40 protein-coding genes, 3 tRNA genes and 1 pseudogene are annotated in these 56,477 nt (G+C 60.6%); 14 read left to right on the plus strand and 30 right to left on the minus strand.

Annotated features, from left to right (window positions below):
- Window positions 1–57: 57 nt before the first annotated feature.
- The 10 genes and pseudogenes from EKH80_RS20455 to EKH80_RS20490 form a co-directional block, all read right to left on the minus strand.
- A complete protein-coding gene (locus EKH80_RS20455; RefSeq protein ID WP_126686657.1) occupies window positions 58–1,011 on the minus strand; it encodes an acyltransferase family protein in 954 nt (317 codons plus the stop codon).
- 332 nt (window positions 1,012–1,343) lie between these two features.
- Window positions 1,344–2,000: a hypothetical protein gene (locus EKH80_RS20460; RefSeq protein WP_126686658.1), complete on the minus strand. Its 657-nt coding sequence runs from the start codon at window positions 1,998–2,000 to the stop codon at window positions 1,344–1,346.
- Window positions 1,988–2,839 (minus strand): RHS repeat domain-containing protein, encoded by an 852-nt coding sequence (locus tag EKH80_RS20465; RefSeq protein WP_126686659.1) that lies wholly within the window; start codon window positions 2,837–2,839, stop codon window positions 1,988–1,990. The genes EKH80_RS20460 and EKH80_RS20465 overlap by 13 nt, the downstream gene beginning before the upstream one ends.
- 6 nt (window positions 2,840–2,845) lie before the next feature.
- On the minus strand, window positions 2,846–5,578 hold the full coding sequence (locus EKH80_RS20470) for an RHS repeat domain-containing protein (RefSeq protein ID WP_158628908.1): 2,733 nt from the start codon (window positions 5,576–5,578) through the stop codon (window positions 2,846–2,848).
- Window positions 5,579–5,746: 168 nt separating this feature from the next.
- Window positions 5,747–6,202, minus strand: a pseudogene (locus EKH80_RS24490) (DUF6531 domain-containing protein); the annotation flags it as partial.
- Between the two features lie 520 nt (window positions 6,203–6,722).
- Window positions 6,723–6,980 carry a hypothetical protein gene (locus EKH80_RS20475; protein WP_126686661.1) on the minus strand — a complete coding sequence of 86 codons (258 nt, stop codon included), beginning with the start codon at window positions 6,978–6,980 and terminating at the stop codon, window positions 6,723–6,725.
- Window positions 6,964–7,089, minus strand: a complete 126-nt coding sequence (locus EKH80_RS24365) for a hypothetical protein (RefSeq protein WP_268991929.1) — start codon at window positions 7,087–7,089, stop codon at window positions 6,964–6,966. The genes EKH80_RS20475 and EKH80_RS24365 overlap by 17 nt, the downstream gene beginning before the upstream one ends.
- 276 nt (window positions 7,090–7,365) lie before the next feature.
- Window positions 7,366–10,404, minus strand: a complete 3,039-nt coding sequence (locus EKH80_RS20480; RefSeq protein WP_126686662.1) for an efflux RND transporter permease subunit — start codon at window positions 10,402–10,404, stop codon at window positions 7,366–7,368.
- Complete coding sequence (locus EKH80_RS20485; RefSeq protein ID WP_126686663.1) at window positions 10,401–11,537, minus strand: efflux RND transporter periplasmic adaptor subunit; 1,137 nt, start codon at window positions 11,535–11,537, stop codon at window positions 10,401–10,403. Before EKH80_RS20485 ends, EKH80_RS20480 begins: the two co-directional genes overlap by 4 nt.
- Complete coding sequence (locus EKH80_RS20490) at window positions 11,534–12,877, minus strand: TolC family protein (RefSeq protein WP_230473856.1); 1,344 nt, start codon at window positions 12,875–12,877, stop codon at window positions 11,534–11,536. Before EKH80_RS20490 ends, EKH80_RS20485 begins: the two co-directional genes overlap by 4 nt.
- Window positions 12,878–13,310: 433 nt before the next feature.
- On the opposite strand from EKH80_RS20490, the gene EKH80_RS20495 reads away from it, so the two are divergent.
- On the plus strand, window positions 13,311–14,969 hold the full coding sequence (locus EKH80_RS20495; protein ID WP_126686665.1) for an MASE1 domain-containing protein: 1,659 nt from the start codon (window positions 13,311–13,313) through the stop codon (window positions 14,967–14,969).
- 11 nt (window positions 14,970–14,980) lie between these two features.
- On the opposite strand, the gene EKH80_RS20500 is transcribed toward EKH80_RS20495, so the two are convergent.
- Window positions 14,981–15,457, minus strand: a complete 477-nt coding sequence (locus EKH80_RS20500; RefSeq protein WP_126686666.1) for a hypothetical protein — start codon at window positions 15,455–15,457, stop codon at window positions 14,981–14,983.
- Between the two features lie 226 nt (window positions 15,458–15,683).
- Here EKH80_RS20500 and EKH80_RS20505 point away from each other — a divergent pair, with 226 nt between their 5' ends.
- Both EKH80_RS20505 and EKH80_RS20510 read left to right on the plus strand, forming a co-directional pair.
- Window positions 15,684–16,331, plus strand: coding sequence for a dihydrofolate reductase family protein (locus EKH80_RS20505; RefSeq protein ID WP_126686667.1), 648 nt, complete (start codon window positions 15,684–15,686; stop codon window positions 16,329–16,331).
- A 149-nt stretch (window positions 16,332–16,480) separates the two neighbouring features.
- Entirely contained in the window at window positions 16,481–16,849 is a 369-nt protein-coding gene (locus tag EKH80_RS20510; protein ID WP_126686668.1) for a hypothetical protein, read from the plus strand.
- 111 nt (window positions 16,850–16,960) lie between these two features.
- On the opposite strand, the gene EKH80_RS20515 is transcribed toward EKH80_RS20510, so the two are convergent.
- From EKH80_RS20515 to EKH80_RS20545, 7 genes are all read right to left on the minus strand, one after another.
- On the minus strand, window positions 16,961–17,950 hold the full coding sequence (locus tag EKH80_RS20515; protein ID WP_126686669.1) for an AraC family transcriptional regulator: 990 nt from the start codon (window positions 17,948–17,950) through the stop codon (window positions 16,961–16,963).
- Between the two features lie 197 nt (window positions 17,951–18,147).
- Window positions 18,148–18,843 carry a LuxR C-terminal-related transcriptional regulator gene (locus EKH80_RS20520; RefSeq protein WP_126686670.1) on the minus strand — a complete coding sequence of 232 codons (696 nt, stop codon included), beginning with the start codon at window positions 18,841–18,843 and terminating at the stop codon, window positions 18,148–18,150.
- 249 nt (window positions 18,844–19,092) lie between these two features.
- Window positions 19,093–19,166, minus strand: a tRNA-Cys gene (locus EKH80_RS20525).
- A gap of 82 nt (window positions 19,167–19,248) precedes the next feature.
- Window positions 19,249–19,324: transfer RNA gene (locus tag EKH80_RS20530), tRNA-Gly, on the minus strand.
- A gap of 276 nt (window positions 19,325–19,600) precedes the next feature.
- The gene (locus tag EKH80_RS20535; RefSeq protein WP_126686671.1) at window positions 19,601–20,623 is read right to left on the minus strand and encodes a hypothetical protein; all 1,023 of its coding nucleotides are present in this window, start codon (window positions 20,621–20,623) and stop codon (window positions 19,601–19,603) included.
- A 321-nt stretch (window positions 20,624–20,944) separates the two neighbouring features.
- Window positions 20,945–22,888: a sensor histidine kinase gene (locus EKH80_RS20540; RefSeq protein ID WP_126686672.1), complete on the minus strand. Its 1,944-nt coding sequence runs from the start codon at window positions 22,886–22,888 to the stop codon at window positions 20,945–20,947.
- 20 nt (window positions 22,889–22,908) lie between these two features.
- Window positions 22,909–23,604, minus strand: coding sequence for a LuxR C-terminal-related transcriptional regulator (locus EKH80_RS20545; RefSeq protein ID WP_126686673.1), 696 nt, complete (start codon window positions 23,602–23,604; stop codon window positions 22,909–22,911).
- Window positions 23,605–23,821: 217 nt separating this feature from the next.
- On the opposite strand from EKH80_RS20545, the gene EKH80_RS20550 reads away from it, so the two are divergent.
- The gene (locus EKH80_RS20550; protein ID WP_126686674.1) at window positions 23,822–24,637 is read left to right on the plus strand and encodes a sulfotransferase family protein; all 816 of its coding nucleotides are present in this window, start codon (window positions 23,822–23,824) and stop codon (window positions 24,635–24,637) included.
- 81 nt (window positions 24,638–24,718) lie between these two features.
- Window positions 24,719–35,302, plus strand: a complete 10,584-nt coding sequence (locus tag EKH80_RS20565; RefSeq protein WP_158628909.1) for an autotransporter-associated beta strand repeat-containing protein — start codon at window positions 24,719–24,721, stop codon at window positions 35,300–35,302.
- A 190-nt stretch (window positions 35,303–35,492) separates the two neighbouring features.
- On the opposite strand, the gene EKH80_RS20570 is transcribed toward EKH80_RS20565, so the two are convergent.
- Window positions 35,493–35,568, minus strand: a tRNA-Gly gene (locus EKH80_RS20570).
- Between the two features lie 251 nt (window positions 35,569–35,819).
- On the opposite strand from EKH80_RS20570, the gene EKH80_RS20575 reads away from it, so the two are divergent.
- The 4 genes from EKH80_RS20575 (at window position 35,820) to EKH80_RS20590 (ending at window position 41,542) form a co-directional block, all read left to right on the plus strand.
- A complete protein-coding gene (locus EKH80_RS20575; protein ID WP_158628910.1) occupies window positions 35,820–39,077 on the plus strand; it encodes an nSTAND1 domain-containing NTPase in 3,258 nt (1,085 codons plus the stop codon).
- A 20-nt stretch (window positions 39,078–39,097) separates the two neighbouring features.
- Complete coding sequence (locus EKH80_RS20580) at window positions 39,098–39,556, plus strand: hypothetical protein (RefSeq protein WP_126686678.1); 459 nt, start codon at window positions 39,098–39,100, stop codon at window positions 39,554–39,556.
- An 852-nt stretch (window positions 39,557–40,408) separates the two neighbouring features.
- Window positions 40,409–40,771 carry a hypothetical protein gene (locus EKH80_RS20585; RefSeq protein ID WP_230473857.1) on the plus strand — a complete coding sequence of 121 codons (363 nt, stop codon included), beginning with the start codon at window positions 40,409–40,411 and terminating at the stop codon, window positions 40,769–40,771.
- Between the two features lie 264 nt (window positions 40,772–41,035).
- Window positions 41,036–41,542 carry an RICIN domain-containing protein gene (locus tag EKH80_RS20590; protein WP_126686679.1) on the plus strand — a complete coding sequence of 169 codons (507 nt, stop codon included), beginning with the start codon at window positions 41,036–41,038 and terminating at the stop codon, window positions 41,540–41,542.
- 150 nt (window positions 41,543–41,692) lie between these two features.
- Here the strand turns inward: EKH80_RS20590 and pgsA are convergent, their stop codons facing one another.
- The 8 genes from pgsA to EKH80_RS20630 all read right to left on the minus strand — a co-directional run bounded on the left by pgsA (window position 41,693) and on the right by EKH80_RS20630 (window position 50,050).
- Window positions 41,693–42,268, minus strand: coding sequence for a CDP-diacylglycerol--glycerol-3-phosphate 3-phosphatidyltransferase (gene pgsA, locus EKH80_RS20595; RefSeq protein ID WP_126686680.1), 576 nt, complete (start codon window positions 42,266–42,268; stop codon window positions 41,693–41,695).
- Window positions 42,269–42,312: 44 nt separating this feature from the next.
- The gene (uvrC, locus tag EKH80_RS20600; RefSeq protein WP_126686681.1) at window positions 42,313–44,139 is read right to left on the minus strand and encodes an excinuclease ABC subunit UvrC; all 1,827 of its coding nucleotides are present in this window, start codon (window positions 44,137–44,139) and stop codon (window positions 42,313–42,315) included.
- Window positions 44,140–44,169: 30 nt separating this feature from the next.
- On the minus strand, window positions 44,170–44,655 hold the full coding sequence (locus EKH80_RS20605; RefSeq protein ID WP_230473858.1) for a low molecular weight protein-tyrosine-phosphatase: 486 nt from the start codon (window positions 44,653–44,655) through the stop codon (window positions 44,170–44,172).
- Window positions 44,656–44,760: 105 nt separating this feature from the next.
- Window positions 44,761–45,534, minus strand: a complete 774-nt coding sequence (kdsB, locus tag EKH80_RS20610) for a 3-deoxy-manno-octulosonate cytidylyltransferase (RefSeq protein WP_126686683.1) — start codon at window positions 45,532–45,534, stop codon at window positions 44,761–44,763.
- 157 nt (window positions 45,535–45,691) lie between these two features.
- Entirely contained in the window at window positions 45,692–46,999 is a 1,308-nt protein-coding gene (aroA, locus tag EKH80_RS20615) for a 3-phosphoshikimate 1-carboxyvinyltransferase (RefSeq protein ID WP_126686684.1), read from the minus strand.
- Complete coding sequence (gene pheA, locus EKH80_RS20620) at window positions 46,996–48,084, minus strand: prephenate dehydratase (protein ID WP_126686685.1); 1,089 nt, start codon at window positions 48,082–48,084, stop codon at window positions 46,996–46,998. The genes aroA and pheA overlap by 4 nt, the downstream gene beginning before the upstream one ends.
- 48 nt (window positions 48,085–48,132) lie before the next feature.
- On the minus strand, window positions 48,133–49,218 hold the full coding sequence (gene serC / locus EKH80_RS20625; RefSeq protein ID WP_126686686.1) for a 3-phosphoserine/phosphohydroxythreonine transaminase: 1,086 nt from the start codon (window positions 49,216–49,218) through the stop codon (window positions 48,133–48,135).
- A 58-nt stretch (window positions 49,219–49,276) separates the two neighbouring features.
- A complete protein-coding gene (locus EKH80_RS20630; RefSeq protein ID WP_126686687.1) occupies window positions 49,277–50,050 on the minus strand; it encodes an FHA domain-containing protein in 774 nt (257 codons plus the stop codon).
- Window positions 50,051–50,415: 365 nt separating this feature from the next.
- Here EKH80_RS20630 and EKH80_RS20635 point away from each other — a divergent pair, with 365 nt between their 5' ends.
- Both EKH80_RS20635 and infA read left to right on the plus strand, forming a co-directional pair.
- Entirely contained in the window at window positions 50,416–50,694 is a 279-nt protein-coding gene (locus EKH80_RS20635; RefSeq protein ID WP_126686688.1) for a polyhydroxyalkanoic acid system family protein, read from the plus strand.
- A gap of 103 nt (window positions 50,695–50,797) precedes the next feature.
- Entirely contained in the window at window positions 50,798–51,016 is a 219-nt protein-coding gene (gene infA / locus EKH80_RS20640; protein WP_126686694.1) for a translation initiation factor IF-1, read from the plus strand.
- Between the two features lie 85 nt (window positions 51,017–51,101).
- Here the strand turns inward: infA and clpA are convergent, their stop codons facing one another.
- Window positions 51,102–53,372, minus strand: coding sequence for an ATP-dependent Clp protease ATP-binding subunit ClpA (clpA, locus tag EKH80_RS20645; protein ID WP_126686689.1), 2,271 nt, complete (start codon window positions 53,370–53,372; stop codon window positions 51,102–51,104).
- A 121-nt stretch (window positions 53,373–53,493) separates the two neighbouring features.
- Window positions 53,494–53,820 carry an ATP-dependent Clp protease adapter ClpS gene (clpS, locus tag EKH80_RS20650; protein ID WP_126686690.1) on the minus strand — a complete coding sequence of 109 codons (327 nt, stop codon included), beginning with the start codon at window positions 53,818–53,820 and terminating at the stop codon, window positions 53,494–53,496.
- A 162-nt stretch (window positions 53,821–53,982) separates the two neighbouring features.
- On the opposite strand from clpS, the gene EKH80_RS20655 reads away from it, so the two are divergent.
- From EKH80_RS20655 to hflD, 3 genes are read left to right on the plus strand one after another with little or no spacing between them, the layout of a single operon-like run.
- Window positions 53,983–54,471, plus strand: coding sequence for an NUDIX hydrolase (locus EKH80_RS20655; RefSeq protein WP_126686691.1), 489 nt, complete (start codon window positions 53,983–53,985; stop codon window positions 54,469–54,471).
- Window positions 54,468–55,595 carry a tRNA 2-thiouridine(34) synthase MnmA gene (mnmA, locus tag EKH80_RS20660; protein WP_126686692.1) on the plus strand — a complete coding sequence of 376 codons (1,128 nt, stop codon included), beginning with the start codon at window positions 54,468–54,470 and terminating at the stop codon, window positions 55,593–55,595. Before EKH80_RS20655 ends, mnmA begins: the two co-directional genes overlap by 4 nt.
- A 10-nt stretch (window positions 55,596–55,605) precedes the next feature.
- The gene (hflD, locus tag EKH80_RS20665) at window positions 55,606–56,220 is read left to right on the plus strand and encodes a high frequency lysogenization protein HflD (RefSeq protein ID WP_126686695.1); all 615 of its coding nucleotides are present in this window, start codon (window positions 55,606–55,608) and stop codon (window positions 56,218–56,220) included.
- Between the two features lie 64 nt (window positions 56,221–56,284).
- Here hflD and EKH80_RS24295 read toward each other — a convergent pair.
- Window positions 56,285–56,477, minus strand: a 193-nt coding sequence (locus EKH80_RS24295) for a hypothetical protein (RefSeq protein ID WP_230473859.1), incomplete at its 5' end; no start/stop codon positions are given.

Here is a 56,477-nt window from a genome sequence, read left to right on the forward strand (position 1 = left end):
CTCGCTGAATTTGGATTTCTTCATGACACCTCCTGGCGGAAAAGATGCCAGAAAGTTCTACTTCCCGCATGTCCAGGACCTGGGGGAGCTTACGATTCCAGGCCAGAACCGATGGGTGACTTCATTAATAACGATTTGCTGGATCGGAAATCCGTAAATATACACACCGTACGAAATATCGAATCTACCATTTATCAATTTATCACTGAATGACTCCCCGATAACCGCAACAACGAGTGTAATGCCAAGCGTTCCGAGAACACCATATTCGAGCTTGCTTGGCATGAGGAACATGCCAAAAATGCCAAACACCAACAGCAACCACCTATTTGGATACCACGCCTCTTTTGTTACGGACAGCAAGGCTCCGCCACTAAAGCAGATCCCGAACATGCAAAGGTAATTCAGCGGGACACCGTAAAACATAAAGCCGGTACCGGTATGCACAAGCGATGCCGTTCCCAGAATCGACCCGACGAAGAGGGCAAGAATGACCTTCCAGGATTGTGAAAAAGACAGCGCGATTCCGATGGCAATGTAACAGACGCACTCGATGGGCAGCGTCCAGAGACTTCCATTTACTGCATTAGGATAAATATAGTTTGCAAAAACCCCTGGTATCGCTCGGCCCAAAAATAGCGAATACTTCAGAAAAGTTACTAATGCCCCATTTGACGCCAAGTAGCTCCATTTGGGATCGTTTGTGTAGATCACACCCAGTACATAGGTCATCAAGAACGAGCACACTACCATGGCAGGCAACAGACGCCTTAACCGACGCTTGCTGAATTCGACAAAATTGCCGGATCGTTTAAAGCTGGCCGGCATAAAGTAGCCGGAGATTGAAAAGAAGATGGCGACTGCAACGTAGCCATAGGTGTCCCAAAATGGATAAATTGGCTCCACCGATCCATGCAAAGCAAATTGATGACTGTATAACACAAGCAGCGCAGCGAAATGCCGCATCAGGTCGTAGGAATTTCCTCGATCATTTGCCTCGATTTTATTCATTTGATAAGTCGTCAAATAAATAGCATAAAATTTCGATTATTCCGTTGCACGGTCAAATTTTGACCAGCAGGAACAACCCCTGATTTGAAACGCGCGGATTTTTTAATGTCCCGATTTACCAAGCCCTTCGGCCAACGCGCCCTATGCTGTGCACGAGCGCAACTCGCTTCCGTGCCGAATTGGTCCAGAAATTCCGCCAGAGATATGCCTAGCTGCAATTGAACAGCGCTCATTGCCAAGATCGCGAACCTCACGTGGGGGCTTCAGCTTCGCTCACCCACGTCGCCACTGCTTCGACGTGATCTGAACCCCGTAACAAACTAGGAATTTATTCAATCCGACAAGGCTTCCTCTATATCTTCGAACGGAGAAGCCCTGTCTATAGGCATGGCCTTGACTAGCTCCTTATCTATTTCCAAGCCTATGTCTTTGTAGCGCCAAAATCGCATATATAAATTCTCTTTATCTTTTAGTCCGTCCGCGACTAACCTTTTACATTTTATTGCAAAGATTAAATAGCTTGGCAATGTAAAAATAATCAAATATTTTTTGATCTTCCTGTACTCAAGCCTTGCTAATAGAAGAGCCGAAGGAACATGCCCCGCCCTTGCTCCCTTCCGCAGCATCCTTCTGACTATTGGACGATTTTGAAGTATAGATAACCGTCCAATCATAAATGCCCCCATAAATGGTGACAATTTGTTTGCCCTTGCAAGATAGCGCATGCCACTAATTAGGTTACGCGCTAATTTTTTCCCATAAAACAAGGCTTCTCCCGTAGCAACAAGGACTTCAGGATCATTTGATCGCATACCGAAATTTAGCAAGAATGCGTACTCTGAACTCAATCCCGTGCGCTGCGCTATCGATGGAAATTTATGGATCAACATGGCTGCGGCAATCGCTTCTTTAGGGTCTCCCGATCGAGCAGAAGCAACCTTACTCCAAAGTAAAGCGGTGATACTTTCTTCGTGTTTTATCGTGGACATGAATTCCGATCGCCTGCCGGCACTGCCAGCGGTGAGGCCACGACGGACGTTGGAACTGGAAGAATCCGCGGGGGCGGAATGGATTCAAATTCCTCCACGATGTATTCCAACTCTTGAGCCAATATTTCTTGAGTCGGCATTTCGCCAGCAATTATAGCTGGTGGCACATCCAAGGCTCCATTCACCGCATTCGCCAGCAACAAGGTTCGTGCGAATCCTCCAAGCCCAACTTCTGGGAGAACAGCGCCGCCAGACATAATTAAAGCCGCACTATCCATAATATACACCGGCGCCATATTGGGTGTACCCCATGAATTTTGAATCATATTTTGGGGAAGCGTGCACAAGCCGCCTGGACAAAATGCACCCTGCATATCGCCAAACTCATCCATTCCCAGGGGATCACTGTGACTAAGCGGATTCCCACCGGCGTAGGTATACGTGTTGATTCCACCCCCAAGCCCAATGGGATCACTCTCAAGATACCGTCCCACCCAGTAGAAGTAATCCCGACTCCCGTTGTTCCAAAGATTCAGCTCCGCATCGAAATACTGGCCCGGGAATCCGATGTTAAGAGGCACCACATTATTGGTGGCCACCGACCGCGAAAACGGAAAGTTCATCGCGCGCCACACCACCGTTTGGTTCGCATCCGTCATCGCCTCAGGACGCCCCAGGTGATCCACATGAATGTCCTGCACCTGCCCTCCATGGATGCGGCCAATCAGACGGCCGTTGAGCCAAAGATAGTCTACCCACACGCCAGCATCATTTTCAGCGATCAGGTTGTTGCTTTCGTCCGGCGCGAAATAGGTCGTCGTGCCGCTGACCGACTTCATCAGTCGCTACCCTAGCGGATCGATGTAATACGTATTACCAGAATCCGATGTCATGCGATTGAAGGGATCGAATTGCCATCCACTTTTCCCATTCGCGGTGGTGGTGTTCCCCATTGCGTCATAGCCGAAAGTGACGCCCCCGGCATTGATCATCCGGTTGCTGCCGCCTTCGTAGATGAGGTTCATGCTGGTGCCGTTGACCGTCTGGGCGATGCGGTTGCCGTTGGCGTCGTATTGATAGGATTCGTTATTCGCACCGCCTGTTTCCGAAACCAGCCGCGACTGCTCGTCATAGCCGAAGTTCTCGGTCAGAACGGGTGAGATGAAATCTTGCTTCTTGCTGATGCGATCGGCGTTGTCGTAGTAAATCCCGTAAGTCAGCACCGCCGGCACGTTGGCACCCGTGAACCGGCCGTCGGTGTCGTAAAACAAGAGGGTGCTCAAACCATTGCTGCCCACCCAGCTCGCCATCGCAACGTCTCGCGGTTGATAGGTGATCTGGCTGGCCGCGGTCATCCCCTTGCCACCCACGTTCAAACTGACGGAAGACACCACACCATTCGTGTAGTTGTAGATGGCCTGATTGCCGTCCGGATAGATCACCGCAGCAACGTCCCCTGTCGCGTTGTAGGTATAACCCACCGAGTAATTCACGCTTCCAATCGTGAAGGAGCGATTGCTTACCCAACCCTCTGGCGTATAGCTGTAACCCACCTGACCGCTCGCATCAGCAGCCGTGCACAGGCGGCCCGTGCCATTGGTGCAGCTGTCGTAAGTAAAGCTATGGGATTGCCCACCCGCACTGATGCCAGTGACACGACCGATGGCGTCGTAGACATACATGGTCTGAACGCCGTTCGCGCGCGTCATGCTGGAGCGGCGACCATTGCCATCGTAGATAAAGCTGGTGGTGCCGGTATCGGGGCTGGTTTGCTGCCAAAGCTGCCCCAAGCCATCGTAGACATAGCCGGTGACCAGGCCACGCGGATCGGTAACGCTCGTGAGTTGATTCCCGGCGTCGTGAAGGTAGCTGATCGTGGCGGTCGCCTGTGCTGTGCTTCCGACCGACGGACTGGCACCACCACTCTCTACGGTCTTGGTGACACGGTCCAACGCGTCGTATTGATAGCTGGTCACATGGCCGGCGGCATTGGTGACGGACACCACATTGCCATTGCTGTCGTAAGCATAAGCCAGCAACTGACCATGCTGGCCTAAACGTTGATGCACCCTGCCCAGCTCGTCATAAGTGACGTTCTCAATAAGGCTTGTCGAACTGCCACGCGCGATGGTGTACTGAGTGATATCCCCGTTAGCGTCGTATTGGAAACTCTCGGTGGAAGTGCCATCTTTATCATTGTGGGTGATCGACGTCACTTGCATCTCCTGGTTACGATTCCAGGTGGTGACCCGTCCATCAGGCCCAGATTCACTGACCAACAAGCCGAAGCCATCGTAGCCATACGACCACATGGCGCTTCCGCCATTGGGATGCGTCGTCTTCGTCGACGTTCGTCCACGTACATCATAGGTGTAGTTCGTCACGTCGCCGTTCACTGACGTAACAGTCTGAGGGCCGCCAAGTGATGTGAAATTGCCATACGTTGTTGCCTGACCTAAGGCGTTCGAAATGCGCGTAACATTGCCTAAATTGTCGTAGGCATAGGTCAGAGTGTTCACCCCATTCGGTGAAGGCAAGGTCGTAACAGCATTCGAAACCATTCCATTCGGATACAACGCATAGCCATAAGAAGTCGTGTATGACTGATTTGCTACGCCGTTGTTTGTCAGATTCGTTTGCGTAACGCTCGCCAGTCGGCCTTGCGGCGTATACGTAAAGGCTGTTTGCAAATATCCAGCCACAGTGATGGATAGCAGTCGATCCGTGCCCGGCGTGGTGTCCCACACGTAGTTTGTTACTCGCTGACTGGCACCTGGATTCTCTATTTTTTGTTGTATTTCGCCGTTTGCCGCGTACGTATAGTTCGTGACGTTTCCATTGTTGTCAGTTTCTGACGAAACATTGTCATTGGCATCGTAGCTCCGGGAACTAAAACTGGCGGCGCAATGTGCGGAAGCTTGACCCGTTATGGATACGAGGTTTGATTTTGCGTTGAACTGGTACACTGCGACATGGCTAAGCGGATTTGTGATCGTGGCAGTCGGCCCCGTACTGTTGCTGTTATAAGTAATATTTGTTTGTTGCGTTCCGTCGGCCATTTCGGTCTGCACGGCCTGACCTAAAGCGTTATAACTAGTTAGGTCATGCGCAACCCCGTTATAGTCAACCTCGGTCAAAGCATATTGGTAGCTGCCGAATCCGTCGGCTCCTCCCGTGTCATTGATATATTTATATGCAACTGTTGTGCCGCCTCCTGATCCGGGTAGCGTTGCGGATTGAAGCTCGCCCCAAAGATATCTCGTTGCAGCGATATTTCCGACAGTTCCAGTAGGCATAACGGTATTGTATGAATACGTGTTGCCCGCCGGATCAACGACAGTAAGTTGAGTAGTGGCGCCATCGCTGCCTCGTACCCAATGCAATGACACGGATTGGCCCGATGTGTGCGTAACAATGGTGTCCGCGGAGTTCGGATAACTAAAGTTCCAGCCAACGCCTGCTGAATCTTTAATTGATGTCAACGAAAAATAAGTCAACAAGTAAAGCGTATTGCTAAAAGTAAGGACCTTGGAATCTTCATCGTGAATGACATAAGATCCGTCACTGTTGCGTGTCATCGTCGCGACGCCATTCTTTAGTTGTTTGAATGACGCGCTTCCGTCGCTATTTGCGGTTCCAGGGCCAAATTGAACAACGGTCCCATCGGGATGGATCAAGATTAATGGGCAAAGGCTGTTACTTGATGTGTAGTCGCAGCCGGTAGTCTGTGTGATATCTATATAAAGTAGGTAATCGTAGTTAGTTTTCCACCCGCCCACATGCGTACTTGCATAGTCCCCATTGTTGTATACAGAGGAACTGTAGTAGCGAGTGAAGCTTAATCCCATCTCGCCTGGGAGGGAGAAATCGGTTACCGATTCCACCTTTGTGCCGGTACTTAATACGATCGGGTCTGCGGCTGTTGGCTGATCCCCCTCGCATTTAGATCTCGTACTATCCACATTCGCGTTTACCGTGACTTGCCCAAGCGTCGTTACAGACCCCGGTGATTTGCTGACTTGCACAGGTGGGGCAGAGACGGGAGGTGCAATCTCACCGATAACGGTGATAGCACCGAGCGAAGTTATGTTGCCCGGAGGTGGTTCTGCTGGTGGTCTCACTGTAATGCCAGGAACATTATATGTATCGAGACCATTCTGGGATTCGGAATTCGTAGAAGCCCCCCCCGCTCCCGCCAACATCACCTACTGGAACGTAGGCTTCGGCAAAGACGTTGCAACTAGCGACTAGCAGGAACGTACAGAACGAAGTGACGAGTCTGCTAAGCCATGGATTGGTATAGCCATTGGCCCGTAGACCCCGAACGATCGTGGATTCGGTTGCGAGCCTTCTCGTAAAGACAGTCATCCTTTACCCCCTGTTGGCCCAAACTGATCAAAGTCGGTGAGGAGAGCTGACTAGCGAATCTACATTAGAGTGTATGACAGCGTATGTGCATTTGAATGTAGGATTTTCCCTACACGCTGACGCGAGGCCTAATAGAAATTGAAACCACTATCGCACATAAGTTCGATAATTACTAACTTCATAGGAAATAATGTTAAGTTGCAGCGTATCGGCATTCGGGTTGGCGAAAGAAGGCTTTCACCATCTCAGGTAGCTTCCGGATGCGACGCAATGCATCTGCGGCATCGGTCCAGGTCCAAGTGGAATTCGTAGAATTCCAGCTCAGCGTATCGACGGCACTGTTCTGCCGGCGGCTCACGTACACACCTGCGTGGTGTTGTAGTAGTAGATAACGCTGGAGCCATCGTCATCGGTGCGCGTAATTCCACTACCGTCAGTATTGAGCGTGCCAGTGAGGCTGTTGAGGTAGCGGCTGAAGCCGTAACTCCGACGATTGGTACTCAGCTGGCCGAGGCTGTTGCAGGTGCGCAGCGCGTTGAGCGACAGGCCGTCGAACAGCACGCCTTCATCGGCGCCCTTCAGGACGAGGTTGCCGCTAGCGGTGCGCGGCAATCACATAGCCTCGGTTGCCGGCCTGACCCAGCGAAGACGAGCCGCCTTGCACTTGGCCCAGTTGCGTCAGCGAGGTATCTCCAAGGCCCAGACGATTGAACGCGATCACTGCGTCCCTTGCTTTGCTCCCAAAGTCATGGGGCGACCGCCACCATGGCGGCCTAGTTCGGGAGTACCAATCTAAGTTTTAGAGAAAAAATTAGGGCTTCAGACCATGACTAATGGCCTGGATGCACTTAAGCTTGGCGACAGGGAATGACTCCCAGGCCGCTCAAAAGCTTAAGCAATACAGCGGCGTAGGCTGGGATGACAATCCCAGCATCGCGCAGGGTGCATGCATGGTGATGCTGGGTTTTGCAACCCAGCCTACGATTGGCATCCAAGCCTACGCGCGTCGCCGCATCAGAACGCCATACAACGCGGGCATCACCAACAGCACCAGCGGCACCTGCAGCAGCAGGCCGGAGATGATCGCCACGGCCAGCGGCTGCTGCATCTGCGAGCCGGCCCCCAGGGCCAAGGCCAGCGGCAACAAGGTGAGGATCGCCGCCATGGTCGACATCAGGATCGGCCGCATACGATGCCGGGCCGCCTCCAGCAAGGCATCATGCAACGGCATCTTGCCAACGATGTCTTCCAGTTCGGAGAAGTAGAAGATCGCCACTTCCGTCACGATGCCGACGATCATGGTCATACCCATCATCGCGGAGATGTTCAACTCGATGCCGGTCAACCACAGCCCGATGAACACCGCGCCGATCGCCAGCAAGGGCATCAGCATGATCACCAGCGCGGCACGGAAACTTTCGTAGAGGAACAACAGCAGCGTAAACACCAGGGCGATGGCGGCGAACAGCACCACAGTCAGGCCTTTGAAAGCTTGCTGCTGCTGCTGGTACAAGCCGCCGAGCTGGTAATACATGCCCTTGGGCAACATGCCTTGCCTGGCCAGCATCAGCTTCACGTCGTTGATCACCGAGCCCATGCTGCGCCCGCTGATGCGGCCGGTGACCGCCACCATGCGCTTCAAGTCGTTGCGCGTGATTTCCGGCTGCCCCTGCACGATCTCAAGCTTGGCGATCTGCGACAGTGGCAGCAAATGGCCGTCCGCTGCGCGAATGGGCAGCGCCGACACCTGTTCCAGGCGCTTATAGGCGGCATTTGGCAAACGTACGCGCACGCCCACCATCTTGCCTTCCGTGGGCAGCTGCGTAGCGACGGTACCTTCGATCGCCGCGTTGACTTGATCCGTCACGGCCTGCGGATCAAGTCCCTGCAAGGCCGCCTTGGCCGGGTCCACGCTCATGACCAGGGCATCGCCGGCCGGGTTGATGCCCGGCAGCACGCCATTGACGCCGTTGATCTTGCCCAGCGCATCGGCCACTTTCTGCGCGGTGTCATTGAGTTCGTCGGCGCTGTCGCTGTACAGCTGAATCTCGATCGGCTGCGGCACGGCCACCAGGTCGCCGATCATGTCTTCCATCAGCTGCGACACTTCCACATCGAGGCCCGGCACCTTTTCCTCGACCTCCTTGCGGATGTCGTTCATGACTTCTTCGGTGGAAGGACGCGAGCCGTTTTTCAGACGAATGAAGATATCGCCCGTGTTGGCCTCCGACAGCGCATCGCCAAGCTGCAGGCCAGTGCGTCGCGCATAGGTATCCACGTAGGGATTGGCGCGGATGATGGCTTCGACCTGATTGAGCAGCCGTCCGGTTTCTTCCAGCGAGGTGCCCGGCTTGGACAGGTAGTCGAAGGTAAAGCCGCCTTCATCCATGGCCGGCATGAAACCGGTGCCGACCTGGCTGAAGGCCAGCGCACCGACGCCGACCAGGGGGAGCACTAGCACGAGGATCCACACCGGCCGCTGCAGCCAGCGCTTGAGCACGCTTTCGTAACGCTGCTTGATGTGCTGCGCGCCACGGCCGGACGAATGATCCGCGATGTGATGCGGGTCCAGCAGCCGCTCCGACAGCAACGGCACCACGATCCAGGTCAGCAGATAGGAAATCACCAGGGCGCTGGCCATGGTCAGCGACAAAGCCTTGAAGAATGCGCCAGTGACACCGGTGAGGAACGCCAGCGGCACGAAGATCACCACCGTCGCTGCGCTGGAACCGGTCAACGGCCGGGTGAACTCCCATGCCGCACGCCCGATCCGCGCGCTCACGTCGTCGCTTGCGCCATGCAGGCGGCGCATGATGTGTTCCTGCATCACGATCACGTCGTCGATGATCAGGCCTACCGCCGCCGCCATGCCGCCGAGCGTCATCATGTTGAAGCTCATGCCCAGCACGTGCAGCAGCAGCACGGTGATCGCCAGCACCGACGGCACCACCAGCATGGCGACGAAAATCACCCGCGTATTGCGCAGGAACAGGAACAACACCAGCCCAGCCAGCACGATGCCGATCAGGATGGCGTCGCGCACGCTGCCGGCTGCCCCGGTGACGAGTTGCGACTGGTCGTACCAGTTGGCAACCTGCACACCGGCCGGCATCTGTGGCGCGTAATCCTGCAGGCGCTGCTTGACGTCGCGCGCGATCTGCACGCTGTTGCCGTCCGGCTGCTGCAGAATCTGCATTGTTACCGCGTCCTGCCCGTCAGCCGTGACGCGAATCCACTGCGGTACATGACTGAGCGTGACGTCGGCGATATCGCCCAGGCGCACGATGCCATGGCCATCCGTGCGCACCACGATCTGCCGCAGCGCCTCCACCGTGCGCGGCTGGTTCTGCGCCAGCAGCAAATAGAGCTTGTAGTGATCGGAGACATGCCCCATCGCTTCGATGGTGGCTGCATGGCCGACAGCCGTGGCCACGTCGGTGAGGCTCAGATCCTGTGCGCGCAGGCGGTTCGGATCCACGTCCGCATGGAATTCCGCCACCTCGCCGCCCTGCACTTGCACGCGCGCAACACCGGCGATGCCGCTGAGCAAAGGCCGCAATTGATACTGTGCCAGGTCGTACAAGGCGCTGGGCGACAGCGTGTGCGAGCGCAGGCTGTACGCCAGCATCGGGTACGAACTCGGGTCCATACGGCGCGTGGTGAGCTGCGTTCCCGCCGGCAGCTCCGGCAGCACCTGACTGGCGGCGGCGCTGACGTCGCCGTACGCACGGCTCATGTCCGTGCCCCAGTCGAAGCTGATCGAAACGTCCGCGCTGCCACGACTGGTGGTGGAACGGATGTTGCGCACGCCTGGCACCCGGCGCAGCGCGGTTTCGATCGGTGTAGTGACGGCAATCGCCATCTGGTCGGCAGGGCGATCGCCGGCATCGAGCGAAAGCATGATGCGCGGGAACTGTGCGTTCGGGAACATGGACACCGGCATGAACACGGCACTGCCGATGCCGCCGATCGCGAGCATGACCACCAGGAACAACAGCGAGCGCCAATGCCGCTGGATCCACACCACATTGTTCACTGGGCCGACTCCTGCTTGTCCTTGGCCGACCCCTTGTCCTTGCCGGCATCCTCCTTGGCAGGCTCGTCGTGTTCACGCACGGCGTCGCCGTCGTTGAGCTCGTAATTGCCGTTGACGATGACCTGCATCTTGGCATCGAGCGCACCTTGCACGCCGACCGTGTCGCCGTCCGGATGCTTCAGGCTTATGTCGATGCGCTTGGCCTTGTCCTGCTCGACGACCAGGACATAAGCACCCTTGTCGTCCTGCAGCACTGCCGCGCGCGGCAACGCCCACGCGGTGTAGTTGGTGGTGTCGATGCTTGCCTGCACCACCGCACCGGCCACCAGCACGTTGCTCGCCTCCGCCGGCAAGCTGACCTGCAATGGCAACAGATGGGTTTGCGCATCGATCGCACGCCCGACCACATCGAGCCGGCCATGCAGTGTTTCACCGGCGCCGTAAGCGCTTTGCACTTCCACTGGCATGCCCGGCTTCAAGCGCACGCCTTCCTCCGGCTGCGCGCCAAGGCGCGCAATCAACGCCTGCGCAGGCGCGAAGCTCATCAGCGCCGTGCCGGCCTGGAAACGGTCGCCCAGGTTGACGTTGAGTGCGGTAACCACCCCATCGGCCGGAGCGTTGATGGTCTCCTCGGTCGAGCCGCCGCCGAGTGCGCGCTGCGCTTCGAGCCCGGCCTTGGCATCGTCCAGCGCCTTGCGCGCGGTGGCTACCTGCGATTGCGTGGCAAGGTGCTGGGCGGCCATCTGCTCGATACGCTTGAGTTCACCCGTAGCCAGGTCGAGCGCGCTTTGTGCCTGCAGGTACGCGTTGCGGGCAACCGGATCGGGCGCAATGCGCAGCAAAGGTTGCCCGCGCTGCACCGATTGTCCGCCCGCCGCCAGCAGGCCAGTGACCAGGCCGCCATGCCCCAGGCTGATCGTGCCGGCGCGATGCGGATCGCCCGCCGCCGTGCCCCAGGCCTGGACGGTGTCGTGGAAAGTCTGGCTCACCGGCGAGGTGGTGGTGACCAGCACACTGCCCTTCACCTCCGGCGCTTCGCCGTCATCGCCGGCGTCACCACCTTTGCCGCAACCGGCCAGCACAGCAAGCATCAAGGCCGCCAGCGCGGCACGCGTAAAAACAGATCGGTTCATGGTTGGGAGGCGGCTGCGGAAGAGGGTTGGAGGTCGGTACGGCCCAGCAGGGCTTCCAGCGCGATCGCCTGCTGCGACTGCTGGTCGCGCGCGGCGATGGAGTCCATGTCCGCACCGAGCGCATTGGCGCGGATGGACAAATACGTCGGCCAGTCGAGCAGGCCCTGTTGGTATGCGCTTTCGGCAGCGCTGCGTGCTTCGCCCAGACGCTTGGATTGTGCTTGTGACTGTTCGCGCTGTCTGGCCAGTGTGTCCTGGTCGAGCAGCAACTGACGGATGTCGTTGCGCGTGCTCAGTACGCGGTTTTCGTAGTCATCCTTGAGCTGCTGCCGCGTCGCTTTTTCAATCGCGATGTTGCCGCGGTTACGATCGAACAGCGGCAAAGTAAAGCCGATGTTGATGCCGTGCGAACCGACGCCCGAGTTGTCGCTTTGGCGATCCAGACCAAACGTCAGCGCCGGGAATTGCGCGCGAATCGCGCCACGCAAGGTGGCTTCCTGCGATTTGTAGCCGGCCTGCAGGGCCAGCAGGTCCGGACGCCGCTGCGGCAGGCTGGCCAGCGCGACTTCCACTTGGTCGGGCGTCGGCGAGGTCTGGAACGGCTCGCCGATCAGGTCCAACGCTGCATCCGGCGCCAGGCCGAGCAGCAGGCGCAGATCGTGCTCGGCCTGATGCAATTGCACCGTGTTGTCGGAAAGCCGCTTGGTGGCATCGGCATAGGCGTTCAAACCGGCGCTGGCAGCATCAAAGGTGAGGTTGCCCTGCTGCAACGCCTTGCGCACAACGCCATCCACGGGCTTCAACGCGGCCTGCTCCACCGCAAGCCGCTGCTGCAGTTCCCGCAGCGACACGATCTGGTTGAACAGCTGCCGCGCCTGGGCAATCGTTTGCCACTCCGCCCACAGCAGGTCCAGGTTCACCTGCTCGGCCTGGGCATTGGCCGCCGCCTTGCGGGTGGAGCGCAACAGCAGACTTGTGATGTCCTCGCTGATGCCGTAAGCCGACGAGGTGCGGAAACCCGGAAGGGGATGCGTGAGGTATTCCTGGTTGAGGGAGATCTGCGGGTCCGGCAGCAATCCTGCTTGGAACGCCTGCGCCTTGGCGACGCCCAGTTGGTCGCGCATCACCTTCAAGTCCGGGCTGTTGGCCACCGCCAGGATCGTCACGTCGGTGACGTCCATGCCGTGGGAAAGATCGAACCGATGAGAACGCAGCGCCGGCAGCGGCATGGTCGAGGTGTCGACCGAGAGCTGCGAGACGTCCCTGGCCCCCTGCCCTTCGCCCAGCGGCAAGGGCGAATAGGTCGCGCAGCCGGCGAGGCTTACTGCACATGCCAGCATGCCCAGCCGCATTACGCGGGCGAGAGACCATGCCCGGCCATCTGGCAAATCATTACGGAGCAGCCGCACCTGCATTCTCCACCATGGGTTCCTGGTCCAGCACCCAGGCTAGCTGCCTTGGCTTAGCTGACACTTTGTATTGTCTTGAAACAAGTTTTGGGTGAAAACAGGCCGTGGCGTTCTCAAGTATCCTCACCCTCGGCCGATACAGATGCGGGCCAACCAGCTGACTGCCACTGCCTCGCCATTTCGCAAAAAGTTGTGCCCAGACCCAAGTCTGATCCATAAATATGACACCGGCTGCCCAATTCTTGACCGTGCTCACACAGACTTCACGGCCGGCAATGTTTTATCCTTAGGCTAATCTGGCGGGATCGTGTGTGTGTGCAAGGACGCCAACAACTTGTGGATTTTCTTTAGCGGGGGAGGACGCATGGGGAAGCGCTGGTGGGCAAACGACTGGCTACTGCAGTTGGGGGTTGCGGTCGGCTACGCTCTTCTTTATCTGGCGATACATCCATATTTTTCCACCGCGCACTGGCCGATTCATGCCGGCATACGTTTGGCCTGCCTCCTCTTGGTGCCCTATCGGTATTGGCCTGCGCTGTTTGTGGGCGAAGCGCTACCCAATGCGTATGAAGTTCTACCCTGTACAGACCTTGGTCAAGCGTGGATTGCTTTTCGCTGCATTCCGCCCTTTGCCGTAGCCATGCCCATCGTTTGGTGGTGCCGCACCAAGTTTCCGCCGCTCCCCTCCAAGTCGGAACACGTGGTGGACATAAAGGCGCTGCTCACCTGCATCCTGCTTGTCTCGCTGGGTACGATGGCCTACAGCTGGACCGCCGCCTCCCTCGCAAAAACCCTACATGGCCCGTTTGCGCCCTTGTCATGGCTGGTGGATTTTTTCCTGGGCCCTTATCTGGCCATCGTCTCGGTCGTGCCTTGGGTACTAATGGCGTGGATTGATTCCCGGCCCGGTCAATGGCGTGAACAACTCCACAAATTACTGAGCAGCCGTTTGGCGCTCGATACGGCAGTTCTGCTGATTCCCTCAATCTGCCTGCTTGCATGGCTAAACCAGGCAGGCAACGACCAGACCCGCCTGATCGCAACCATCGCCATGGCCTTGCCTATGGCATGGCTGACGCTCAAACATGGTTGGCGAGCCGTAGCGATAAGCGGCCCCCTTGTTATCGCATCCATTTCCATCTCGATTACTCCCGAAGAGGCTCCGAATAGTAAGCTCTACACGGCCATGGCGTTTCTGACCATTACCGTGACCTCTTTGTTTGCGCTCGGGGCGCGCATCAGCGTCCAGCTTGCGAAAGAAGAAGAAGAGCGACTCAGCCTGCTTAATGTGCAACGCGTTGCAAGACAGAGCCTCCAGCTTAGTGAGCAGCGGATGCGGCACACCTCCCAGGCGCTGGAATACCTTGCCGGAACCTTGCACATCACCAACAGCCGCTTGCTTGAGCAGATGCGGCGTATCGTGCCGAACATCGAAAGCCACGCCTTCTACAAGCAAGCGCTAAATACTCAGAGTCAGGTCTATCGCCTCGCGGAAAACTTGCATCCCGTAGCCTGGCGTGAGCGAGGATTGCCAGCTGCCCTGAATGAAACCGTTGCGCGCGCCCTTGACGAAGCGGGCATTGCCTATCGCTGCGAGATCAGCGGACGAGGATTCAGCCGCCTGGCCCCTGCCGTCCTTACCGCCACTTATCGAACGGCGTGCGAAGCGGTGGTCTATGTGACTTCCCGACTCGCTTGTACCCGGGTGAGCCTTGTGCTGCGAGGGGGAGAAACCAACGGAAAGCGCTGGATCGTGCTGCGCGTAGAAGGTGTGCTGGAAGAAACTGGTGTTGCCAGTGCGGTATTTCATTCGGAAGAACGCAAGCGCCTGGCAGCCAAACTGGGGGCAAGCACGCTGGACATCCCGGAAATACGGGACCATGCGCGTATCTTCGACGGCTTGCTCCATCTACGCATGCCCGCGGATCGGCTGCAGCTGACCGCATTGCTGCATGATGCGATCCAAGAGGAGCAAAGAGAGATCTCTCGCCTTGCTCCTCCCATGCGGCTGTGGGTTAAATAATCCTTACCTCATCAGGAACCGCCGCTGCCGCTGCATGACGCGGTAGGACAAGATTCGACACTCAATACTTTGAACGCGGTCGCCCCGCTGCTCTGAGGCGTAGCCGTTACCGTAGTCGAGCTGTCTTGATAGACCGTCTGCGTCGTAGTCGCACTGGACGACGTCGATGCAGGCGCGTTCGGCGCAGGCGTGGAAACGTTTTGCGCATCCACACCCACCGGCAACACGATCGAGGTGCCGTTGGCGGTACCCACCGCCGCGTGCACCGTGCCATTCAGGTCGTTGACCTGGATGTATTTGATGCCGTTCAACACGAAAACGTATACGTGCCAATTTGGATGCGCGCTTACGTCTGCGGCGTTCGGCCAGGACTGACCCAGTCCGGACGCCGGCGCGGTGGTCTGGGCAAAGGCCACGGAGGAAAAGCACAGCGCAGTCAGGCCGGCGAATGCTGCTTTACGAACAAAACTTCCTTGGGTACGGGACATGGGAGTTCCCCTGCTGATGGTAGTTCGCCTACCGGAGGCCGAAATGTAGCAGGGGACGAGCGTGCGAGCTGGACAATTTTTCAGCTCAGCCGGCGCACAATTCAGCCGCGCGGCAGCCTTGTCCGGACTTCACGTTTCCTTGATCGCGTATTCCTGCGACGGCGCCGGCTTGAATCGTGGCAAGCTGTGGCACCCATCGATCTTGTCGACCCACAACGAGACCCCCATGCCCCAACTACGCGTCCACAGCTTTGCCGTATCCCTCGACGGCTACGGTGCCGGTCCCGACCAAAGCCTGGACCATCCTCTCGGCGTACGCGGCCCCGAACTCATGGAATGGTTCTTCCACACGCGCGTGTGGCAACGCAAGCAAGGACAGGACGGCGGCGAAACGGGTATCGACAACGATATGGCCGAACAAGGCTTCGCCAACATCGGCGCCTGGATCATCGGCCGCAACATGTTCGGCCCGATCCGCGGCCCCTGGCCGAATGAAGACTGGAAGGGCTGGTGGGGCGAAGAACCGCCCTATCACACGCCGGTGTTCGTGCTGACGCAGCACCCGCGCGCACCGCTCAAAATGGCCGGCGGCACCGAATTCGTCTTCGTCACTGAGGGCATCCATGCAGCACTCGAACAAGCCAAGGCTGCCGCAGGCGGCCGCGATGTCCGCCTGGGTGGCGGTGTCGCCACCGTTCGCCAGTACCTGCAAGCCGGCTTGATCGATGAATTGCACCTGGCCGTTCGGCCCGTCTTGCTCGGCGCCGGCGAAAACCTCTGGCATGGCTTGGACATGCATGCACTAGGCTACGAATGCGTGAAACACCTGGCTGGCGAACGCGCGATGCATGTCATTTTGAGAAAGCGTGCGTGACGTAGGCTGGGATGGCAATCCCCGCATTGCGCGAGTTGACGCATGGCAATGCTGGGTTTTACAACCCAGCCTACGATTGCCTTCCCAGCCTACGAGCTGGCATTACTGGTCTTTCCCAACCCACCCAGGTATCAGGCAGCAAAAGCAATATGTTGGTCACCGCCGCATTTTTGTTGTTACTTACCGGTATCGCTCACTCCTATCTGGGTGAACGCTATATCCTCATTCGGCTCTTCAAACGGGACAACTTGCCAAAACTCTTCGGCGGAACCGAATTCACCACGGGCACGCTGCGATTCGCCTGGCACCTACTCACTGTCGTCTGGTGGGGTATTGCTGCCCTTATTCTGCAGGCATCGGTACAGTCGCTGCACACCAAGGCGGTTCTTCAGGTCTTCAGCGCCGTCGCCCTTATTTCAGGCTTGTTCCCGCTCTTCTTCACTCGTGGCAGGCATCTGTCATGGGTCGTATTTTTTGCCATCGCCTTCCTGCTTTGGCTTGCCAGTCGAGCGGCTTGAATGGCCCCCATGCATTAAACCTCGCGCACAATGAAGCAGAGCGTAGGCTGGGTTGCAAAACCCAGCATTGCCATGCATGCGCCTGCGCGATGCTGGGATTGCCATCCCAGCCTACGAGTCCATGGGTACCTGATTGGCAAACTCGTTCACACGCATTTCCTGGGGTGTCATCCCATAGGCACCCTGAAAGGCGTGTGTAAAGTGGGATGCGCTTTTGAAGCCGACGGAATAGCCAATGTCCTTGATCAGAACCCTGGGAATTCTAACCAGCTCGTCAGCGGCGGCGCGCAAGCGAAGATGCTGGATGTAGGCACCAAGCCCGCCTTCATGCTCGAACAGCCGATAAATCGTGCTGCGAGGCAGCCCCAACGATTCAATGATGCTCTGGGGTGACAGTTCGCACTCGTGGAGGTTGGCGCGGACATAGCGCCGCACACCGTCAAACATCAGCGCGCGGCTGACGGCTCGCTTACTGCCAATCAAACCAGCCTGCTCCCCGAAAGCCGCTGCGATCAGGTGAACGAGGTCCGCGAGCCCGCGATGAGCGTCCTCGAACAACATGTGCCGGAAGTTCTCAACCAAGGTTTTAGCACGCTTGACGACAAGCCGCGTACCAGGTTTGCGCGGATCGAGCACGCGACCATGGATGGTCCCCGGGTCAGCGAACACATGCCGCAGCAGGCTGGATGGGACAACCAGCGTTATGTATCTGCACGCCTGGCGCATTACGCATACGGGTTGATCGAGATCTGTGGCAAGGACGCTGCCCTCACCCATGCTGGACTCACGCTTTTTGGCAAGCGTCATGACCGAATGAGCGTCACCTTCCAGGAAAATGGTAAAACCGATGCCGCGCACGTTATCGCGCGAAATGCGGGCGATGGTGCGTTCGATCACGACACTGTCCGTATAGGTGTCGCTGATGCGGAATTCGCCGATGTCATAACGGGAGTTGATGCAGATAAAGGGCTGCCGGAGCTGCTCACGCGTCGGTGCCACCTCGATGACATGGCCAAGATGCTCGCAATAAGCCAGTAGCTGCTGCTGTGGCGGCAGCCCGGCAACATCGAACCGATGGTAAGTGATGCCGAGGCTGAGCATGAGTCGTGGTCCAGCGGCAAAATGGAACGCCAGAAAAGCGGCCGCTGAGCGTAGCGCCGTCAAAGTGCCGCAATGAGTCCTCTCGCTTACCCACTGGACAGCGACGTTATAGCACACCGTTTGTGCTGGTTCATTGCAGGCCTGGCACGCTCATCCCGTGCGTGAAACCCCGGGGACGAACCATAGGCCACACGTTCCTAGTCGACCACCAGTCCCAGCATCCTCGCCTCATAGATGGCTTCTGCCTTGGAGGTGACCTTGAGCTTGCTGTAGATGCGCCGCACGAAAGTCCGCACGGTGAAATGAGACAGCAGCAGCAGCTTCGCGATTTCCGGCATCGTGAGGCCCTTGGCAATGAAGCCCAGCACTTCCTTCTCGCGAGTGGATAGCGGGGACGAAGTAGCCGCTGCAAGCTCATTGCATGCAGCGCTGCGGGTGCCGGCTTGCCGGAAATGCACGAGTATCTGCCGGGCAATGATCGGACTGATGGGACTGCCGCCGCTGGCAAGGCTACGGATTTCCTCGACCATCCGCGCCACCGGCTTGTTCTTCAGCAGATAGCCGGCTGCACCGGCTTCGATGGAACGCAACACGTGCGTTTCACCGGCCAAACGGGTGCTGACCATGATGTTGCAACCGGACCATTTCCGGGCAGCCGTGCGGATCACGTCAATACCCGAGCCGTCGGGCAAACCCGGATCGATCAGCAGCACGTCCGCCGGCGCCCCCTTCAGCAGGGTCAGTCCCTCAGCGCGGGAACCGGCAACACCCGTCAATCGCATGCCCGGCGCATCCTGCACCAGCTGGCTCAGCGCGTCGAGAAAGCCCGGATCGCCGTCGACGATGGCAACGCGGATGACAAACGATTCTGCGTCGGTACTGGTGGGTTGCATAGGGACGGACGAAGGCCCCGTGCAAACTTTTATCGTGGCCTGAACGGCTGCATCGTCCGGGTTCAATCCTGGTCCTCGCCATCAACACCGATGAATGTCGATGCGATCCCTCGACGCTCCGACGGGACGCAAGTCTAGGCGAGCCCTCTCCAACGGCTTGCTTGAGCGTCTCAGTTCCGGCCCCTTTTCGTGCGGCTGGCTCGAAAAGAAAAAAGCGCCCACAGGGGGCGCTTTCTTCTTCATCCGCAATGGAGGCCAGGGTCGGAATCGAACCGGCGTACACGGCTTTGCAGGCCGCTGCATGACCACTCTGCCACCTGGCCAGTGCGTGGAACCGCAACCTTAGCAGGTCTTAGGTTCGCTTGAAAAAACAAAACCTCGGCTCACCGAGGTTGTGCTTGAAACTGGAGCGGGAAACGAGACTCGAACTCGCGACCCCGACCTTGGCAAGGTCGTGCTCTACCAACTGAGCTATTCCCGCATCGGAGTCGGTAACTATATCAGAACCTGGCGGAATGTGAATAGCCAAGCGAGCCATCCCTTCCAGTGCCGTGCCCCACCGCCTTCCTGATCAGCCCCAAGGCACGACCAGCTGTCCACCCCACCCCGTCGCCCCGAGGACGATGAAAAGGCAGCCCCTCCCTCGCTGGCCGAGGTTCCGGGCTGGATCCCGTACTGCCAAATTAAAACGCCGGGGGGGCATGAGCCCCTCGGCGCTTCCGCTTCATCCGATGCAGCGTGCAGCGGTTTGCAACGATCAGTTCGACTCGGTGAATTGGATAGACGGCGAAGTGCCGCCGGTGGCGCTGCACGAGCCAAGGTTCAGATTGTTGGTTTCACCGGTCGAGCCGGCATTGGCCAGGCAACTCGGAACGTTCGTGTTGCCATCGTTGACCTGCACGTTGACCGTGACCGACGAGCCGGTGTTAAAGGTGGCCGCCGAGCCGCCACCGTTGCCGACGATATTGAACTCGGACTGGTTCCACACATCAGCGATATCGAGCGTGCTGTCAGCTTCACTCACCGCATACGCGTTGGCGCCGTTGGTGAAGGTCACCGTGTCGTTGCCGTTTGCCGCGACCACACCGGCCAGCTTCATGTTCGCCAGTTGGGTCGCCGGAACGGTGACCGAATTGACGGCATTGCTGTTCTTGTAGCAGCCGTTGTAGGAGGTTGTGCGGTAGTGATTCCATCCGCCCGGGCACCTGGCATGCGTCGGAATGAACATCCAGTTCTGGATGAACACCTGCGCGCCCGCGCTACCGTAGTTGGACGAGTAGATGAACTGCTCCCACACCTGGCAGCTCGAATAGCCATAGCTGGCGCAAGCGGGCGAGCCATTGGCCAGATTGGTATTGAGCTGCAACGTGTAATCGTTGGCGCCGCTCGATCCGGTTTCGCTCGTCACTCCCGTCACGACCGGGAAGCTGCCGGTTGCCGAACTGGTGAGGCTGGAGGTGCCGGCGGCGTAGTCATTGCCATTGCCGACGGTCTCGGCCGCACTGTTGTTTACGTGCGGATTGGACCGATAGCTGGTGGTTCCGCAGGAGGCCTTTTCCCAGATGACGCTGGGATACGCAGCGTGGAAACAACCCGCGGCGGGCGTAGCTATGTGCCGCATCGTTTCATGCCAGGACTTCAGCGCCTGGGCTTGTGCATCTGCGGTGATGTCGTAGGCGGAAGCAGCGGCGGCGGACAGGAACGTCCCCGCGCCTACCAATCCGGCCACCGCTATGAGCTTGGCGATACGACGAATGCCAAATGCTTGCTTGGACTGCATTGCGTACTCCCCACAAAAAAATCAGGATTGAAAGGTCACTGAGCGGGCGCCTTGCAGCGCCTGCCCATCCAGGCAGGCCTTTCGCAGGCACACGTGCCCGTGCGGATGACAGCTTGAACGCCGATCCGCAATCGAACGCATCGCCAGTGCGATAGCCCTTGGGTCTTGCCCTGAGTCTTTTCTCCCTGTCGCAAGCGCAAGACGTGCAATCCCTCCCCCGAGGAATCTGACGCCGCGACTGATCGAGCATACCGACAACGCTATATGAAGAAAATATGACGGCACTAGGAAAATATCGTAGACAACGATTGCCGAATGCCTTCACGCCGGTGTGAAATTTCCACGTTGCAGTGGCAGCCACAGCGTAAATCGCGTGCCAGCCTCTCCCGACACCCACGCAACGCGCCCATCAATGGCCTGCGCACGACGCTGCTGATTCTGCAGGCCGCGTCCGCTGTTTCGCCAAAGGGCGGCTGCCACATCGAAACCCTGGCCGTTGTCTTCAATCACAACTTGCACGCCGGCACCTTCGACGGCAGTGGTTACACGGATGACGCTGGCGTGCGTATGGTGAAGAATGTTGGCAATGCTCTCCTGCACGATGCGCAGGATGTGCAGTGCGCTGGACGGATCGAGCCACGCCAGGGTCGGCAGCTTCTGCACCTCCCAGAGCAAGGCGGTGCCGGTTCCCTCCAGGCGGGGCTCTAGGCGAAAGCGCAGCGTGGCCAACAACAGCAGCAGGTCGGCTTCGACCGGCTCCATCGAGTCGATGGTCAGCTTCAGGTCGTCGAGGCAGCCCTTGAGCAGCTGCGAAATTTCCAGCTCGCTGACCGTTCTGCGCTCGACCGAGCGAATCGCACTGATCAGGGATGCGCCGAGGCCGTCGTGCATGTCCTGCATCAGGCGCTGCCGCTCCTTGCTGATCGCTTGCTGCCGCTCCGCTTCACGCAGCCGCTGATGACTGAGCTCAAGCTCAGCTTCGCGCTCTTGCAGGCGTTGCGCGAGATTCGCGTTGGCCTGCTCGACCTCGCTGATGGCATTGACGTAGCGCCGGTACATCAGGGTGCCGAAGATGCCGAACGTGATGGCATTGGAGTAAGCCCCGAAATACCAGCCTTCGGGGCTGACGAAATTGTTCTGCAGCAGCCAGTCCGACACGCCCAACAAGGTACATATACCGACACCGATCGCCACCAGGACCCCTTCGTTGGAGCGACGCCAGGCGTTGACGCCTCCCACCCATCCGACCGATGCGCCCATCAGCGCCGCTATCGGATAGATCAGCGGCGTGACTTTGGGCGTGTTCGGCAATACGGCCAGCGCCGGCATCGTCAGCACGCCAATCACGCCAGCGACCCCGACCAGCGCACGGGTGAACCCTATGAGCTTGCGGCCATGCAACTGACACAGAAAGAAGTGCACCACCACGACCAGCCACATCAGCGAGTTGACCGTCAGCCATGCGAACCAGTCATTGGCGATCGGCACGCCCATATAGAAATGCAGGCTGCGCAGGAACGAAGTGACGGCAAGATTGAAGAAGAGCAGATAGCTAGTTTCGTGGCGGCGCCTGAACCACACGAACAGCGCAAAAATGCCGACGGTCAGGAACGCCATGCTCAAGATCGCCGGCAGTTCCTGCTGCAGCCACCGGCGCAGGTAGTAGCGCCGTTTCAGCGGCTCGACAGGGCCCAACCATAACGAGGCCACTGCCACCCGCGTGCTTTGGGTGTGCTCCAGGCGGATAAGGACCTCGCTCACGGGCGCACTATTGGCCTGTCTATCCAGCACGATCCACAACGGAGTGCGCGTTCCGTTCCACAGAGGTCCTTGTTCCTGCGCCCGATACACCAGCCGGCCGTTGACATACACCGCAATGGTGCCGTCGGTCTTGATTCGTGCGCCATATAGCGCCAGAGGGCCGGTATAGGCGGGTAAAGCCGGGACGGAGAGCCTGATCCAGGTGGTGTGGACGAGCGTGGCGTTGGCTTTCGTACGGGCCTGGCGCAACAAGGCTATGGGTGGGGCCAGGGGCAGCGCGGCATGCTGCCAGGCGTTCGGCAAGGAATCGCTGTCCAGCATCGGCGGCGGCGCACTGAAACCCTGCGCATCGTCGACCTGCCAATCCGCCTGCGTCAGATGCAGGCTGGCTGCCGATGATTGCTGGCTGCCGGCACCCGAATAGAAGATGCCCACGATAACCAGCAAAAGCAGTGAAACAACCAACACCGCGTTGGCAAGAAAGGGCGAAGGACGGTATCTCATGCAGTGCTTGGTTTTGCTCGCTAGTCGCTCAACAGCCCCAGGTTTCTCGCTTCATAAATGGCTTCCGCCTTGGAGGTGACCTTGAGCTTGGTGTAGATGCGCCGCACGAAGCTGCGCACCGTAAAGGGCGACAGCTCCATCAGCCGGGCGATTTCGTTGGCGGTAAAGCCCTTGGTAATGAGTTCCAGGACTTCTTTCTCGCGCTCGGACAGAAGTTGCACTGATTCGTCCGCGGCCATCGACTTATCTGCAGGCACAGTCCTGATTTGCCGGAAGCGGGTCAGCACCTGCCGTGCAATGATCGGGCTGATCGGGCTGCCGCCGCTGGCCAGGCTACGAATTTCGTCAACGATCCTGGCGGGGGAACTGTCTTTCAGCAAATAACCGGCTGCCCCTGCCTCGATCGAACGCATGACATGGGTTTCATCGCCGAAGTTGGTGCTGACCATGATGCTGCAACTGCTCCACTGCAGTGCGGCGGCGTTGATGACATCGACACCCGAGCCATCCGGCAACCCCAGATCCACCAGCAGCACATCGGCCGGAGCCCCCAGCAGCAATCGCATGCCTTCGGCGCGCGTTCCGGCAATGCCGGCAAGCCGGATGTCCTGGGCATGCCCGATCGCCTCGATCAGGGTCTGCCTGAAATCCAGGTCGTCCTCCACGATGGCAACGTGGATCAGGGGCAGATTTTGGCCGCTTGCCGGCAATGCCATGTAAAACCCCGTCTCCCCTTCCCCAACCGGCAATGCTAACTCGAAACGAGTCATTTTAAGACACGGCGGGCCACGCCGTTTGTAGCGTCTTTGTTCTACAGACGGCATGGCACCCTGCCCTCAGGATTCCCCCGTTTTGGCCGAGCGCCCCTCGTCCGCTGCTCCCTTTCCGATGGAGGCGGCTGGCGATGCGCTGCGGCAAGCTACAGGGGGATACATGCAACGCCGCTTTCATTTCATCTCCGGTTTGCCCAGATCCGGATCCACGCTGCTGTCTGCCCTGTTGCAACAGAACCCGCGCTTCCATGCTGGCATGAGCGGCCCGGTCGCCGGCATGTTCACGACCCTGCTGCACGAGTTGAGCGGGCAAAACGAGTTCTCGGTTTTCATCAACGATGCGCAGCGCCAGCGTGTCCTGCGCGGTCTCATCGCCAACTACTACGACGGCGAGGCCGATGCCGAGGTGGTGTTCGACACCAGCCGGGCGTGGTGCACACGGCTGCCCGCCCTGAAAACGCTGTTTCCCGACGCGCGCGTCATCGCCTGCGTGCGGGACACCGCATGGATCGTCGACAGCATCGAACGGCTGATCCGCAACAACAGCTTCCAGCCCTCTTCGATTTTCAACTACCAAGCCGGCGGCACGGTGTATTCGCGCGTCGAAGGATTGGTCAATGGCGACGGCATGGTGGGCTATGCCTACAACGCGCTGAAAGAAGCGTACTTCGGCGGAGACGCCGGCAACCTGATGCTGTTGCAATACGACACCCTGGTCAATGATCCGGCACGCGCCCTCGCCGCAGTGTACGACTTCATCGGCGAACCTGCCTTCGCCCACGATTTCGAGCACGTCAGCTTCGACGACCAGGGTTTCGACCAACGCGCCGGTACACCGGGGCTGCATCACGTACGCCCTCGCGTTGGCGCCACGGCACGGCAAAGCATTTTGCCGCCGGATCTGTTTCGCCGCTTCGAGAACGATCCGTTCTGGCGCGATCCGCAGCTCAATCCACGCGGCGTGCGCATCGTTTGAAGCCAAACGACTGCACAACACATCAACCAATCAGCAAACGATGCATCGATCTGCGTCGCCATTCATGACAGGGGCAACACCGTGAACCGCATCTACCGTTTGGTCTGGAATCGTGCCACGGGCACCGTGCAGGTGGCTTCCGAACTCGCACACGCACCGCGCGGCGGCACACAAAGCACGTCGGACACGCCGCTACCGCGCAACCGCGCGCTGGCGATGGCCTGCGCCGCGGCATTGGGCCTGGCACTGTCGTTCACACCGGCCCTGGCGGCCGCCGGCTGCACCGCCATCGCTTCGGTGACGGGCACGGCCGGAGCGGCGGGTGGCAGCGGCACCAACGGTGTCAATGGCGGCCCTGGGCACGATGGCACCAACGGTGGCGACGTTGCGGCGGCCGGCTCCAGCCAGGCGTTTTGCATCGGTACCGGCAGCCAGGTCGTGGGCGGCATTGGCGGCACTGCGGGCTATGGTGGCGACGGCTTGGGGATCCCTGGACAGCCCAACGTTCCCCTTGGTGGTAATGGAGGCACCGGGGGCAACGGCGGCTATGGTATCCGTGGCACAGGAGCCTTCCAGCTCGGCAACGTCGGGAGCATCACCGGCGGAGCGGGTGGCAACGGTGGCGGCGGCGGCGAAGGCGCAGGCGGCTACAGCGGGAATGGTGGTAACGGCGGTGCGGGTGGTACGGCGCTGGGTGGCACCGGCTTCAATCTGACCACCACCGGCACCATTACCGGTGGTGCGGGCGGCATGGGTGGTCATGCTGGTTTCCGCGACCCCCATTGGGGTAGTGCAGGCGCGGGTGGGCAAGGCGGCGCTGCCATCAACAGCACCGGCACGAGCAATATCATCAATATCGGCAGCATCGTCGGCGGCGCGGGTGGCCTAGGCGGCGAGGGGTACAACGGCATTGGTCTTGGCGGCACCGGCGGTGCAGGCGTTACCGGCAGCGGCTTCGTGTTCTACAACGCGGGCAGCATTGCCGGCGGCGCGGGTGGCAGAGGCGGCTACGCCTTTGTGAACGGAACGTCCGGCAACGGTGGCACAGGCGGCGCGGGCATTCTGGGCAGCAACCTGACGATCACCAACGTCGGCAGCATCAGTGGCGGCCAGGCAGGCGCAGCCGGCAACACTGCTCACCAGAAGTCGCCCGGCGAACCCGGCACCAGCGGCGATGCCGTGCACTTCACCGGTGGCAACAGCACGCTCACGCTCCAAAGCGGATCGGTATTGAACGGCGTGGTGGAGATCGACAGCGGCAGCACCGCCACCATTGACGCCAATGCCGCCGGGCTGGATCTCAACGGTGGCACGCTCGGCAGTAACGCTTTGATCGTCAACGGCACCGCCAATGTCAACGTAAATACGCCCGCCTTCGCCATCTCCGGAAACATCAGTGGCAGCGGCACGCTCAATATCGCGGGCACCGGAAACACGATCACGCTGGGTGCAGTGAACATCGGCACATTGACCAGCGAGGCGTCGACCACGCTCGGCAACAACGTCACCAGTAACGGTGGCGGCCAGACATTCGGCAACGCAGTAAGTATCACCAACGATATAACGCTCACCGACAACCAGAACGGCAACATCGATTTCAGCTCAACGATCGATGGCTCGCATGACCTGACGATCTCGACCGCCGGCAAGAGCACTTTCGACGGCGCGGTAGGCAGCACGGCGGCGCTGAGCAACATCACCGTTACAAGCGGCGGCATCGAGTTGGACAAGTCGTGGACCATCAGCGGCACCGCTTCGCTCACCAGCACTGGCGGAATCGCTGAACTACCCAATGCCACGCTATCCGCCAGCCTGCTCACTGGCGGTTCGACGGGCAGCACGACGCTCGACACCAACACCAACGCCATTCAGCAGATCGGTTCGTTTTCCGCCAATGGCTTCAGTCTCGTCAATGGTCAGAATCTGGCCGTCATCAATGGTTCCATGCTCGACGGCGGTGCGGGCGACGTGTCGCTTTCAACCACCAACGGCAACATTTCCGTCAATCAAGGTGCCACGGTCAAAGGCGCCAACATCACGCTCACGCCGAATGGCTTCACCGATCTGTCCGGCACACTGAGTACGACGGGCACCATCACCTCGAACAGCTTGTTGCAAGTCGAAACGGGCAGCTCGATCGTCGGCAATCTTGCCAACATCGGTGGGATTTCCTTCGTCAATAGCACCAGCATCCCGCTGGCCGGTGTCATCTCCGGCGGTGGCGACGTGACCTTGCAAAACGGCAGCAACGTCGCGTTCCAGGGCGTCAACACGTATACCGGCGCCACCGTGCTCAACGGCGGCAATCTCGTGCTGTCGGGCAGCGGCAGCATCGCCATGTCCAACTCGGTGCTGGTCGGCAGTTCGAGCACACTGGATATCTCCGGCACCAATAGCGGCGCGTCGATCACCACACTCGCCGGCGGTGGCAAGGTGATGCTCGGCGGCCAGACCCTGACACTCACCAGTGCCCAGGATGACACCTACAAAGGCATCATGAGCGGCACGGGCCGTCTCGTACTGTCAGGCGGAACGGAGATTTTCACGGGCGCCAACACCTATACCGGCGGCACGACCATCGACAGCGGCAGCACGCTGCAACTCGGCAGCGGCGGAACCAGCGGCTCGGTCGTCGGCGACATCACCGACAACGGCACGCTAGCTTTCTACCGCAGCGATGCCTTCACCTTCGCCGGCACGATCAGCGGCAGTGGCAAGCTGGTGCAACAAGGTAGCGGCACGTTGGTTCTCACCGGCGCGAATGCTTACGCTGGCGGCACCACGATCAGCAGCGGCACCTTGCAGATCGGCAACGGCGGCACGACGGGTTCGATCACTGGCAACATCATTGATAACGGTACGCTGGTCTTTGACCGCAGCGATACCGTCACGTTCAGCAATACCCTCACCGGCAGCGGCTCGCTGGTACAGCAAGGCAGTGGCACGCTGATCCTCACCGGCGACGCTGCTTTCAGCGGCGGCGTGCAGATCGATGCGGGTGCAGTGGCCGCAGGCAGCAATCTCGCGCTCGGTACCGGCGGCGCCAGCATGGCGACCGGCACCCGACTCAACTTCGCTGCGGACGGCTTGTCGCTCGGCAACACGTTCGCCTTGAGTGGCACGACGACATTCGATGTCGCCAATAGCCAGACTGGCACCCTTGCCGGTGTCATCAGCGACGGCACCGCACCCGGCACTTTGCGGAAAATCGACGGCGGCACGCTGGTGCTCACCGCCACCAATCTCTACAGCGGCGGCACCACGATCAGCGGCGGCACTCTGTCGGTATCCAGCGACGGCAACCTCGGCGCCGTCGCGGGCGCCGTCACACTCGATGGCGGCACGCTGCAAGTCACCGGCAATACGTATACCGGCACGAACCGCACCATCAACCTCACCAGCAACGGTGGCGTGATCGACATTGCAGATGCCACCAATGCCTTCACCGTGAGCCAGTCGATCAGCAGCAACGGCCACCTTGACGTGTCCGGCGCTGGCACACTGCTGCTTACCGGCACCGACCGGTTCGGCGGCGGCATCACGATCGACAACAGCAGCCTGCAGATCGGTAATGGCGGCAATAGCGGCGCGATCGCCAGCGACATCGTCGATAACGGCACGCTGGTGTTCAACGAAAGCAATGGGGTGCTGTACAGCAATGCCATCTCCGGCAACGGCAACCTGATCCAGAAAGGTGCGGGAACGCTGGTCTTGATTGGCAGCAACAGCAGCGCTTTCACCGGTACCACCACGGTGGCGAACGGTACGCTGCAGGTGGGCTATTCCCCTGCCAGCAACGCCACGCTGGGCGGCAATGTGATCGTGAACACCGGTGCCACGCTCGGCGGCTTCGGCACGATCGGCGGCAATGTCACGGTGCAATCCGGCGGCAACGTCACGCCAGGCAGCCTCACCGGTACGCTGACCGTGAACGGCAACTTCACTGCCGCACAAGGCAGTGTGCTGAATCTGTTTCTCGGCGCGCCCGGCGCAAGCTTCCAGACCTTCGGCACCGGCACCAACATGCAGGTGAAGGGCAACCTTGCGCTCAATGGCCTTACGCTCAATGCCTATAGCTCCAACATGGGGCCGGGCATCTATAACCTGTTCACCTATGGCGGCACGCTGAGCGAGAGCAACGGTGGCATCGTGCTGGGCAACATGCCTTCCGGCCAGACGGTGCAGCTGCAGTACCTCACCATCAACCAAGCCAACAAGCAGATCAACCTGATCGACACCACCGGTCTCACCTTGAATGTGTGGAACGCGAACGGCCAAGCCTCCGCGACGCAGATGGGTGGTGGCAGTGGCACCTGGTCTGCCACATCACAAATGTGGACCGACACCAAGGGCGATACGCCGAATATGGCCATGCAACCGCAACCCGGCTTCGCCGTGTTTGGCGGCACGGCAGGCACGGTAACGGTGGATGACGGCAGTGGTCAGGTCATCGCCACCGGTATGCAGTTTTTTACCAACGGCTATGTATTGCAGGGCGATGCGCTGAATCTGCTCGCTTTGAGCGGCATCAATCCGGTCACCATCAATGTGGGCGATGGCACCACCGCCAGTGCCAGTACCACAGCGACCATCAATAACGTTCTGACGGGCAACATCGACCTAGGCAAGACGGATTACGGCACGCTGATCCTGGGCGGCGTCAACACCTACACCGGCAACACCACCATCCAGCAAGGCACGCTGGCGCTCGCCGGCAACGGCAGCATCGCCAACACGTTGTACGTGGAGGTGGATAGCGGCGCTATCTTCGATATCAGCAATACCGCCCATGGCGCGTCGATTCCTTGGCTGCAAAGCAGCGGCAGCGTGAATCTGGGCAGCCAGACGCTTACTCTGACCAGTGCTGGCAGATTCGATGGCGTCATCGACGGTTCTGGAGGACTCACTCTCACCAACGGTGTAACGCAGCTCACCGGCGTCAACACCTACAGCGGAATCACCACGATCGACGCAGGCGCCGAACTCGACCTGTTGAATGGCGGCAACCTCGCCAACAGCACCATCGACGTCGTCGCGGGTGGCAACTTCAGCATCGAGGGCACGAACGGCGGGGCATCGATCGCTTCGTTGCAAGGTAGCGGTAGCGTCAACGCTGGCAGTACCTCGCAAACGCTGAAGTTTACCAACGCAGCCGATACGTTTAGTGGAGTGATCAGCGGCTACGGCGCGCTCACCTTGTCGGGCGGCACGGAAACACTCACCGGCGCCAACACCTACACAGGTCTCACGACGATCAATGGCGGCACCCTTGCGCTATCGGGCAACGGCAGCATCGCCAGCTCCCATGTCGTAACGATAAACAGCGGCGGCACGCTGGATATCAGCGGAACCAGCGGTACATCGATCAGGGCGTTGTCAGGTAGCGGCAGCATCAACCTTGGTGCGCAAACGCTAGCCGTAACGAATGCCATCATGATCAACCCGTTCAGCGGCAGCATCAACGGCAGCGGCAACTTGACGCTGGACGGCGGCACCTTGCAACTCTCCGGCAACAACAGCTACACCGGCGTCACCACGATCAACAGTGGCACCACCCTGATGGGCGATTCGGCACAGGCACTGGATAGCACCTCTGCATTCCATCTCAATGGCGGCACGCTGGAGCTGGTAAACGTCTATCTCACCACTTCTGCGGCGGTGACGCTGGGTGCTGGCAGCAATACGATAAGCAACACCGGTTCCAGCCAGCTGCAACTCGATGGCGTGATCAACGGCAACGGCAGCCTGAACTTTACCGGCATCAACGGCGGCACCCTGATACTGACCAATGCCAGCAACAGCTACCAGGGCGGCACGGTAATCAACAACACGCAGAGCGGCACCTCCGACGTCACCGTCGAGGCGACCGGCGCCCTGGGCAGTGGGGATGTCACGGTCAATGCAAACAGCGCGCTCGACTTCATCGGCCACGGCAGCAGCATCGTCAGCGCCGGTTCGCGCACGATCAACGTCAGCGGCAACGCCTCGATAAGCTTTGGCAACAACACGTCGCTGGGATCGGCCATCATCAACATGGCAGCCGGCTCGTCCGGCACTATCGGCGGTGCCGGTATCGGCGCGGCTCAACTCAACAACGCCGGCATGGTAACGGTGTCGGATGCCACAGCGGGCTACGCGGTGCTGACCAATGCCGCCAGCGGTACCACGCCGAGCGGGAGCCAGATCGGCAACCCATTCGCCTATACGGGCGGTGTGCTTGGATTCTTTGGCAACAGCGATATGGCCGATGCCACGGTGGTGAACAACACCGGCGGCGCAGTATTTCTCACCGGAGTTCCCGGCGATTCCGCCACCATCTCCATCGGCTCGCTCTCCGGCGGTGGCAACATTCTGCTGGGCAGCAACGACGACGCCAACAACAATCCCCTGCCGCTCACTCTCACGCTTGGCGGACTGAACCAGAACGACACCCTCAGCGGCGTCATCGACGATAGCTCGTTCAGCGGGCAAAGCACTGGCGACGGCCTGACCAAGATCGGCACCGGCACATTGACGCTGACAGGCAACAACACCTACACCGGCGTCACCACGGTCAGCAACGGCACGCTGCAGATCGGCAACGGCGGCATCAGTGGCGCGGTGATCGGCAATATCACCGATAACGCCACGCTGGTGTTCAGTCGCAGCGATGCCGTGAGCTATGGCGGCACGATCACGGGCAACGGCTCCATCGTGCAGCAAGGCCCAGGTACGTTGACGCTGGATAGTAACAACAGCGCTTTCACTGGCACCACGACAGTGGCTAACGGCAGCCTGATCGTGGGCAGCACGGTGGGCAACTCCGCGGTACTGGGTGGCAACGTCATCGTCGACAGCGGCGCCACGCTGCTCGGTCTTGGCACGATAGGTGGCGACGTCAGCGTAAAAGCCGGCGGCAGCGTCACGCCCGGCACCGCATTCGGCGCGCTGACGGTAAACGGAGACTTCACTGCCGCCCAGAACAGCGTGCTCAACGAATCGTTCGGCGCCCCTGCGGCGAATTTCCAGAGCTTTGGCAGCGGCACCAGCGTACGAGTGGGCGGCAACCTTTCGCTCAATGGCGTTATCCTCAATGTGACCGATGCCGGCAGCATGGGGCCGGGCCTGTACAACGTGTTCACCTACGGCGGCACGCTGAGCGAAAGCAACGGGGGTATCACGCTAGGCAATGCGCCCGCTGGCCAGACTCTGCAATTACAGAACCTGACGGCGGGCAAGCAGATCAACCTGATCGATACCAGTGGCCTCACCTTGAATGTGTGGAACGCGAACGGCCAAGCCTCCGCGACGCAGATGGGCGGCGGCAGCGGCACCTGGTCCACCACGTCGCAAATGTGGACCGACAGCAGCGGCGCTACACCGAACGTGGCGATCCAACCGCAACCCGGCTTTGCGGTGTTTGGCGGCACGGCGGGCACGGTAACGGTGGATAACGGCAGCGGCCAGGTCAGCGCCACCGGCATGCAATTCGATGTGGATGGCTACACGCTTACCGGTGACTCGCTCGTGCTGACGGGCAGCAACGGCAGCGCACCGGTTATTCGCGTGGGCGATGGCAGTAGTGCCGGCGCCAGCATGACGGCCACGATCAACAACGTGCTCACCGGCACCGGTGGATTGGCAAAGAGCGATCTCGGCACATTGGTGCTTGCGGGCAACAACACCTACACCGGCGGCACCACGATCAACGCTGGCCGCTTGCAAATCGGTAACGGCGGCAACACCGGTGCGATAGTCGGCAACGTCGTCAACAACGGTGCGCTGTTGTTCGACCGCAGCGATGCTGTCAACTTTGGCGGCTTTATTTCCGGTAGCGGTTCGATCAGCCAGATCGGCGCAGGTAGCGTGACGCTTACCAGCGCCAATACTTATACCGGCAGCACTTCGATCAGTGCCGGCACGTTGGCCTTGTCAGGCAGCGGCAGCATCGCCAGTTCCAGCAACGTAAGCGTAGCCAACGGGGCAAGCTTAGATATCAGCGGCAGCGCCAACGATGTATCGATCACCTCGCTGAGCGGCAATGGCGGTGTGAATCTCGGCGGCCGGACGCTGTCCCTTACCCAAGCCAACGGCAGCTTCAGTGGTGTCATCCGTGGCAGCGGCGGCCTGACGCTGGCAAGCGGCCATGAAACACTCGCCGGCGCCAACACCTATACCGGAGCCACGACGATCGCCAGCAATGCCACGCTGACACTGACGAGCAGCCTGTCGGATTCCAGCAGTGTCATCAATCACGGCACGCTCGATGTATCGGCGAGCACGGCGGATGTATCGATGAACAATCTCAATGGCGATGGCGTGGTCGTCCTCGGCAACAACTCGCTGACCTTGAGCCACGTCACGGGTAGTTATACCGGTGTCATCACGGGCAACGGCGGCCTGGTGCTGTCGGACGGCAGCGAATCGCTCACCGGCGTCAACACCTACCATGGTGGAACCACGATAAACAACAGCGTGTTGTCGGTAGCCAGTGATGCCAGCCTTGGCGCGGCAAGCGGTGCATTGACTATCAATGGTGGCACGCTGGCCGTCACGGGCCATACTTTTAGCGGTACGGCGCGTGCGATAACGCTTGGCAGCAGCGGTGGCAATCTGAATATCACGGATGCCATGAACAGCTTCACCGTCAGCCAGGCAGTAGGCGGCAGCGGCGCGTTGACCAAGTCCGGCCTTGGCAGCCTCATCCTCACGGGCAACAACAGCTATGGCGGTGGCACCACGATCAGCGCGGGCAGCTTGCAGATCGGCAATGGTGGTACTACCGGCGCGGTGACCGGCGATGTCGTCGACAACGGCATGCTGATTTTTGACCGCAGCGATGCGGTGAGTTTCAGCGGCAAGATTTCCGGTGGCGGCTCGCTTACCAAGCAAGGCAGCGGCACGCTGACGCTGACTGGCACAAACAGCTATGCGGGCGCCACCATCATCAGTGCGGGCGGCCTGATTGTTGACAGCAGCAGTCTGCCCGGTGCCGTTACCGACCATGCGAACCTGGTTTTCAACCAGACCAATCATGGCATTTTCCATGGCGCGATCGACGGCAACGGCACGATCACCAAGACGGGTGCGGGACTGCTGATTCTGGACAGCAACAGCAGCAGCTTTACCGGCGTCACCACCGTGCAGAACGGCACGCTGGAAGTTGGCGATGCGGCCACTCCCTCGGCTTATCTCGGTGGCAACGTCACCGTGGATAGCGGCGCCATGCTGCGTGGCCATGGCACTATCGGCGGCAGCGTGACCAATACCGGCACGGTATGGGCGGGTGGCTCGATCGGTACGCTCACCGTGAAGGGCAACTACATGCAAGCCGCCAACGGCGCACTGGAAGTGGAGGCAACGCCTGACGGACAGGCCAGCCTGGTCACCGTGGGCGGCGCCGCCAATCTGGCTGGCAGTGCCTTGGTGGTGGCTGACGGCGGGAACTGGCTGCCACGCACCCAATACACCATTCTTACCGCCGCAGGTGGAGTGAGCGGACAGTTCGCCTCTGCCAGCAGCAACTTCGTATTCCTGACACCGACATTGAGTTACGGCAGCAACGATGTGACCTTGACCCTGCAAAGGAACAACATCGATTTCACTGCGGTGGCGAAAACGCCAAACGAAGTCGCCGTGGCCACCAGCCTCGACAAGCTGAACTACGGCAACGTCATCTACGATGCCCTGTTGCTGTCGGATGCCAACACCTCGCGCAAGGCTTTCGATCAGATGAGCGGCGAAATCCATGCCTCGGTCCGTACCGCCATCATGGACGACGAGCGTAATCTGCGCGATGCCGTCACGATTCATCTGCTGGATTGGACGCAGGCCAGCAGCGGCCAGATGGGTCAGATGGACAACGGCAGCACCGTGTGGACTGAGGCAACAGCCCGCGGCGGCAATCATCAGGGCGATGGCAATGCGTCCACACTCAATGCCAACGGCAGCGGCATGCTGCTTGGCATGGACGCGCCCCTGGGCGACGTCGCGCGCATAGGTGGCCTGATCGGCACAAGCAATCTTTCCGACAGCGTCGACGCGCTGGCTTCTTCTGCGCATGTACATACCCGTCACGCCGGTTTGTACGCCAGCTTGCAGACCGGCGGGTTCCGCCTGATGGGGGGCGCGTTCTACGGTTGGCAGAGCGTGGACGCCGATCGCCATATCGGCCTCCCCAGCGCAGCCGGCATCAACACCAGCCGATCCAATGCCAATACCGTGCATGCCTATTTGGACGGCAGCTATGGGTTCACGTCGAGCCACGGCACGCTGGCACCGTTCGTTGACCTGGCCGCACAGCGGCTGCATACGGACACTTTCACCGAGTCCGGTACGGCAGCCGCGCTCAAAGGCGATGCACAGAACAACACACAGACCTATGGGACCTTAGGTTTGCGCGGGGCGCTGCAGCTGAACCCGCAAGGCACCGTGCAAGCGCACGCCAGCCTGGGCTGGCAGCATGCATGGGGCGATACTAATGCCACCGCCGCCATGCAGTTGAGCAGCGGCAGTGATGCATTCACCGTGCAAGGCGTACCCGTGGCGCACAATGCCATGGCCATCACCGCGGGCATGCGCATCCTCGCCACACCCCACTTCTCGCTGGATGCGACCTACAACGGACAGTTCGCTCACCGCATCAACGATCAGGCCGCGCACCTGAGCCTTACTTACTCGTTCTGAACCGATGGGCGCATTGCCAAAGCAGGTACGCCCAACGCGTAGGCTGGGATGGCAATCCCAGCATCGAGGTGTCGCGTGCAAAGCTGGGATTGTCATCCCAGCCTACTCGCTGCACAGCGCCCTCAACTCCAGAAAAGCTTAAGGCCAGCTCTGAGAGCTGGCCTTAAGGGATGGTGCAGTCACCAAATTCTGGAGCGGGAAACGAGACTCGAACTCGCGACCCCGACCTTGGCAAGGTCGTGCTCTACCAACTGAGCTATTCCCGCACTGGAGCCGCCCATTTTATCGCCTGGATTCGATTCGTCAAGCGCCCCAAACCCGCCGTATTCATTTCCTTCACACAGTTCCAGCGAGCCTTGGCGGGTTCGGGGGATGGCATCCTGCCTGGCTGCGGTCTCCTGGCTTTCAGGCATTCACCGGCCAAATGGCTACGTGCGGCCGCAATACGACCACGGGGGACCTGCTACAGAGTCGTTTTCAAGTTTGGTCGGTATGGGGCGGTAACAGGGGATCGCCAATGAATGCCAAGGATTTCCATTTTGGTGGATGGCTGGTGGAGCCATCCACGTGCACGCTGTGCCGCGATGGCGAACGCGTGCAGGTCGAACCCCGCGCAATGGACGTGCTGGTGTCGCTGTGCGAGCAAGCCGGTCAGGTCCTCAGCGCCGACGAACTGCTGCGTCGTTGCTGGCCTGGGGTGATCGTCGGCGAAAACCAGGTCCACAAGGTTATGACGCAATTGCGGCGCGCGCTGGGCGACAGCGCGGGCCAACCTGTGTATATCGAGAATGTGCGCAAGCGCGGCTACCGCACCTTGGCACAGGTATCGCTGGCCCCCGGCGGAGCCACGCCGGTCAACAGCAAGGGTTGGTCGGCTGGATCGCCCTATGTTGGCCTCGATGCCTTCAGCGCAGAGCATGCATCCGTCTTCTTCGGCCGCGATACGGCGATCCAGCAATTGCACGCTGCGGTGTTGGCACAAGTGCGAACCGGATGCGCTTTCGTGCTCGTACTCGGGCCGAGCGGTTGTGGCAAAACCTCGCTGGTCCAGGCGGGACTGTTGCCGGCGCTAGGCCGTTACGATGAAAACATCCAAGTGGTCGCTTCCACGACCCTCGACCTTGGCGGTATCGGCGACGCCAGCCTGCTCACCTCGTTGGGTGCCGGGCTGATCGACCTGGACGTCGACGGCAAGCCCTTGCTGGAAGGCCATAGTGCCGACGGTCTTGGGATGAAGCTGCTGCAAACACCCGATGCGGTGCTGGGTGCACTGAGGTACTTCAACGTACGCCAGCCACAGGCGCGCGCTGTGTTGTTCGTGGATCGGCTTGAGGCAATCTTCTCGGCACCGGCCGTAGAAGATACGCAACGCCAGCAGTTCCTTGCCACCCTCAAGGTACTGGCTCGCAGCGGCGCCTTCATCGTGCTCGCCGCTTGCCGCAACGACTTCTACCCGCATGTCGCCAAACAGCCGTTACTGATGGAAGCAAAGGCCACCGGCGGGCATTTCGACTTGCTTCCGCCTACCCGCGCCGAGATCGCGCTGATGGTGCGCCTGCCGGCGGAAGCGGCGGGGCTTCGCTTCGGCCTTGATCAAGTCACTCGCGCTCGGCTGGACGACGTGCTTTGCAACGATGCCGCCAACAGCCCCGACGCCCTGCCGTTGATGCAATACACGCTGCAGGAACTTTATCTGCAACGCGACAAGATTGGTGATTTAACCATAGCGGCGTACCGCCGCCTGGGCGGTATCGAAGGTGCGCTGGGAAGGCGTGCCGAGACCACGCTAGCCGGCCTTCCCCATACCGTGCAATCCACCTTGCCACGCATCCTTTCACTGCTGGTGAGACTGAGCGCCAGCGACGACACGGTCAGCGGCCATCATGCTCCCTGGTCGACTCTGCAGAACGAAGCCGAGCGGGCGCTAGTGAACACGCTGGTGGAACAGCGCCTGTTCGTCAGCCTGATCGCAGACGAGCAACCGGTATTCGGCGTTGCGCACGAAGCGTTGTTGCGGCAATGGCCGCGCGTCGCGGAGTGGATCGCAGCGCATCGGCAGGCATTACGCACTCGCAGCCGCATCGAAAGCCTGACCCAGCTTTGGCTGGGCGACAACCGGCACGTCCACCGCCTGCTGTCGCGAGGGCGGCAACTGGAAGAAGCTCGTGAGCTGGTTGAGCAGACGACGATACCGCTTAGTGCAGAGGTGCGCGCCTTCATCGCTGCGTCTGTCCGCCGCGTGAAGCATGCAGAACGGCTGCGACTCCTTGTGGTTGCTGCTTTTGCCGCGCTAGGTCTGGTCGCCGGAAGTTTCGGTCTGATTGCCCATCGGGCATCCATCGTCGCCAAACAACGTCAACGGGAAGCGGAAGGCTTGATGGGCTATATGCTCGGGGAGCTGGCCGACAAGCTCCGGCCACTGGGGAAACTCGATCTGCTTGGCGGCGTAGGCAGCAAAGCGCTGTATTACTTGCGTCAGCAACGGCCGGAGGATCTTTCGCCTGCTGCACGAGAACAACAGGCGCTCGCCCTGCAAACCATTGCCGAAGTAGCACGCGCCCATGGCAACTCCGACGGCGCCCGTGATGCCTTGCTGCAAGCCAAGACCCTGCTGGATAGCAATCTGGCACAGCATCTGGAGAGCTCTGCGCTGCTGAAGGATCTAGGTGCCGACGCCTTCTGGTTGGGGCAGATCCGTCTAGACCAGGGCGATCTCGATGGCGCGGAACGGTATTTTCGGCAATATCTTTACTACTCCGATCGCATGAGTGCCCGCGAGCCCGAGAATGTCGATGCGTGGATCGAAGTGTCCTATGCACGCAACAGTCTTGGCTCCGTCGCGCGGGCGCGGGGCGACGAAGCCGGTGCCGCAAGGGAGTTCGAGGCATCCATCCAATTGAAGCGCCGCGCACTGACCAAACACCCGAATGATCGTGGCCTGCGCGCCGAGCTCGCCGACAGCCTGTCCTGGCTAGCCTCGGCCCGGCAGGCGAATGGCGATCTGCAGGAGGCATTGTCTCTCTACGAGCAAGAGCAAACGGAGTTGCGGGCCTTGCAGGTAGCGGCGCCCGCCGAATACCAATGGACCTATCGCCTGGTTGCCGCACTGCAGCTTCATGCCGAACTGCTGATCAACATGGGCGAGGATCGCCAGGCAGCGATGGAGCTTCATTCGGCCGAGCCCCTGGTCCATGCACTGCTGCAACACGACGCGGATAACCGGTTATGGCAACGCACGGCGATCAAACTGGATCTGCTCGAAAACATGGTTCTCGACGATCTTGGCCAATCGCAGCAAGCATTGTCAGGAGATCTCGCCGTTGCAACCAAGTTGTCGGCATTGACGCGGCTCGACCCCAAGAATACGAACTGGCGGACACTAGAAGCTGCCACTCACATCAAGGTCGCCGAGTCGCTGCTGCAGCTCAACCATCCAGAAGACGCGCTAACGCAGCTAAGCACCGCGCTGACGATGATGAAAAACGTCAACGGCACGAAAAGCCTGGAGCAGAAGCAACGCATTGCTACTGGCCTGATACTCCTCGCCCGTGCTGAGAATGCCAAAGGACAGCCCGCCCTGGCATTGGATGCATGTGGCCAGGCGCTAAGCCTGGCCACCGAGGCATTCGCGCACAATAACCGGGACTACCTCACACTCGATCCCATGGTACGAGCCAATCTCTGCTTGGGCGATCGTGACAAAGCCACCCCACTCATCAACCAACTCGCTCAATTCGGTTATCGAAGAACCAGTTACCTTGATGCCATCCGTTAATCCACAAGGAATGCATGCAGATGATTACAACCGATGTCACCTCCATCGATATCCAGGTCACCATCAAGCTGAAAGAACAATTCGCTGACCTGACCTCCCTTCCGGGCTATTACTGGGATTTTTCGCTACTGTCCGCGCCAGAGGGCGTCAAGATGGAAAACCGCGCAACCGGCAAGTTGTCCATCGAGCGCCTCACAGGAAAAATCTCTTTCAACTACCAGCTATGCACCCCCCCATCGCTATCCCTACATTTCGTGTATGCGAACGTCAGCACCGATCTGGCCAATGGTGTCATTCTTACGGAAGAAATCAGTAGCGTAACCATCGCCGAAGACGAGATAAACATCCTCTACAACAATACGTTCCCGCTTAAACGAATATTCGGCATCATTCTGATTGCCAGAGACCCCAGCAAACCCTATATAGCCATCAAAAGTCCCGATCCCCAGGTTACCAACGATCCCAACCCGGGTTCCTAATGATCGCAACCCGGGTTCACAGGGCTAAGCACCACGACTGCCCCTTCGCGAGACATCGGGTGTTCGGGATACGCCTCACCCCATCTTCTCCTGCGTGCACCTGATTAGCTCGAGTCTCAGCTATGAGGCATGCAACTCCCTCCCCTGCTTGCAGGGGAGGGGCGGGGTGGGGTTGTACGAGCTTGCCGCCGTGTTTGAGCTCACCGCGAGCTTGCTTCACCCCACCCCAGCCCTCCCCTACTACACGTAGGGGAGGGAGCAGATGCGCGCCAGCTGAGACATAGCTAATCAGGTGCGTGCAGGGGGGGGGATCCAGCACTTTCACCTGATCAACCCTCCGTTCGGTGGTCTCGTCGTGTACCCGGACCCGCGCAAGTCGATAGCCAGTTGAACGGCGGCGACGATCGATACGGCGCAAGCTAGCCGACACCTGCGCGAAACCCTCTTCAGAAAGCCTTCTACCGCGCGGGCGATTGTTACGTACTCATTATTCAACCGTCCGACCAGGCCCCTTCCAGCCTGGACAGAGGACTGCCACGCCACGCCGCGGCAGTGTAGCAACCGCAACCGCCCCCGCCCTTCCATAGCTCCGATGCTCATCACCCGTTTGTCGCGATGACGATGAGGCATGCATATCAATCACTTAAGCGGCGGAAGCATTTCAGAAGAATTCCCCTCCCCGATGCCGGATAAGTTTTTTCACTGCATCGGCCAACAGCCGTTGCCGTCAACCAGCAACGAATGGAGGGAATCCAATGGTCTAGAAAGCACACGCAATGGAAGGGTGGCCCATGGGCCGCAAGAGGCGCATGCCACATGCGCGGTTTCCGATCTATTACCAGGAGTTGACTTATGAAGCACTCAGACACTCAAGACGCAGGCGTGGGAGCTGCCTTGGCAGCTGACGACGTAGGTCCCGTTAACATCTCGGCCACTTATTCTTGGAATCTTCTGCTGTACGAATATCAGGGCATGTGCTACATCGCGTATACGACCACTGCTCCCTTCCGGGCGCAACAGGGTCAACTCATGCTGTATAGCGGGTCTCCTCCGGCTAACCCGCAAGACTGTATCGCCTGGACCTGGGACAGCAACCCGTCCCCCTTCAATACCGGCAAACCCTGGGGGAGTGGATACAGCGCGGGCTGGATTGCGCAGCAAAGTCCGAATGGCCCCTATACCTACGTAGCTGCGACAGGGGTAACGAGCGACTGATTCGGTCGCTCCGTTGAAAGCGGGGCATCGCTTCTGCGCTGAGAACGGCAAACGGAGGCTCTCCTGCCTTCGTTTGCTCCATCTCGCGCCCATGGGCGCATAAGGATGCAGTGTTTGCAAAGCAATCGCGCAACTGGCTGCTTTGCAGTCACCGCGCAAGGTCGCATGCCGAGCGCGGCGGGATTGAAATTGCTCAGGACGAACGATTCCAGTCATTTCTTAACGGCTATGTGCAAGTAGCCATTTACCCGAGGAGAAACTCAAATGGCATCGCTCAATCTGTCGATACCGGTACTCCTGACCTATGCTGGGAACATATCTGCAATGATGTGCGCACAAGCGGTATCCGTAGGAAGTGGCGCAGCGGTTCTATTGAATCCCATTGACTACAGCGGCAACACAACAACCCAGCTGTGGCAATTCGGCAGCGACAATCGGATCTATTTATTCAACCCCAATGACGCATTGAATCCCATTCTTTGCCTGTCATTTTCCGGAAGCGCACAAAACGGCGCGCCGCTAGTCCTCGCCCAGCCGAATGCACTCGATGAAAATCAGCAGTGGATATGGACGAATTACCTGAGCCTCGAAAACATAGGGGCTTCCACTTCCGGCACCATATATATGCTGGACAACAACGGCAGCGGAACAAATCCAAACAATAAATTGCAACTGTGGGCCGCCAATGGCACTGACGCACAGCAGTGGCTTACCCAACTGCTTTTGGGCGCAGCCTACGCGACCATGGCTGACCAGCTGGCAACGGCGTAGCTGTTGCGACAAAAACGCGCGGCAAGGGTGCCTTGGCACTCTTGCCCTTTTCCATGCTGTAGTCCCCCAGCCTGCAGAGACTTCAGCCCCCCTTCGGGGGAAGCCGCATGAACAGCCGAAGGGAACATCACCCTACGGCATCAGAGGTAGTCATTCGTCCTGCAACGCCGGCCACGCGGCGCGCAGGTAATGCAGGCCCGACCAGATCGTCAGCACCGCGGCCAGCACCAGCAGGCCTTCGCCGATGTGATACAGGCGCAAGGCTTCCGCCTCCTTTTCGTGCTGCAGGATCAGCACGATCAGGGCCACCATCTGCATCGCCGTTTTCAGCTTGCCGACAAAGGCCACCCTGACCGTGGCGCGCATGCCGATCTCGGCCATCCATTCGCGCAGCGCCGAGACGCTGATCTCGCGCCCGACGATGATCGCCGCGGTGACCGCCATCGCGATGCCCGACCAGTCGCCCTTGTGCGAAGCCACCAGCATGAACAGTGTCACCGCCACCATCAGCTTGTCCGCGACCGGATCGAGGAAGGCGCCGAACTTGGAGGTCATGTTGAGACGGCGAGCGAGGTAGCCGTCCAGCCAGTCGGTAATACTGGCCAGGGTGAAGACGATAGCCGCGGTGACGTTGTGGCCCCGGAACGGCAGGTAGAACACCAGCACCATCACCGGCAGCAGCGCCACGCGGAACAGCGTCAGCCAGGTCGGTAGATTGATGCGCATGGGCGGCTTCCGTTTTTCGTGCAGTGTCTCACGAACACGCGTGATCACGCATGGAGTGCGTCATAGATGCGTTCGGCCAGGCTGCGGTCGATGCCCTTCACCTGCATCAGCTCTTCGACCCCCGCCGCCTCGACCCCGGCCAAGCCACCGAACGCCTTCAACAGAGCCGCACGTCGGCGCGCACCGACACCCTGCACTTCTTCCAGCACACTGCGCTCGCGCGCTTTTTCGCGGCGCTTGCGGTGTCCGCTGATGGCGAAGCGATGGGCTTCGTCGCGCACCGCAGCCACCAGGTGCAGCGCAGGCGATGTAGGGCCGGGGTGAATCTCCTGGTTGGAACCGGCCAGCACCAGCGTTTCCTCGCCTGCGCGACGGCCCGGCCCCTTGGCCACGCCCACTACTTCGATGCCGGCGATGCCAAGCTCCTGCAATACATCCAGCGCCTGCGCGACCTGCCCTGTACCGCCGTCGATCAGCAGCAGATCCGGCCGTGCGCCCTCGCCCTCCGCCACCTTGCGGAAACGACGGGTAAGCGCCTGATGCATGGCGGCGTAGTCATCACCTGGCGTGATTCCGCTGATGTTGAAGCGGCGATAGTGCGATTTCTCCGGCCCTTCCGGCCCGAACACCACGCAAGATGCCACCGTGGCTTCGCCCCGCGTGTGGCTGATGTCGAAGCATTCGATGCGTTTGGGCGGCTCGTCCAGGCCGAGCAGGTTCTGCAAGTCATCGAAGCGTGCACCGAGCGTCTGGCGGCTGGCGATACGCGAAGTGAGCGAAGCTTGCGCATTGCGTTCGGCCATCTGCAGGAACTGCGCGCGCTCGCCACGCACGCGCGTCTTGATCTCCACGGCATGGCCGCATTGCTGCGCCAGCACTTCGCTGAGCAGTGCTTCGTCGGCGATCGGCTCACCGAGGATGATCTCACGCGGCACCGGGCGCTCCAGATAGTACTGCGCCACGAACTGCGCCAGCACGTCGGCCGGCTCGGCGTCCAGCGGCAGGCGCGGATAAAAATCGCGCGTGCCCAGGCTGATGCCGTTGCGGAAGAACAACACGCTGACGCAGGCGATGCCGGCTTCGATGCGGCAAGCGATCACGTCCATGTCCGCCGTTGCACCTTGCACATGGTTCTGCGCCTGCAGCTTGCGCAGCGTCGCGATCTGGTCGCGCAACGCGGCTGCCCGCTCGAAGTTCAAGGCGGCGCTGGCCTGCTCCATCGAGGCGACCAATTCGTCGATGACGGCGCTGCCGCGTCCTTCCAGGAACATTTCCACGTGACGCACGTCGCTGCGGTAGTCCTCGGTGCTGATCAAGCCCACGCAGGGCCCGGTGCAGCGGCCGATCTGATACTGCAGGCAAGGCCGCGAGCGATTGCGGAAGTAGCTGTCCTCGCACTGACGCACCTTGAACAGCTTCTGCATCAGGTTGAGGCTTTCGCGCACGGCAAAGGCGCTGGGGAACGGCCCGAAGTAGCGGCCCGGCTGATTGCGTGCGCCGCGATGGAAGGCCAGGCGCGGATAGTCTTCGCCGCCCGACAGGTAGATGTAGGGGTAGCTCTTGTCGTCGCGCAGCAGAATGTTGTAGCGCGGCTTCAGCGCCTTGATCAGCTGGGATTCCAGCAGCAGCGCCTCGGCCTCCGTGCGCGTGACGGTGATTTCGCAGCGGGCGATCTGCGACACCATCGCCGCAATCCGCGGTTCCATGCGCGGCTTCAGGAAATAACTGCCTACGCGCTTCTTGAGGCTGCTGGCCTTGCCGACGTACAGCAGTTCGCCGTCCTCGTCGAAGTAACGATAGACGCCGGGGGACGTGGTGAGCGTACTGACAAAGGCCTTGCCGTCGAAGGCCTGGAGAGGAGCGGGCTGCATGGGGGAGATTTTAGACCGTTTGGCGCGTTTTCAAGCCATCCGAGTAGTGGTTCCACCCTCGCGCAGGCGCTGGATCAGGCCCAGGACGCCCCGCTCGGCCAACGCTACCGATTGGGTGAATGCAGCCAGTGGTTCGTAGTAGGGGTCGGGAAAGTCCCGGGGCGGCGCGGCTCCGCTCCAGTCCAGGAACAAAGCCAGCCGATCGTGCGCCTCGCCAGCGGCTGTGCTCTGCATGTCGCGCAAGTTGTTGCTGTCCATCGCCAGCAACAGGTCGTAGCGTTTGAAATCGCCGGCACTGAGCTGACGTGCGCGGTGCGGCTCCAGGTCATACCCCGCTTTCGCCGCGGCGGCGCGCATGCGCGGGTCCGCTTGTTCGCCGGCATGCCAACCGCCGGTGCCGCAGGATGCTACGTCGATGTCGAATCCGGCTGCAGCCAGATGCTTGCGGGCCACGGCCTCGACCAACGGTGAACGGCAAATGTTTCCGAGGCATACAAACAATAGCGATTTGTTCATCTTTTTCATTCGTTTCGTAGGCTTACGTCGCAAAAACCCAGCATTGCCATGCATGCATCTGCGCGATGCTGGGATTGCCATCCCAGCCTACGTCGCTGATTGCACCTATGGGCTGCTTGCCCATGCCTCGGCACGTTGCAAATCAGCCTCGGTGTCGATGCCTGGCGGAAACGGTTCGGGCGTGAGGCGAACCGCGATGGGATAGCCGTGTTCAAGTACGCGTAGCTGTTCCAACGATTCGGCTTGCTCCAGCGGCGTGCGCGCCAGGCCGGTGTACTGCTGAAGGAAGCCGGCGCGATAAGCGTAGATGCCGATGTGCCGCAGGTACGGCACTCCTTCCGGCAAGGCATTGCGGTCTACCGCAAAGGCGTCACGCGCCCATGGCAGGGGCGCACGACTGAAATACAGCGCACGGCCATTGGCGCTTCGTACCAACTTCACCACGTTGGGATCGAACAGCTCATGCACATCGGTGATCGGCGTAGCCAGAGTCGCCACCGGTGCCGTGTCTTCGGCAAGCGCGAGGGCCACTTCGCGAATACCCGCTGCAGGCGCAAAGGGCTCGTCGCCCTGCAGGTTCACTACGATGGCATCCTCCGGCCAACCATAGTACGCGGCACATTCGGCCAGGCGATCGCTGCCCGAGGCATGGTCGGCGCGGGTCATGCAAACGTCCACGCCCAGCGCCGCCAAGGCATCGGCGATACGCTGGTCATCCGTCGCCACCACCACCTGCTTGGCACCTGCCTGCTGCGCGCGCTGCGCCACGTGCACCACCATCGGCACACCGGCGATCGTACGCAGGGGTTTGCCTGGCAACCGGGTGGAGCCATAGCGGGCGGGGATGGCGACGATGAAGCTTGGAATGGCAAATGACATGGCGAGCCTTTACGGGAGCTTGGTTAGCGTAGGCTGGGATGACAATCCCAGCCGTCGTCATTCCCGCGCAAGCGGGAACCGATTCTGATCTGATCAATCCCAGCTTCTTTCGCGGCTTGCCGAAGCTGGGATTACCATCCCAGCCTACGTGCAGGCTTCAGCCCAACGCAAAACCGCAGTCATTGGCCAGCTCCAGGAAACCCGGAAACGACGTCGCCACGTTCGCGCAATCGCGGATCGTCACGGCCTCGCGCGCCACCAACCCCGCCACCGCAAAACTCATCGCAATGCGATGATCGCCATGGCTTTCCACCGTGCCGCCGCCGATGGCACCGCCGTCGATGATTGCCCCGTCCGGCGTTTCCTCGATGCGCACACCGAGTGCGCGCAAACCGACCGCCATGCTGGCGATGCGATCGGATTCCTTGACCCGCAGTTCGGCCGCGCCGCGCACCACCGTGCGTCCTTTCGCAATGGCTGCCGCGACGAACAGGGCGGGAAATTCGTCGATCATGTCCGGCACCAGCGCTTCCGGCAGTTCGATGCCGTGCAAGGCTGTGTGGCGCACGACCAGATCACCTACCGCTTCGCCGCCGCTTTCGCCTTGATTTTCGATGCGAATGTCCGCCCCCATCAAACGCAAGGCCTCAAGCAGGCCAGTGCGGCGCGGATTCAAACCCACGGCCGGCAGGCGCAGCAGCGAACCAGGCAGGACGCTCGCCGCCACCAGGAAGAAAGCCGCCGAAGAAAAGTCCGCCGGCACGACTACGTCGGTTGCGCGCAATCGGTGACCGCCTTCGAGCTTCGCACGGCCGGGTGAAAATTCGATCGGCCAGCCGAACGCCTGCAGCATGCGTTCGGTGTAGTCGCGCGTGGGGTGCGGCTCGATGATTTCCGTGCTGCCTTCGGCATACAGACCGGCCAGCAGCAGCGCGGATTTCACCTGCGCGCTGGCCACCGGCAGCTCGTAGCGGATGCCATGCAGCTTGCGGCCGCCACGCACGTGCAGCGGCGGCAAGCCATCCTGAGCATCGATCTGTGCCCCCATCTTCGCCAGTGGCTCGGTCACCCGCCGCATGGGCCGCTTGGACAAAGACTCGTCCCCGACCAGGATGCTGTCGAAGGCCTGCCCCGCAAACAGGCCAGCCAGCAGGCGCATACCGGTACCGGCATTGCCGCAGTCGAGCGGCTGGTTCGAGCCGCGCAAACCATCGAGGCCCACGCCATGCACAATGCGTTCGCCCGCAGACGGCGCTTCGATCCGCACCCCCAGTTGCGCCAGCACGGCCGCCGTTGCGCGCGTGTCTTCCCCTTCCAGGAAGCCGCGGATGTGCGAGTTGCCGTCGGCAATCGCCGACAGCATCATCGAACGATGCGACACCGACTTGTCGCCGGGTACGATCACATCGCCATGCAGGGCGGTGGCGGACCGGCTGACCCAGTCCAAACGCTGTGCGCCGCTCACGGCAAGGCCACCGGATAGGCACCAAGCACGCGTACCTGGGCCGCGTGCGGCCCCATGTCCTGCAAGGCCGCCTGCAGCGATGCGTCGTCGATGTGGCCGGAAACGTCGATGAAGAAGGCGTACTGCCATTTGCCGGTATGCGCCGGACGCGACTCGATGCGGTTCAAGCTGACCCCATGCTTGGCGAACGGGCTGAGGATTTCGTAGAGCGCGCCCGGCTTGTCGTTGACGGTGATCAACAGTGAGGTGCGGTCATTGCCTGACGCCGGGAACAGCGAGCGGCCGATCACCAGGAAGCGCGTGGTGTTGTCGGCACGATCTTCGATGCCTTGGGCAACGACCTTCAGGCCATAGACTTTCGCGGCCGTCGAGCCAGCAATGGCTGCCGCATCGTCCGCATTGCGTGCCAGGCGCGCACCCTCCGCATTGCTCTGCACGGCGATGCACTCGGCATTGGGCAAGTTCATGCGCAGCCAGGTCTTGCATTGCTGCAGCGATTGCGCATGTCCGTAGACCTGCTTGATACCCTCCAGCGTATCGCGCTGCGAAAGCAGGCATTGATGCACGCGCAACTCCACCTCGCCGCAGATGCGGGCTTCGGAAGTCAGGAACATGTCCAGCGTGACCTGGATCATCCCCTGCCCGGAGTTTTCCACCGGCACCACGCCAAAATCCGCATGGCCGGCGGCCACCTCCTGGAACACTTCCTCGATGCTGCCCAGCGGCAGCCCGTACGCGGCATGCCCGAAATGCTTGCGCACCGCCTGCTCGCTGAAGGTGCCCTCGGGGCCGAGGTAGCCCACCTTGAGCGGATCTTCCTGCGCGAGGCAGGAGGACATGATCTCGCGAAACAGGCGCACCATCTCTGTGTCGGACAGTGGCCCGTGGTTGCGATCCACCACCATGCGCAGCACGTGGGCCTCACGCTCGGGGCGGTAATAGTCGATCGCCGAGAGCCCCTCGCCTTTCACCTTGGCCACTTCGCGGGCCCAATTGGCGCGCTCGGAGATCAGCTCCTGGATCTGCCGGTCGATGCTGTCGATGCGGTCGCGCACCTCAACCAGCGATAGCTTGGGTTCGTTCATGCGATGGATGTCCAAACGTAAAAATGTCTGTGCCGATAGGGCAGTGTATCAGCCATGCCGGCGCGAAAATTCGCTCATGAAATCCACCAGCGCCTGCACGGCTTCCATCGGCACCGCGTTGTAAAGCGATGCGCGCATGCCACCGACCGCCTTGTGCCCCTTCAACGCCAACAGGCCGGCCGCTTCGGACTCCTGCAGAAAAGCCGCGTCCAACGAGCTGTCGTGCAAGGTGAACGGCACATTCATGCGCGAGCGCACGGGCGGATCGATCGGGTTGCGGTAATAGCCGCCGGAGCCGTCGATGGCTGCATACAGCATCTGCGACTTCTGGCGATTGAGCACGTCCATGGCAGCCAGGCCGCCGTTTTCTTTCAACCACTGGAAAGTCAGCCCAGCCAGGTACCAGCCCCACGTATTGGGGGTGTTGAGCATCGAATCGTGGGCCGCATGCTCGGCGTAGCGAAAGATCTTCGCCATCGGGCGTGTCGCCCGTTCAAGCAGATCGCGGCGAATGATGACCAGCACCAGGCCAGACGGGCCGATGTTCTTCTGCGCGCCCGCGTAGATCAGCCCGTAGCGGCTGACGTCGATGGGGCCGGACAGGATATCGGAGGACATGTCCGCCACCAATGGCACGTCGCCGACCTCCGGCGCATGCTTGAACTGCACGCCATGGATGGTCTCGTTGGTGGCGATGTGCACATACGCCGCCCCGGAATCGAGCTTCCACGTCTCACGCGCCGGCATGCGCAGAAAGCTTTCCGCCTTGCTCGTCGCGGCGACGTTCACCTGCACGTACGGCGCTGCTTCGCTGGCCGCTTTCTCGCTCCAATGGCCGGTAACGATGTAGTCGGCGCGGTCGCCTTCGCGCGCGAGGTTCATGGGAATCTGCGCGAAGTGCTGGGTGGCCCCGCCCTGCTCGAACAGCACGGCATAGTGATCGGGGATGCCCATCAGCTCGCGCAGGTCCGCTTCCACCTGCTGGGCCATGGTCATGAAGCGTTTGCCGCGGTGGGACTGCTCCATCACCGATGCACCGCTGCCGTTCCAGTCCAGCAGCTCTCGCTGCGCGCGTTCGAGTACCGGCAACGGCATGGCCGCCGGACCTGCGCTGAAGTTCCAAACCCTGCTCACGCACCGGTTCCCATCTTGAATGATCGCAAGCATTATGCCGCGACGCAGCAACCGGACGTCAATGCACGTGCAGCAACAACAGCAGCGCAATGCCCAGCGCCAGCACCGCCGCGGTGGCGATCAGCCACCAGACCTCCCCGCGCGGGCCGGCCATATCCTCCGGCAAGGGCTGCACCGGCTCCGGCGGCAGCACGATCTCGGGCTCCGGCTCCAGGCCTGGCGCATCGATCAGAAAGCGGTGCATGGCGATGCCGATCTGGTCCCCCGGCAGCAGCACGGTCTGTTGCACGGCAATGCCGTTCAGCCGGACCGGGTAGCGCCCATCGGCCGCCTGGCTGGATTCCATGCATAGCTGGCCTTCACGCCAGAAAATCGTCAGGGTGACGGACTCGCCCTGCGGCAGGTCCAGTGGAACACGCCCTTGCGAGCCCAGTTCCAGACGATCAGCCAGGGGCAACACCTGCCCCGAGAGCGGCCCGGCGACGGCGCGCAAGGCCACTGTGCAGCGCTCCTGCTCGGGCATCTCGGGGGTGGCACGCCCGTCCGGTCTGTCCTCCGCACACAGCAGCATGCGGCAGTCGCCTACGCTCAGCATGTCGCCGGCACGCAGGATGGCACGCTCTCGCACCGGGCGCGCGTTAACGTAAATGCGATGGGCCTGGGGCAGTACGTCCAGGACCCAGCCACGCCGGTCCAGGCTGATGTGCAAATGATGCGGCGCGGCTTGGCCGGCCGCCAGGATCAGGTCATTGTCAGATTCGCTGCCGATGCGCAACAGCGCCTGGTTCCAGCGGAAAACCGCCCGGGTGGAATGGGGAAACTCGATGCGCATAAGAGCCTGTTTACTGTCTCCGCGTAGCCCGCGTTGTGTTTGAGCGGCCGTCAGGTGGTAGTGCGCGGCACAGGCCAGACTGGCTGTCTGGTCAAGCCGCGCGCTGCCGCATGACGGCCGCTCAGACGCAACCCTAAGGGCCTGGTCTGTTTGCCCCCAGTCCTGCGTCCTAGCTCAATGTCGTAGTGATGTACGCGCTCCCGCCTTATCTGGACTTGCGCGCAAACAGACCTGGCGCGGGCCACGCGCAGATAGTAAGCAGGCTCTTAGGACCGGCAAGCTGACGCCGGGACTCTAGCAGAAGCACAGAAAATATCGACAGGATTTGCGTTTATGATGCAAGGTTAATCTGTTAGAGCAGCACCATGCCAAATATCGATATCCGCCGTCCGCATAGCCTCTCCGGCACCGACGCTCACACCGTCATCGACCACGTAGCCACCCGCATGCGGGAGAAGTTCCAGGTGGAAACGCAATGGAAAAGCGACGGCACGCTCGGCTTCGAGCGCCCCGGCATCAGCGGCAAGATCGCCATCGGCGCCGATGAAATCCACGTGAGCGCGCAGCTGGGCATGCTGCTTTCGCCGCTCAAGGGCATGATCGAACAGGAGATTCGGCGCAAGCTGGACGAGCATTTCAGCTGAGGGCCTGCGGGCCGAGGGTTTAAATTCTTTGACCCGGTCCGGTTACGTGGCATAATGGATGGCTTACGCGGCCATGGTGGCCCGCGCGTACTTCCTGGAACGCATGGCCAAAGACGACGTCATTGAAATGGATGGTACGGTCATCGAGACCCTGCCCAACACCATGTTTCGAGTAAAGCTGGAAAACGGCCACGTCGTGATCGCCCATATCTCCGGCCGCATGCGCAAGCATTACATCCGCATCCTCACCGGTGACAAGGTGAAGGTGGAGATGACACCCTACGACCTGACCAAGGGCCGCATCACCTACCGCATGAAATAAACGTGGAGCAGCCCTGATCGAGCTGCTCCCATAAAAAAGCCGCGCCTGATGGGCGCGGCTTTTTTGTTGCGGCGGGCGATCCCGTTCAGGAGACCGCTGCCGGTACCGGCTCGGCGGCTTCGCTATTCACCGCCAGCTCGCCTTCCTTCACGCTCAAGCTCACCTTGCCGCCTTCGGCCAGCTTGCCGAACAGCAGCTCGTCGGCCAGCACGCGCTTGATCTTTTCCTGGATCACGCGCGCCATCGGGCGGGCGCCCATCTGCGGATCGAAGCCGTGCTCGGCCAGCCAGCGGCGGGCGTCCGCATCGACATCCAGCGAAACGTGCTTCTCGCTGAGCTGCGCTTCCAGCTCGATCAGGAACTTGTCGACCACGCGCAGAATATGCTCGAAGTCCAGCGGGGTGAACTGGATGATCGCATCCAGGCGATTGCGGAACTCCGGGGTGAAGGTGCGGCGGATCACTTCCTTCGAGTCCATCGCATGGTTCTGCTTCACGAAACCGATGCTGCGGCGGGAAGCCTGCTGCGCGCCGGCATTGGTGGTCATCACCACGATCACGTTCTTGAAGTTCGCCTCGCGACCATTGGTGTCGGTCAGCACGCCGCGATCCATCACCTGCAGCAGGATGTTGAACACATCCGGATGCGCTTTCTCGATCTCATCCAACAGCAGCACGGCGTGCGGATGCTTGGTGACTGCCTCGGTAAGCAGGCCGCCCTGGTCGAAGCCGACATAGCCCGGAGGTGCGCCGACCAAGCGTGACACCGAGTGCGCTTCCATGTACTCGGACATGTCGAAGCGGATCATCTCGATGCCCAACTGCATGGCAAGCTGCTTGGTGACCTCGGTCTTGCCCACGCCGGTGGGGCCGGCAAGCAGGAAGCAGCCGATCGGCTTGGACGGATCGGCCAGGCCGGAACGCGCCATCTTGATCGAAGCCGCCAGGGCTTCGATGGCCGGGTCCTGCCCGAACACCACCATCTTGAGGTTGCGCTCCAGATTCTTCAGCACGTCACGGTCGGAAGCGGAAACCTGCTTGGCCGGAATGCGCGCCATCTTGGCGACGATGTATTCCACTTCGGGCACGTCGACCTTGCCGGTGCGCTGATCGGGCGGCAGCAGGCGCTGGCGTGCGCCGGCCTCGTCGATGACATCGATGGCCTTGTCGGGCAGCAGGCGATCGGGAATGTGCTTCACCGACAGATCCACGGCGGCCTTCAGCGCTTCCAGCGTATAGGACACGTTGTGGTGCTCCTCGAAGCGCGACTTCAGCCCCTTGAGGATTTCCAGGCTGTCGGCCACGCTGGGCTCGACTACGTCGATCTTCTGGAAGCGGCGCGCCAAGGCGCGGTCTTTCTCGAAGATGCCGCGGAATTCCTGGAACGTGGTCGAACCAATGCAGCGCAGCTCGCCCGAGGCGAGCATCGGCTTGATCAGGTTGCTGGCGTCCATGGTGCCGCCCGAAGCGGAACCCGCGCCGATGATGGTGTGAATCTCGTCAATGAAGAGAATCGCGCCAGGCTGCTTCTTCAACTGGCTGATGACGGCTTTCAGGCGCTTCTCGAAATCACCGCGGTACTTGGTGCCGGCCACCAGCGCACCCAGGTCCAGCGCCCAGATGGTGGCGTTCTCCAGCACTTCCGGCACTTCGCCGTCGACGATGCGCTTGGCCAGACCTTCGGCCAGCGCGGTCTTGCCCACGCCGGCCTCGCCGACGTAAAGCGGGTTGTTCTTGCGGCGACGGCACAGCACCTGGATGGTGCGCTCGATCTCGTCCTGCCGGCCGATCAGCGGATCGATCTTGCCTTCCAGCGCCAGTTCGTTGAGGTTGCTGGCGTATTCGCTGAGCGGGTTGCCCTTGCCTTCGGCGCCTTCCTCGGCCTCGCGCTCGCCACCGGAGATTCCGCTGGACGGCTCGTCGCCGATCTTGGCGATGCCGTGCGAGATGTAATTGACCACGTCCAGGCGCGTGATTTCCTGCTGGTGCAGGAAGTACACCGCGTGCGAATCCTTTTCGCCGAAGATCGCCACCAGTACGTTGGCGCCGGTGACCTCCTTACGGCCGGAGGATTGCACGTGGTACACCGCGCGCTGCAGCACGCGCTGGAAACCCAGCGTGGGTTGCGTATCGCGCTCGTCGCCGTGCGGCAAGACCGGCACGGTCTCGGCGATGATCTTTTCCAGTTCGTGGGTCAGCCGCGGAAGATCCGCGCCACAGGCACGCAGGGCGCCCAGCGCCGACTGGTTTTCGGTGAGGGCGAGCAGCAAATGCTCCACGGTCATGAACTCGTGGCGCTGCTCTCGGGCCTGCTTGTAGCACTGGCCGATGGTGACTTCGAGATCCTTGCTGAACATCCGGACCTACTCCACTGCAAGGTTAGGCGGCTTCACCGCGATAGATGCAAGATGGGGGCCAAAAAAGGCGGGATCAATGTTTTCGCCTTCGCAGGCGCGAAAACCTCGATTTGGCGCTCTTTCAAACCTTCTCCATCGTGCACAACAGAGGATGCTGGCTGGCACGTGAATATTCGTTCACCTGGGTGACCTTGGTTTCGGCCACTTCTCGGGTGAACACCCCGCACACGCCCTTACCGCGAGTGTGTACGTGCAACATGATCTGGACGGCTTTCTCCTGGTCCATGCCAAAAAACATACGCAGCACCTCGACTACAAAATCCATCGGTGTGAAATCGTCGTTCAACAGCAGTACCTGAAACAGCGGCGGGCGCGCTACCTCGGGTTTCGATACTTCGACGGCGAGCCCATGCCCACTGCCGTGTTCTTGTTCGGATTCGTTCGCCATGCTCAAAAAGGATTCGGGCCTGTTCGGTTGCAGTATACGCCTGGGGATTATTTTGCTCCCCGGCGAGTGGGCGTTAGGTAACGGGACAATCGAGTGCACGTGAGGTAATGGCACAATAGCGAGTTTTCCAGTGCCCCCCCCTACCTTTTGTTGACTCTCAAGATGACAACGCCCGACAACCCCAGCGACGTATGGCGTCCGCATGTGACAGTGGCCTGCGTGGTGACCGACCGCGACCGCTACCTCATGGTTGAAGAGGAGGTCAACGGTTGCGTGGCCTACAACCAGCCGGCGGGACATCTGGATGACCACGAGAGCTTGCTGCAGGCCGCGGTGCGCGAAACGCGCGAAGAAACCGGCTGGACGGTGGCGCTGACGCATCTGGTCGGCGTGCACCAGTGGCGCAGCCAGGAACATGGCGAGGTCATCGTACGCTTCACCTTTGCCGCCAAGCCGTTGAATCACGATCCTCAACAAGCACTCGACGCGGGGGTGCGGCGCGCGCTGTGGCTTACGCGCCAGGAGATTGCGGCCTTGGGCGGGCGCCTGCGCAGCCCCATGGTGTTGCTGAGCATCGACGAATGGCTGGCGGGGCAGCGACTGCCGCTGTCCGTAGTCACCAGCCTGATGCCTGAGGGTGCCGCACCATGAAGGTCATGCTGGGCATTTCCGGTGGCGTGGACTCCTCGGTCGCCGCGCTGCTGCTGCAACAAGCCGGTTACGAGGTGGAAGGCCTGTTCATGCAGAACTGGGAGGAGGATGACCGCAACGGCCCCTGCACTGCCGACACGGACCGCAAGGATGCCGTGGCCGTCTGCGGGCGGCTGGGCATTCCCTTCCATGCCCGCAATTTCGCCGCCGAGTACTGGGATGGCGTGTTCGAGCATTTCCTGACCGAATACCGGGCCGGGCGCACCCCCAACCCGGACGTGCTGTGCAACCGCGAAATCAAGTTCAAGACTTTCCTGGACGAGGCACGCGCGCTGGGTGCGGAAAAAATCGCGACCGGCCATTACGCGCGCGTGGACTGCCTGGACGGCCGCTACCGCCTGCTGCGCGCCGTCGACCAAGCCAAGGACCAGACCTACTTCCTGCACGCGCTGGGCCAGCAGCAGCTGGCCGCCACGCTGTTCCCGGTGGGCGAGATCGAGAAGTCCCGGGTGCGCGAGATGGCGCGCGAAGCCCGCCTGCCCACCCACGCCAAGAAGGATTCCACCGGCATCTGCTTCATCGGGGAGCGCGATTTCCGTCAGTTTCTGACCCAATACATCCCTGCCCGTCCCGGCGAGATGCGCAGCCCGGACGGCCGCCTGATCGGAGAGCACCAGGGCGTGATGTACTACACCTTGGGCCAACGCAATGGCCTGGGCATCGGCGGACGCCAGCATGCTGGCGGCGAACCCTGGTATGTGGTCGGCAAGGACGTTGCCCGCAACCTGCTCTATGTAGCCCAGGGCGGCGAGAACGAATGGCTGCAGTCCCGCCGGCTGACTGCCGAAACACCTACCTGGGTCGGCGGCGCAGCGCCAGCCCGGGAGTTCCGCTGCACGGCCAAGACCCGCTACCGGCAGCATGATCAGGCCTGTATGGTCACGGTGCACAATGACCGGCTGGAAGTGCGGTTCGACGAGCCTCAGCGCGCCGTCACACCCGGCCAGTCGGTGGTGTTCTACGCCGACGAGGAATGCCTGGGCGGCGCAATCATCGCGGCCACCGATGCGGCCTTCGGCGGCCTTGCCCATCCATCCGCAGAGGAAATGACGCAGCGTGCTTGAAGCTTTCGCCATCAACGAGGAACGGGTGCTCGCGCTTGCCGGCCTGTTCCAGGCCTCCACCCTGGCGTATCAGCTCGCCAACGATGGACGCTGCGACGAGCTTGCCCTCGATGCCAGCCTGGCGAGCGTGTTCCGCATCGATGCACCATCGGTGGTCGGCGTGTACGGCAGTGTGTCCGGCATCCGGCTCGGGCTGCGCACGCTGATCGGACAACTGGACGAAAACGGCCGCGACATGGCGATCACGCGCATGGTGGTCACCGTAATGCGGCTGGAGCGCAGCCTCGCGCATCGCAAGGACCTGCTCGACCACCTGCAGCAGGGCATTCTTTCCACCAAGCGGCAGGTCGATCACTTCGGGCTGAATTCACCGCAGGTGTACAGCCGTCTGGCCGAGTTGTACGCCAGCACGCTGTCGACGCTGAGGCCTCGCGTGATGGTCACTGGCAATCCGCAGTGGCTGCAGCAGCCCGTCTTGGTGGAGCGCGTACGTGCGAGCCTGTTGGCGGCGGTGCGCTCGGCGGTGTTGTGGCGACAGATCGGCGGCAGGCAATTTCAGCTGCTGCTGCATCGACGACAATGCACCATGCTGGCACGGGGCTTGTTGACCGGCACGACATTGTAGGTTGGGGTGCAAACCCAACATCGCGTCGCGTAGGCATGGCAATGTTGGGGTTAGCACCCTTATGTCAGGGTGGATACCGCTCAACAGCGGCGTTTTCGTCGTCGCACTGACGATGTATTTCGTAGACCGTTGCATTGCCTGCGGCGCTTTCGGTCGCAAGCGACCGAGTCACTTTTCTTTGCTGGCCCAAAGAAAAGTAACGGCGGATTCTAAACTCAAGTGCATCACTGGAGTGGAGAAGGCCATGGGCGAGCAGT

It is taken from the genome of Dyella choica (genome assembly GCF_003977665.1).
Lineage (GTDB): Bacteria > Pseudomonadota > Gammaproteobacteria > Xanthomonadales > Rhodanobacteraceae > Dyella_B > Dyella_B choica.

Excerpts from the sequence above, each read along its gene's own strand:
- EKH80_RS20455 (WP_126686657.1), bottom strand. The coding sequence starts at position 1,011 with ATGAATAAAATCGAGGCAAATGATCGAGGAAATTCCTACGACCTGATG.
- EKH80_RS20460 (WP_126686658.1), bottom strand. The coding sequence starts at position 2,000 with ATGTCCACGATAAAACACGAAGAAAGTATCACCGCTTTACTTTGGAGT.
- EKH80_RS20465 (WP_126686659.1), bottom strand. The coding sequence starts at position 2,839 with ATGAAGTCGGTCAGCGGCACGACGACCTATTTCGCGCCGGACGAAAGC.
- EKH80_RS20470 (WP_158628908.1), bottom strand. The coding sequence starts at position 5,578 with ATGACACGCAACAGTGACGGATCTTATGTCATTCACGATGAAGATTCC.
- EKH80_RS20485 (WP_126686663.1), bottom strand. The coding sequence starts at position 11,537 with ATGAACCGATCTGTTTTTACGCGTGCCGCGCTGGCGGCCTTGATGCTT.
- EKH80_RS20490 (WP_230473856.1), bottom strand. The coding sequence starts at position 12,877 with ATGCTGGCATGTGCAGTAAGCCTCGCCGGCTGCGCGACCTATTCGCCC.
- EKH80_RS20495 (WP_126686665.1), top strand. The coding sequence starts at position 13,311 with ATGGGGAAGCGCTGGTGGGCAAACGACTGGCTACTGCAGTTGGGGGTT.
- EKH80_RS20500 (WP_126686666.1), bottom strand. The coding sequence starts at position 15,457 with ATGTCCCGTACCCAAGGAAGTTTTGTTCGTAAAGCAGCATTCGCCGGC.
- EKH80_RS20505 (WP_126686667.1), top strand. The coding sequence starts at position 15,684 with ATGCCCCAACTACGCGTCCACAGCTTTGCCGTATCCCTCGACGGCTAC.
- EKH80_RS20510 (WP_126686668.1), top strand. The coding sequence starts at position 16,481 with ATGTTGGTCACCGCCGCATTTTTGTTGTTACTTACCGGTATCGCTCAC.
- EKH80_RS20515 (WP_126686669.1), bottom strand. The coding sequence starts at position 17,950 with ATGCTCAGCCTCGGCATCACTTACCATCGGTTCGATGTTGCCGGGCTG.
- EKH80_RS20520 (WP_126686670.1), bottom strand. The coding sequence starts at position 18,843 with ATGCAACCCACCAGTACCGACGCAGAATCGTTTGTCATCCGCGTTGCC.
- EKH80_RS20535 (WP_126686671.1), bottom strand. The coding sequence starts at position 20,623 with ATGCAGTCCAAGCAAGCATTTGGCATTCGTCGTATCGCCAAGCTCATA.
- EKH80_RS20540 (WP_126686672.1), bottom strand. The coding sequence starts at position 22,888 with ATGAGATACCGTCCTTCGCCCTTTCTTGCCAACGCGGTGTTGGTTGTT.
- EKH80_RS20545 (WP_126686673.1), bottom strand. The coding sequence starts at position 23,604 with ATGGCATTGCCGGCAAGCGGCCAAAATCTGCCCCTGATCCACGTTGCC.
- EKH80_RS20550 (WP_126686674.1), top strand. The coding sequence starts at position 23,822 with ATGCAACGCCGCTTTCATTTCATCTCCGGTTTGCCCAGATCCGGATCC.
- EKH80_RS20575 (WP_158628910.1), top strand. The coding sequence starts at position 35,820 with ATGAATGCCAAGGATTTCCATTTTGGTGGATGGCTGGTGGAGCCATCC.
- EKH80_RS20580 (WP_126686678.1), top strand. The coding sequence starts at position 39,098 with ATGATTACAACCGATGTCACCTCCATCGATATCCAGGTCACCATCAAG.
- EKH80_RS20585 (WP_230473857.1), top strand. The coding sequence starts at position 40,409 with ATGAAGCACTCAGACACTCAAGACGCAGGCGTGGGAGCTGCCTTGGCA.
- EKH80_RS20590 (WP_126686679.1), top strand. The coding sequence starts at position 41,036 with ATGGCATCGCTCAATCTGTCGATACCGGTACTCCTGACCTATGCTGGG.
- pgsA (WP_126686680.1), bottom strand. The coding sequence starts at position 42,268 with ATGCGCATCAATCTACCGACCTGGCTGACGCTGTTCCGCGTGGCGCTG.
- uvrC (WP_126686681.1), bottom strand. The coding sequence starts at position 44,139 with ATGCAGCCCGCTCCTCTCCAGGCCTTCGACGGCAAGGCCTTTGTCAGT.
- EKH80_RS20605 (WP_230473858.1), bottom strand. The coding sequence starts at position 44,655 with ATGAACAAATCGCTATTGTTTGTATGCCTCGGAAACATTTGCCGTTCA.
- kdsB (WP_126686683.1), bottom strand. The coding sequence starts at position 45,534 with ATGTCATTTGCCATTCCAAGCTTCATCGTCGCCATCCCCGCCCGCTAT.
- pheA (WP_126686685.1), bottom strand. The coding sequence starts at position 48,084 with ATGAACGAACCCAAGCTATCGCTGGTTGAGGTGCGCGACCGCATCGAC.
- EKH80_RS20630 (WP_126686687.1), bottom strand. The coding sequence starts at position 50,050 with ATGCGCATCGAGTTTCCCCATTCCACCCGGGCGGTTTTCCGCTGGAAC.
- EKH80_RS20635 (WP_126686688.1), top strand. The coding sequence starts at position 50,416 with ATGCCAAATATCGATATCCGCCGTCCGCATAGCCTCTCCGGCACCGAC.
- infA (WP_126686694.1), top strand. The coding sequence starts at position 50,798 with ATGGCCAAAGACGACGTCATTGAAATGGATGGTACGGTCATCGAGACC.
- clpA (WP_126686689.1), bottom strand. The coding sequence starts at position 53,372 with ATGTTCAGCAAGGATCTCGAAGTCACCATCGGCCAGTGCTACAAGCAG.
- clpS (WP_126686690.1), bottom strand. The coding sequence starts at position 53,820 with ATGGCGAACGAATCCGAACAAGAACACGGCAGTGGGCATGGGCTCGCC.
- EKH80_RS20655 (WP_126686691.1), top strand. The coding sequence starts at position 53,983 with ATGACAACGCCCGACAACCCCAGCGACGTATGGCGTCCGCATGTGACA.
- mnmA (WP_126686692.1), top strand. The coding sequence starts at position 54,468 with ATGAAGGTCATGCTGGGCATTTCCGGTGGCGTGGACTCCTCGGTCGCC.